We start from the raw sequence: 54,198 nt of genomic DNA on the forward strand, positions 1-54,198 counted from the left end.
GAGGTTGTCTCTGTTCATCCGAGTCGAGTGCGCGCAAGTGGCTGGGCCGCTACCTGGCACTGGGGCTGGCTGGCCTGGCCTGGACTTCAAGGGGTCTGACCCCAGCGAAGCTGCACGGGCTTCAACGTCCGCGGGCCTGGTGCGGCACCACCGTGTGGCGCTTGGGGCCGTGCTGGCCGGCAGGCGCGCCGCCATGGCGGTGCTGCGGGTCCGCGGCCGTGGCGGGCGGGGCGGACCGGCCATCAGGCGGGCTGACCTGGCCCGGCGGCTGAACGGAGAACAGGGCGCGGTACTGTGCGACCAGTGCGCTCCAGCCCGGGCTGGCCCAGATCGCCAGCAGGACGACCAGGACGAACAGAATGGCGACGAATGTCATCTCCATGGCGTACCTCCATCGGAAACGCGAACGAACCTCCCGTGCCTGGCCCCATCCTACGCCGATTCAGGGCGCCGGGGTTCGCTGTTTTTCAGGGCCAGGGCCTGTTCGTACAAGGTGTTGCGGGGAGCGCCGGTGATGTCGGCCGCCAGCTTCACGGCGGTCTTCAGTGGCAGCTCCTGCAGCAGCAGCGCGAGCACGCGCTCGCCGTCCGCCGCGGCGGGCGCGGCCGGCGCCGGGTGCAGCACCAGCACGAATTCGCCGCGCGTGCGGCTGGCCTCGGCGGCCAGCCAGGCCGGCAGCTCGGCGGCTGCCACGTCGGTGATCTGCTCGAACTGCTTGGTCATTTCCCGCCCGACCGTGAGCTTGCGCCCGCCCAGCGCCGCCAGGGCCTGGGCGAGGGCTTCGATGCGGTGCGGCGCCTCCAGCAGCACCACGGCGCGCGTCTCCTGCGCCAGCGCCAGCACGGCGGTCTCGCGTTCGGTCGTCTTGGCCGGCAGGAAGCCGGCAAACACGAAGCCGCTGCCCTCGGCCACGCCCGCCACGCTGAGCGCGGTGGTCACGCTGCTGGCGCCGGGCAGGGGCACTACCGGCTGCGCGGCCGCGCGCACGGCGGCAACCAGCCGCGCCCCGGGATCGCTCACGGCGGGGGTGCCCGCATCGCTGGCATAGGCGATGCGCTGGCCCTGCTGCAGCCGTTCGACGATGGTTTGCGCCGCCTGCGCCTCGTTGTGCTGGTGCACGGCGATCAGTTGCGAGGCCGTCTTGTCGATGCCGTAGGCGCGCAGCAGCGCCTGGGTGTGGCGCGTGTCCTCGCAGGCCACCGCATCCGCCAGGCCGAGCACGTGCAGCGCCCGCAGCGTGATGTCGGCCAGGTTGCCGATCGGCGTGGCCACCACGTACAGTGCGCCGTGCGGATAATGCTGCGAGGCCGCCGCTTCGCGCGCGGCGTGCAGGGCGGAGGCAAAAGAAGCGCTCAATGGAATTCCTCAAAAAGATCGCCGGCCTGTCCCGGCCGGCCACCACCAAGCAGGCGGGCGACGCCGCTGAAGACCAGGCATTGGCCTACCTGCAGGTTGCCGGGCTGCGGCTGCTGGAGCGCAATTATCGGACGCCCGGGCGCGGCGGCGGCGAAATCGACCTCATCATGCGCGAGCGCGACGGCACGCTGGTGTTCGTGGAGGTGCGCCGGCGCTCGCATGCGTCGCATGGCGGCGCGGCGGCGAGCGTGGGCCGGGTCAAGCAGCGCCGCATCGTCTTCGCGGCCCGGCACTACCTGATGCGCCTGCGCGAGCCGCCGCCCTGCCGCTTCGACGTGGTGGTGGTGGAAGACGGCATCGAGTGGCTGCGCGCGGCCTTTGACGCGGCATGAGGTTTTTCATGGGCATACATCCGGTTTCACAGGCCGCGGTTATCATCACTCTCCATGCTTGAGCAACGCATCCAACAGCACTTTATCGACAGCGCCGACCTGAAGTACCAATCGGCCCAGGTCCTGAGCAAGCCCGTTGCGGCCGCCGTGCAGGCGATCCTGGCCTGCGTCACCAGCGGAGGCAAGGTGCTGGCCTGCGGCAATGGCGGCTCGGCCGCCGATGCGCAGCATTTCGCCGCCGAATTCGTGGGTCGTTTCGAGCGCGAGCGGCCCGAGCTGGGCGCGATCGCGCTGACCACGGACACCTCCATCCTCACCGCGATTGCCAACGACTACGACTACAACGTCATCTTCTCCAAGCAGGTGCGCGCGCTGGGGCAGGCCGGCGACGTGCTGCTGGCGTTCTCCACCAGCGGCAATTCGGCCAATGTGCTGGCTGCCATCGAGGCCGCCCATGAGCGCGAGATGACCGTGGTGGCGCTGACCGGCAAGGGCGGCGGCAAGATGGGCAGTGCCCTGCGCGAAACCGACGTGCATGTCTGCGTGCCCCATGACCGCACCGCCCGCATCCAGGAGGTGCATCTTCTGGTCCTTCACTGCATCTGCGACGGCGTGGATGCGCAACTACTCGGAGAACAGGAAGTCCCAACATGAAATTCAATGCAAAGCGCCTGGTCCTGGCGATGCTGGCTGCGGCCAGCCTGGGCGGTGGTTTGACGGCCTGCGTGCCGCTGGTGGTGGGGGGGGCTGTCGTGGGCGGCTCGCTGATGGCCACCGATCGCCGCACTTCCGGCGCCCAGGTGGAAGACGAGGGCATCGAGCTGCGTGCCAACAACCGCGTGCGCGAGAACCTGGGCGACCGCGCCCACGTGAACGTGACCAGCTACAACCGCCAGGTGCTGCTGACCGGGGAAGTGCCCACCGCGCAGGACAAGCAGCTGGTGGAGCAGGTGGTGTCGCGCGTGGAGAATGTGCGCGCCATCGTCAACGAGCTGGGCGTGATGGGCAATTCCACGCTGACGCAGCGCTCCTCCGACTCGCTCGTGACGGGCAAGGTCAAGGCCTCGCTGGTCGACGCCAAGGATATCTACGCCAATGCCTTCAAGGTGGTGACCGAGCGCGGCACGGTCTACCTGATGGGGCGTGTGACGCAGCGCGAGGCCGACCGCGCCACCGAGATCACCCGGGGGGTGAGCGGCGTGCAGCGCGTGGTCCGGGTCTTTGAAATCATCACCGAGGAAGAGCTGAAGAACATGCTGCCGCAGCCGGCCAAGCCGGGGCAGGGCAGCACGCCGCCCAATAGTTGAGAAAACAGGCTGGGGTCCAGGCCAGCCGGACGCCGGGTGCTATTGAATAGATAGCACCCGGTTTTTCATTTGAGGCGCCGGATCAGGCTGGACGTGTCCCAGCGCTGGCCGCCCAGGGCCTGCACATCGGCGTAGAACTGGTCCACCAGCGCCGTCACGGGCAGGCGCGCACCATTGCGCTTGGCCTCGTCGAACACCAGGCCGAGGTCCTTGCGCATCCAGTCCACCGCGAACCCGAAGTCGAACTGGCCCGCGATCATGGTCTTGCCGCGGTTGTCCATCTGCCAGCTCTGCGCCGCGCCCTTGCCGATCACGTCGAGCACCTGGGCCATGTCCAGCCCGGCGTTCTGGCCGAAGGCGATGGCCTCGCTCAAGGCCTGCACCAGCCCGGCGATGCAGATCTGGTTGACCATCTTGGTGAGCTGGCCAGCGCCACTGTCGCCCAGGCGCGTGAAGGCCCGCGAGAAGGCCATGCCGACCGGCTTGGCTGCGTCGAACGCCGCCGCGTCGCCGCCGCACATCACCGTGAGCAGGCCGTTCTGCGCGCCGGCCTGGCCGCCCGAGACCGGGGCGTCGACGAACTGCAGGCCGAGTTGCCGGCCGGCGGCATACAGTTCGCGCGCCACGTCGGCGGAGGCCGTGGTGTGGTCCACGAAGATCGCGCCGGCCTTCATGCCGGCGAAGGCGCCGTCGGGCCCGAGCACCACGCTGCGCAGGTCGTCGTCGTTGCCGACGCAGCAGAACACGATCTCGGCGCCGGACGCGGCCTCGCGCGGCGTCGGCGCCGTGCGGCCCCGGAACTCGCCGGCCCAGGCCGCGGCCTTGGCCGCGCTGCGGTTGTAGACCGTGACCTGGTGTCCCGCCAGCGCGAGGTGGCCGGCCATCGGAAAGCCCATCACGCCCAGGCCGAGGAAGGCCACCGGGCGCGCGGGCGTGGGTTCGTAGATGCGGGAGTTGGTGCTGTTCATGGTGTGCGGATCAGAAAACAAACGAAGGGGAGGGCATCGCAGAAGTATGCACCTCCGCCATGCATGCCTTCCCGCCGCAAAGAGGGAGGAGGCAAGGCGCCGCGGCGTGCGGCGCCTGGGAGTCAGACAATCGCGAGGTGCTCGGTGCCGGCGGCCAGATCCTGGGTCTTGGCGCGCTGGCTGTTGAGCTTGATCTGCAGCCGCAGGTCGTTCACCGAATCGGCGTTGCGCAGCGCATCCTCATAGGTGATGAGGTTGCTCTCGTAGGCGTCGTACAGCGCCTGGTCGAAAGTCTGCATCCCGAGGTTGCGGCTCTTCTTCATGATCTCCTTGATCTCGGAGACTTCGCCCTTGAAGATCAGGTCGGAGATCAGCGGCGTGTTGAGCATGATCTCCACGGCCGCCGCGCGGCCCTTGCCGTCCTGCTTGGGCACCAGGCGCTGCGAGATCATGGCCTTGAGGTTGAGCGAGAGGTCCATCAGCAGCTGGGCGCGGCGCTCCTCGGGGAAGAAGTTGATCACGCGGTCGAGGGCCTGGTTGGCGCTGTTGGCGTGCAGCGTGGCCAGGCACAGGTGGCCGGTTTCGGCGAAGGCCACCGCGTGCTCCATGGTCTCGCGGTCGCGGATCTCGCCCATCAGGATCACGTCGGGCGCCTGGCGCAGCGTGTTCTTGAGCGCGGCCTCCCAGCTGTCGGTGTCGAGGCCGACCTCGCGCTGGGTGACCACGCAGTTCTTGTGCGGGTGCACGAATTCCACCGGGTCCTCGATCGTGATGATGTGGCCGTAGGAGTTCTCGTTGCGCCAGTCCATCATGGCGGCCAGCGTGGTCGACTTGCCCGAGCCGGTGGCCCCCACCAGGATGCACAGGCCGCGCTTGGACATCACCACTTCCTTGAGCACCTGCGGCACGCCCAGGCCGTCGATGGTCGGCAGAATGGCCGGGATCACCCGCATCACCATGCCGACCTTGCCCTGCTGCACGAAGGCGTTGACGCGGAAGCGCCCGACGCCGGGCGGCGAGATCGCGAAATTGCACTCCTTGGTGCGCTCGAATTCGGCGGCCTGCTTGTCGTTCATGATCGAGCGCGCCAGGGCCAGCGTGTGGGCGGCGGTCAGCGGCTGCGGCGACACCTTGGTGACCTTGCCGTCCACCTTCATGGCCGGGGGGAAGTCGCCGGTAATGAACAGGTCGCTGCCGTTGCGGCTGATCATCAGTTTGAGCAGGTCGTTGATGAACTTGCTGGCCTGATCGCGTTCCATGTCGTTTCCTCGATTCTGGCGCTAGGATTTCTGGTCCGTCAGGCGGGCGCTGACCACCCGCAGACGCAGGGAGAGCTTGCGGGCCAGCAGTCCGATCAGGCTGGCGGCCAGCGGCGCGTCGGCCGACATCATCTCGTCGAGCGCATCGGCGCTGAGCACGGCGATTTCGCACTCGTTGAGCGAGGTGCACAGCGAGAAGCGCATGCCGCTGTCGAGCAGCGACATCTCGCCCAGGATGTCGCCCGGCCGGGCCTCGGTCAGCCGCAGCTGCTCGCCCCAGGGCTGCACCCGGTCCACCGCGATGGTGCCGCTCAGCAGCACGATCATGAAGTTGCCGTACTCGTCCTGGCGGATGACATCGCGCTCGGCCGGCACGGTGGCGAAATCGAAGAACTGCTCCAGCCGCGACACGCCGTTTGCGGCCAGCCGGCTCATGTACTTGTCCTTGGCCCACAGCGCCTGCAGCAGCTTGGAGCCGCGCGAGGCGGACAGCCGCTTGGCGCCGATCTCGTTGGCGCGCGCTTCCCAGGGCACCAGCATCGACGGATCGACGCCCAGGTCCGCGAACGCGGTGGTGAACAGCAGGGAGTCGGGCTTGTCCTCGTCCGGGCTGTGCGGGGTGGCCCGTTTGAGAAGTCCGAGGATACCTTTCATGGAATGCTCCAGTGGCGAGGGCCGTCGCGCGGGGTCAGCCCGGGAAGTTTTCGGGCGTCTTGGCCTTGCCGCGGGCTTCGGCCGGACTGATCATGTTGCGTTTGACCAGCTCGGTCAGATTCTGGTCCAGCGTCTGCATGCCGAAGCTGTTGCCGGTCTGGATGGCCGAGTACATCTGGGCCACCTTGGCCTCGCGGATCAGGTTGCGGATGGCGCTGGTGCCGAGCATGATTTCGTGCGCCGCCACGCGGCCGGAGCCGTCCTTGGTCTTGCACAGCGTCTGCGAGATCACGGCCTGCAGCGATTCCGAGAGCATCGAGCGCACCATCTCCTTCTCTTCGGCCGGGAACACGTCGATGATCCGGTCGATGGTCTTGGCGGCGCTGGAGGTGTGCAGCGTGCCGAACACCAGGTGGCCGGTTTCGGCCGCCGTCATGGCCAGGCGGATGGTTTCCAGATCCCGCATTTCGCCCACCAGGATCGCGTCCGGGTCCTCGCGCAGCGCGGACTTCAGCGCGGCGGCGAAGCTCAGCGTCATGGGGCCGACTTCGCGCTGGTTGATCAGGCACTTCTTGGATTCGTGCACGAACTCGATCGGGTCTTCCACCGTGAGGATGTGGCCGTACTCGGTTTCGTTGAGGTAGTTGACCATGGCCGCCAGCGTGGTCGACTTGCCCGAGCCCGTGGGGCCGGTCACCAGCACCAGGCCGCGCGGCTTGAGCGCGAGGTCGCCGAAGATCTTGGGCGCGTTGAGCTGCTCGAGCGTGAGGATCTTGCTCGGAATGGTCCGGAACACGGCGGCCGCGCCGCGGTTCTGGTTGAAGGCGTTGACGCGAAAGCGCGCGAGGCCGTCGATCTCGAACGAGAAGTCGCACTCCAGGAACTCTTCGTACTGCTTGCGCTGGCCGTCGTTCATGATGTCGTACACCATGCCATGCACCTGCTTGTGGTCCAGCGGGTCCACATTGATGCGCCGCACGTCGCCATGGACGCGAATCATCGGAGGGAGCCCGGCGGAGAGGTGCAGATCGGAAGCCTTGTTCTTGACACTGAATGCCAGCAGCTGGGTGATGTCCACGAATCCCTCGAGGTTTGGTATGGTTAGGGCGATTATGACCATGATTCGGGACAACCTCCAGCGTGTTCACGCGCGCATCGCCGCCGCGTGCAAGACCGCCGGGCGCGGGGCGGACGAGGTGATGCTGCTGGCCGTCTCCAAGACCTTCGGGCCCGAGGCCGTGCGCGAGGCGCATGCGGCGGGGCAGCGCGCCTTCGGCGAGAACTACATCCAGGAGGCCGTCGACAAGATCGGCGCCCTGCGCGACCTGCCGCTGGAGTGGCACTGCATCGGCCCGATCCAGAGCAACAAGACGCGGCTGGTGGCGGCGCACTTCGACTGGGCCCACACGGTGGACCGCCTGAAGATCGCGCAGCGGCTCAGCGAGCAGCGCCCCGCGGGCCTGCCGCCGCTGCAGGTGTGCATCCAGGTCAACATCGACGGCGGCGCCGCCAAGTCGGGCGTGGCGCCCGAAGACGCGCTGGCGCTGGCGCGGGACGTGGCGCGGCTGCCGCGCCTGCAACTGCGCGGCCTCATGGCGATTCCCGAGCCTGCTCCTGATTTTGTAGCGCAAAAGAACCTGCACGCCAGGACCCGGGCCTTGTTTGACCAGATTCGCGAGGCCGGCGTCGCGCTCGACACGCTGTCCCTGGGCATGACGGCCGATCTCGAGGCCGCCATCGCGGCCGGCAGCACCCTGGTGCGCGTGGGCACGGCGATCTTCGGCGGCCGGCCTGCGGCCGCTCCCTGAGGGCGGCCCGGCCCCGGCGTCAGGCCGCCGGCCCGCTCACTTCTTCGGCGCGGCCGTCGGCTTGACGTTGCCGCAGTCGGCGCCCAGCCACTTGCCCGTGCCGTCCAGGGTGACGGTTTCGGGCTTGCCCTGCGGGGTGGTGGTGTTCATCCGCATCTTCATCGAGTAGGCCTCGTTGCTGGCGAACGTGATCTCGCCCTCGCCGCTGGAGGGCGGCCGCGTGGCACAGGTGAAGGCCACCTTGACGGTGTTGCCCACGCGCGGCGACAAGGTGTTCGTGCACTCGCCATGCTGCTGGATCGGCATGGCGCCGCGCGCGGCCATCTCTGGGGTGACGCAGCTCTTGGCGGTGATGCCGCTGGCCGGGTCTTGTTTCAGGCCCTGCTTGGCCAGCATGTCTTCCATCATCTTTCGCTGCTCGGGCGGCATGCTGGCCAGTTGCTTCTGCATCTGGGCCATGGACTGCTCCAACTGGCCGCTAGCCGACTGCATCTTGCTCGTGATCTCCCACAGGCCCGGCTTGATGTTCTGGCCCCAGGCCGCGAAGGGGGCCGTGGCCAGCATGGCAGCAGCCAGCAGGCCGGAGTTTTTCTTCATGTGCATTTCCATTTCCTCCATCAGAACGCGCATTGTGCTCAGCCTTCCCGCTTGAGGGAAGGCGCGGTTGCCTACCCCAGCGTGGTCTGGCGCACGGCATGCTCCCAGCGCGCCATCAGTTCCTGCGCGCGCTGCGGGGCCAGCGTGGGCAGGAAGCGGCGTTCGGCGCGCCACAGGCCCGACAGTTCCTCGGTGCTGCGGTAGACGCCGGCCGACAGCCCGGCGAGGTAGGCCGCGCCCAGCGCCGTGGTCTCGGTCACGGCCGGGCGCACCACCGGGATGCCCAGCAGGTCGGCCTGGAACTGCATCAGCAGGTTGTTGATGCAGGCCCCGCCATCCACGCGCAGCTCGTTCACCGGCGCCGCGCCCGCGGCCACGGCGTCGCGGCTCATGGCCTGCAGCAGCGCGGCGCTCTGGTAGGCGATGCTCTCCAGCGCGGCCCGCGCAATGTGGGCCAGGGTGGTGCCGCGCGTGAGGCCGGTGATGGTGCCGCGCGCCTCGGGCTGCCAGTAGGGCGCGCCCAGGCCGGTGAAGGCCGGCACCATCATCACGCCGCCCGAATCGGGCACGCTCTCGGCCAGCGACTGCACTTCGCTGCTGGCGCGGATGGCGTGCAGCCCGTCGCGCAGCCACTGCACCACGGCGCCGCCCACGAACACGCTGCCCTCCAGCGCGTACTGGGGGGCGGACTGCGCCTCTTCAGGGGGCGGCGCAGCCCGCACCGTGGCGAGCGTGGGGCCAACTTGCGCCGCGCTGGTGGTCAGCAGGCCGTTGTGCGACGTCTGGAACGTGGCGCCGGTGTGCATCAGCATGAAGCAGCCCGTGCCGTAGGTGTTCTTGGCCATGCCTTCCTTGAAGCAGGCCTGGCCGAACAGCGCGCTCTGCTGGTCGCCCGCGACGCCGCCGATCGGGATGGCGTGGCCCAGCAGGCCGGGCAGGGTCTCGCCATAGGCGGCGCTGGACGGCCGCACCCGCGGCATCAGCGCGGGGGGGATGTCCAGCATCTGCAGCAGCTCCTCGTCCCACTGGTTGCTGTGCACGTTGAACAGCATGGTGCGCGAGGCGTTGCTGACGTCGGTGGCATGCACCGCGCCGCCGGTGAGGTGCCACAGCAGCCAGCTGTCGATGGTGCCGAAGGCCAGCTCGCCGCGCCCGGCCTGCTCGCGCGCCTGCGGCACATGGTCGAGGAGCCACTTGAGCTTGGTGCCCGAGAAGTAGGCGTCGATCAGCAGGCCGGTCTTGGCCTGGATCGTGGCGCCGAGCCCGCGTTCGCGCAGCTGCGCGCAGGTGGGTTCGGCGCGGCGGTCCTGCCAGACGATGGCATGGTGGATCGGCACGCCGGTGGCGCGGTTCCAGACCACGGTGGTCTCGCGCTGGTTGGTGATGCCCACGGCGCGGATGTCGCGCGCCTGCAGCCCGGCCCGGGCCAGCGCTTCGCGCGCGGTGGCGAGCTGGGTGCGCCATATCTCCATCGGATCGTGCTCCACCCAGCCGGGCTGAGGGTAGATCTGGGGCAGCTCCTGCTGGGCCAGCGCCACCACCTGGCCCTGGGCGTCGAACACGATGCTGCGGGAGCTGGAGGTGCCTTGGTCGAGGGCGAGCAGATAAGTCATGGGCGGGCCTGAAAAGGGTTGGAGAGCGGGCGGGGCGGTCAGGCCAGGGCCACGTCAAGGCGCACCTGGGCCTCGGCCAGCAGCGCGGGGAACGGCTCGGGCGGCGGCGCGTCGGTGAACAGGCGGTCGATCTGCGAGAGCGTGGCCAGCTCGACCATGGCCGGGCGGTTGAACTTGCTGGCGTCGGCCGCGAGCCAGACCTCGCGCGCGTGCCGGATGATGGTCTGCGCCACCTTGACCTCGCGGTAGTCGAAGTCGCGCAGCGAGCCGTCGGCCTCGATGCCCGAGATGCCGATCAGCGCGATGTCCACCTTGAACTGCCGGATGAAGTCCACCGCCGCCTCGCCGATGATGCCGCGGTCGCGCGCGCGCACCACGCCGCCGGCCACGATCACCTCGCACTGCGGGTTGCCGCTCAGGATGGCCGCCACGTTGAGGTTGTTGGTGATCACGCGCAGGCCGGTGTGGCGCAGCAGCGCGCGCGCAATGGCCTCGGTGGTGGTGCCGATGTTGAGCATCAGCGCGCAGTCGTTGGGCACCTGGGCCGCGACGGCGCGCGCGATGCGCGCCTTGCCTTCGGCATGCAGGCTTTCGCGCTGCGGGTGGGCCAGGTTCTCGGTGGTCGAGCTCGGCACCCGCACGCCGCCGTGAAAGCGCGCCAGCAGGCCGGCATCGGCCAGCCGCTGCACGTCGCGGCGCACCGTCTGCAGCGTCACGCCCAGCTTGTCGGCCAGCTCCTCGACGGTGACGGAGCCGCGCGAGCGCACCACGTCGAGCAGGTTGATTTGTCTTGGATTGGAGTTCACGCCAGCATTGTCCCCGGGGCGGCTTTGGGCTCTGAAGAAACTGTAGAACGAAAAGAATAGAAAAATCTAAGGGAAAACTCTGATGAAAAAGATCAGAAAAGAATAAAATAGAAAGAATACGAAAATCAAATCCAGAAAAATCATCCCCATGGAGGTGCTCCTTGCCCCAGCCGACTGAGACCCGGCCCGCCGAAAGGCTGGCATCTGCGGCGGCCGACTGCGACGTGCTCGTGGTGGGCGGCGGCATCAACGGCGCGGGCATTGCGCGCGACCTGGCCGGCCGGGGCTGGCGCGTGGTGCTGTGCGAGCAGGACGATCTCGCGTCGCACACCTCCTCGTCCTCGACCAAGCTGATCCACGGCGGCCTGCGCTACCTGGAGCACTACGAGTTCGGCCTGGTGCGCAAGGCGCTGCTGGAGCGCGAGGTGCTGCTTCGGAGCGCGCCGCACATCATGGGGCCGCTGCGCTTCGTGATGCCGCACGACCCCTCGATGCGGCCGGCCTGGATGATCCGCCTGGGCATCTTCCTGTACGACCACCTGGCGCGGCGCGAGGTGCTGCCCGGCTCCACGGGCGTGGACCTGCGCCGCCACCCGGTGGGCGCGCCGCTCAAGGACCGGTTCACCCGCGGCTTCATCTATTCCGACGGCTGGGTCAACGACGCGCGGCTGGTGGTGCTCAACGCGCTGGACGCGGTGGCGCAGGGCGCCAGCGTGCTCACGCGCACGGCTTGCGTGGCGGCCCAGCGCTGCGGCGAGGGCTGGACGGCCACGCTGCAGGGCCGCGACGGCATGCGCCGCACGCTGCGCGCGCGGGCGCTGGTCAATGCCGCCGGCCCCTGGGCCGAGCGCTTCCTGCGCGACGCGGCGCGGCCCGCACACGGCGAGGCGCTGGCGACCAGGAGCCTGCGCCTGGTCCAGGGCAGCCACATCGTGGTGCCGCGCTGCTTCGAGCACGACCACGCCTACATCTTCCAGAACCCCGACCAGCGCATCATCTTCGCCATTCCCTACGAGGACGCGTTCACGCTGATCGGCACCACCGACGTCGAGCTCGGCGGCGACCCGGCGCAGGCCCGCATCAGCGCCGACGAGACGGCCTATCTGTGCGAGCAGGCCAGCCGCTACTTCAAGAAGCCCGTGGTTCCGTCCGACGTGGTGTGGAGCTATACCGGCGTGCGCCCGCTGCTGGACGACGCCTCGGGCGACCCCTCGGCCGTGACGCGCGACTACCTGCTGGAGACGCATGCCGGCAGCGGCGCGCCGCTGCTCAGCGTGTGGGGCGGCAAGATCACCACCTTCCGCAAGCTCGCCGAGGAGGCCGCCGACGAGCTTGGCCGCCTGCTCGGCGAGGCGCGCCCGGCCTGGACCTCGGGGGCCTTCCTGCCGGGCGGCGACCTGTCGGCCTGGATCGGGCCGGCGCAGCGGCCCGACACCGATTTCGAGCGCTTCGTTGCGGAACTGCGGCGCCGCCATGCCTGGCTGCCCGGTGCGCTGGCGCGGCGCTATGCCCGGGCCTACGGCGTGCGCGTCGAGCGCCTGCTCGGCGCGGCCGCCGCGCTGGCCGACCTCGGCGCCGAAGTCGCGCCCGGCCTGTACGAGGCCGAGCTCGACTACCTGCGGCGCGAGGAATGGGCGCTGGATGCCGACGACGTGCTGTGGCGGCGCAGCAAGCTGGGCCTGCACTACAGCGCCGCCGAGCGCGAGCGCGTGGCGGCCTGGATGAACCGGATGGGCGACGGGCGAACGCCGGCGTGACGCCGCTGCGCCTGGACGCCACGCGGCGGGCCTGGGAGGCCGCCGGGAGCCCGTCAGCGAGGTTTTAGTGAAGAAAACGCCCGGATGTCCACGTCCTGCGGTCGTTTGTTGCTATCAATAATGCAGCGATTCTGAGCGGCGCGCCTCGCCTGAACGCGGCGTATGGGCATCCTGGGGCCGCGCGCGCCAGGGTTCGCGGGCGGTAACAAATGAATCACCCGAGGGGATTCATCTGCCGGCCCGATTGCGCAACACTGGGGGTCTGGGCCGGGCGTCCTGCCCGGCCCGCTGCTGCGAAGGAGCATGGCCATGCTGGACTGGATCGACTACCGCAAACAACTGCTGGGCCGCATCGGCGAGATCGGCCGCCTGAGCCCCGACACCCTCAAGGGCTACCAGGCGCTGTCGGGCGCCGGCGAGAAGACCGGCCACCTCGACGCCAAGACGCGCGAGCTGATCGCGCTGGCCGTCTCGGTGACCACGCGCTGCGACGGCTGCATCACGGTGCACACCGCGCAGGCCGTCAAGCTGGGGGCCACGCGCGAGGAAATCGCCGAGGCGCTGGGCGTGGCGGTGGCGCTCAACGCCGGCGCCGCCATGGTGTACTCGGCGCGCGTGATGGACGCCGTGCACGCCTACCAGCCGCAGCCTCAATCCCAGGCCTGAGAGGCTGAAGACCCAGGGGCGCGGCGCCTGTCGCCCGATTGACGCGGCCCGGCGCCGGGGCTGCCGCAAAATCGTGGCATGACCGAACTCCGCTCCCCCCTGCAGGCCCAGCTCGTGGAATGGCATGTGCAGCCCGGCGACTGGGTGCGCACGGGCGACGTGCTGCTGATCCTCGAAGCCATGAAGATGGAGCACGAGCTGCGCGCTCCGGCGCCCGGCCGCGTGCGCGAACTCTTCTTTGCCGAAGGCGAGAGCGTGGGCGAAGGCGAGCTGCTCTTGATCCTGGAGCGCGTCGAGGCCGACCCATCCGGGCCCGCTGCCAGGCATGTGCCAGACAGGCTGGCCGCCGCCGTGACTGGGCTGCCCGGTGCGGCCGTGCGCGCCGACTGGCAGCGCGTGGCCGAGCGCCATGCCCGCACGCTCGATGCCGCCCGCCCCGAGGCCGTGGCCCGGCGCCATGCACAGGGCCTGCGCACCGCGCGCGAGAACATCGCCGAGCTGTGCGATGCCGGCAGCTTCATCGAATACGGCGCGCTGGCCGTGGCCGCGCAGACGCGCCGGCGCAGCATGAAGGAGTTGATCGCCGCCACGCCGGCCGACGGCATGGTCACCGGCATCGGCAGCATCAACGGCGCGCTGTTCGGCCCCGAGGCCTCGCGCGCCGCGGTCTTGGCCTACGACGCCACCGTGCTGGCCGGCACCCAGGGCATGCGCAACCACCAGAAGACCGACCGGCTGCTGGGCATCGCGCTGCGGCAGAAGCTGCCCGTGGTGCTGTTCGCCGAAGGCGGCGGCGGCCGGCCCGGCGACACCGACATGCCCATCGTGGCCGGCCTGCACGTGCACACCTTCGCCGCCTACGCGCAACTCTCGGGCCAGGTGCCGGTGGTGGGCATCGTCGCGGGCCGCTGCTTCGCCGGCAACGCCGCGCTGCTGGGCTGCAGCGACGTGATCATCGCCACGCGAAACAGCAACATCGGCATGGGCGGCCCGGCCATGATCGAAGGCGGCGGCCTGGGCGTGTTCCGCCCCGAGGAGATCGGCCCGAGCGAGGTGCAGGCCCGCAACGGCGTGATCGATGTGCTGGTGGAGAACGAGCAAGAGGCCGTGGCCGCGGCGAAGCAGTACCTGTCGTACTTCCAGGGCCGGCTCGAGGCCTGGGACTGCGCCGACCAGGCCCTGCTGCGCGATGCCGTGCCCGAGAACCGGGTGCGCGCCTACGACGTGCGCGCCATCCTGCACACGCTGGCCGACACCGGCTCGCTGCTGGAGCTGCGCCCCGGCTTCGGGCAGGGCATCCTCACCGCGCTGGCGCGCATCGAGGGCCGGCCGGTCGGCCTGCTGGCCAACAACCCCGCGCACCTGGGCGGCGCCATCGACGCCGATGCGGCCGACAAGGCCGCGCGCTTCATGCAGCTGTGCAACGCGCACGGCCTGCCGCTGGTGAGCCTGGTGGATACGCCGGGCTTCATGGTCGGCCCCGAGACCGAGCGGCAGGCCCAGGTGCGCCATGTGGCGCGCCTGTTCGTCACCGCCGCCAAGCTCGGCGTGCCGTACTTCAGCGTGGTGCTGCGCAAGGGCTACGGCCTGGGCGCGATGGGCATGACGGCCGGCGGCTTCCACGCGCCGGTGTTCACCGTGGCCTGGCCCAGCGGCGAATTCGGCGCCATGGGGCTGGAGGGCGCGGTGCGCCTGGGCTACCGCAAGGAGCTCGAGGCGCTGCCCGAGGGGCCGCAGCGCGAGGCGCTGTACGAGCAGCTGGTGGCCCAGCAGTACGAGGCGGGGCAGGCCCTCAACATGGCGGCCACGCTGGAGATCGACGCCGTGATCGACCCGGCCGGCACGCGCGCCTGGCTGGTGCGCGGCCTGGCCTCGGCCGCGCCGGCCCAGCCGGCCGCCACGCGCTTCATCGACACCTGGTGAGGCGGCTGCTCAGAGCAGCTTGAAGACGAGCGGCATCAGCAGCGAGGCCAGCACCACCTGCAGGCCCAGCGCCAGCCCGGCGTAGGCGCCCGCATCGGCATCGACCTGCAGCGCGCGTGCCGCGCCGATGCCATGCGAGGCCGTGCCCAGAGCGAAGCCGCGCGCGGTCCGGCCCGCGGGCGTGCCGGGAATGCGCAATGCCGCGAACAGGTACTTGCCGCTGAGCGCTCCCACCAGCCCGGTGAGCACCGCGAACACGGCCGTCAGCGCCGGGATGCCGCCGATCTTGTCCGCGATGCCCATGGCCACGGGCGCCGTCACCGATTTCGGCGCCAGCGACAGCACCACGTCGTGCGGCAGCCCGAGCGCCCAGGCCAGGCCCACCGCGCTCGCGCTGGCCACGCCGCCGCCGGCCAGTGCCGCCAGCAGCAGCCGGCCCCAGCGCCGGCGCAGCTCCTCGCGCCGCTGCCACAGCGGCCAGGCCAGTGCCACCACGGCGGGGCCCAGCAGGAAGTGGATGAACTGCGCGCCCGCGAAATAGGTGGGGTAGGGCACGCCGGTGGCCAGCAGCACGGCGGCGAGGGCCGCCACGCTCCACAGCACCGGGTTGGCCCAGGGCGCCTGCTGCAGGCGCGCGTACAGCGTCTGCGCCAGCACGTAGACCACGAGCGTGGCCGTCAGGCCGAACAGCGGCGTGGCCGAGAGGTAGACCCAGAGCTGGACGAAGTCAGGCATCGTCCGCCTTCTCACGCAGCAGGTACAGCACCAGCGCCGTCGCGGCCAGGCCGGCCCAGGTGGACAGCACGATGACCGCCAGCATGCGCCCGCCGTACTGGCTCAGCAGCGACAGGTTGGCGACCACCCCGACCCCCACCGGCACGAACAGCAGCGACAGGTGCGACAGCAGGAAGTCCGCACAGGCCGCGACCGGCTCACGCACCAGCGGCCAGCGCAGCGCACCCAGCAACAGGATCATGCCCACCACCGGTCCCGGGAACGGAAGCGACAGGCCGCGCGCCAGCAGTTCGCCGATCGACTGCAGCAACAGCAGCCAGGTGAAACCGCGCAGCGCCAGCATGGTGTATCTCAGTGATCCATGACGCTGCGCGCCATCCACAAAGCATGCAATCGGTGCGGCCCAGGCCCGGGCCACCGCGGAGCCGGCTTTGCCGGGCCGCTGGTGGCGCCCCCTAGAGGGGGAGGCGCCGCAGGCGCTTCGGGGGTGGTTTTCATATTTCAGAAGCGCGGCAGGTCCGGGTGCGCGATCTGCCCGCCGCGCACCAGCATCTTGCCGTACTCGGCGCAGCGGTTCAGCGTGGGAATCACCTTGCCGGGGTTGAGCAGGCCTTGCGGGTCGAACGCGCGCTTGACGCCGAACATCTGCTCGTTCTCGGCCGCGCTGAACTGCACGCACATGCTGTTGAGCTTCTCCACGCCCACGCCATGCTCGCCCGTCACCGTGCCGCCCATGGCCACGCTGGTCTCCAGGATGTCGGCGCCGAACAGTTCTGCGCGGTGCAGCTCGTCGGGGGCGTTGGCGTCGAACAGGATCAGCGGGTGCAGGTTGCCGTCACCCGCGTGGAACACGTTGGCGCAGCGCAGCCGGTACTTCTTCTCCATCTGCTGGATCGCGAGCAGGATGTCGGCCAGGCGCTTGCGCGGGATGGTGGAGTCCATGCACATGTAGTCGGGGCTGATGCGGCCGCTGGCGGGAAAGGCGTTCTTGCGCCCGCTCCAGAAGCGCAGGCGCTCGGCCTCGTCGCGGCTCACGGCGATGGCGGTGGCGCCGGCCGCGCGCAGCACCTCGCTCATGCGGCCGATCTCTTCCTCCACCTCCTCGGGCGTGCCGTCGCTCTCGCACAGCAGGATGGCCTCGGCCGTGAGGTCGTAGCCCGCGTGCACGAAGTCTTCCACCGCGGCCGTCATCGGCTTGTCCATCATCTCGAGCCCGGCCGGGATGATGCCGGCCGCGATCACGGCGGCCACCGCATCGCCGGCGCGGCGCACGTCGTCGAAGCTGGCCATGATGCAGCGCGCCAGCTGCGGCTTGGGCACCAGCTTCACGGTAACTTCAGTGGTCACCGCCAGCATGCCCTCGGAGCCGACCACGATGGGCAGCAGGTCCAGCCCGGCCACGTCCAGCGCCTCGCTGCCGAACTCGACCGGCTCGCCCTCGATGGTGAAGCCTTTGACCTTGAGCACGTTGTGCAGCGTCAGGCCGTACTTCAGGCAGTGCACGCCGCCCGAGTTCTCGGCCACGTTGCCGCCGATGGTGCAGGCGATCTGGCTCGACGGATCGGGCGCGTAGTACAGGCCCAGCGGCGCCGCGGCCTCGCTGATCGCGAGGTTGCGCACGCCGCACTGCACCACGGCCGTGCGGCTGAAGGCGTCGAGCTTGAGAATTTTGTTGAACTTGGCCAGCGACAGCGTCACGCCGAGCCTGTGCGGCATCGCGCCGCCCGAGAGGCCGGTGCCGGCGCCGCGCGCGACCACGGGCACGCGCAGGCGGTGGCAGATCTGCAGCACGGCCTGCACCTGTTCCTCGGTCTCCGGCAGCGCCACGGCCAGCGGCCGCTGCCGGTAGGCCGTCAGGCCGTCGCATTCGTAGGGGGTGGTGTCTTCGCCGGTCCAGAGCAGGGCATGGGCGGGGAGCACGGCCTGGAGCGCAGCAACGACCTGGGCCTGGCGCTCGGCCTGCTTGAGGCGCTGCTGTTCGTCGGAAACAGTGGGTGCGTTCATAGGCCCTTACTTTAGGGCAGCCGGGGCGCTGGTGCCATGAAGGATCATGCACAGGTTTGTGAAAGAAATTCGGGAATGCGTCCATCCGGCTCTGCCGGTGCACTGCATGGCCCCTGTGTCAGGGAGGCGGCTATAGGCCGCATCGGGGGCGTAAAATGGCTTGGCGCCGATTTGAGCTACAGCTTGCGGGCGCCTTATAAATGCCGCTAAAGCGAACGTGACCAGCCCGTTTCGTCTCTGCGGTACGGGCTTTGCTTTTTGGGAACGAACACCATGACCACCCCACCCCGCCAACACGGACTCACCACCACGCTGCTGCATTCGGACCGCCGCTTCGGCGTCGAGCACGGCGCGATGCACAAGCCGGTGCACCCGTCGGTGGCCTTCGGCTACGAGGACGCGCGCGACCTCGCGGCGGCGTTCCAGGGCACCAAGGCCGGCTACACCTACGGCCGCTCGGGCAGCCCGACCTCGGCCGCGCTGGAGGCCAAGATCACGGCGCTGGAGCAGGGCACCGGCACGGTCTGCTTCGCCACCGGCATGGCGGCCATCGGTCACACCCTGCTGTCGCTGCTGCGCGCGGGCGACCACATGGTGGCCAGCCGCTTCCTGTTCGGCAACACCACCAGCCTGTTCGGCACGCTGGCGCTGCAGGGCATCGCCATCGACGAAGCGGACGTGACCGACGTGGCGAACGTGGAGGCGGCGCTGCGGCCCACTACGCGCGTGGTGTTCCTGGAGACCGTGGCGAATCCGCGCACCCAGGTGGCGGACCTGGCGCGCATCGGCGCGCTGTGCGCCGAGCGCGGCATCCTCTACATCGTGGACAACACCATGACCTCGCCCGTGCTGTTCAACCCGAAGCAGGTTGGCGCGGGGTTGGTGATGAACTCGCTGACCAAGTACATCGGTGGCCACGGCAACGCCCTGGGCGGCGCGATCACCGACACCGGCCTGTTCGACTGGACGCGCTTTCCCCACATCCACGAGGCCTACCGCAGCGCCAAGCCCGCGATGTGGGGCCTCACGCAGATCCGCAAGAAGGGCCTGCGCGACATGGGCGGCACGATGGCGCCAGAGTCGGCCCACCACATCGCGGTGGGCGCCGAAACCCTGGCGCTGCGCATGGAGCGCATCTGCGCCAACGCGCTGCGCCTGGCGGGCTGGCTCGAGCAGCAGCCGCAGGTCGCGCATGTGGACTATCCGGGCCTCGCTTCGCATCCGCAACATGCGCGGGCCGCGCAGCTATTTGGTGGTCGCTACGGCGGCCTGCTGGCGTTCGAGCTGGCCGAGGGCATCGACTGCTTCGACTTCCTCAACCGGCTGCAGCTGGTGGTCTCTTCCACCCATCTGGGCGACAACCGCACGCTGGGCATCGCGGTGGCGCACACCATCTACTTCGAGATGGGCCGCGAAAAGCGCGCCGCGCAGGGCATCGCCGAATCGCTGATCCGCATCTCGGTGGGCATCGAGGACGCGGACGATCTGCTGGCGGACTTCGCGCAGGCGCTGGCCGCGTAGCGGCGGCTCACGCCACGCTCTTCTGCAGCCACTCGGCGAAGGCCGCACATTCCCAGCGGTCCATGGTGCCGGTGCGCCAGCACAGGTAGTGCGCATGCGGGCTGGGCACGTTGCGGGCCGACAGGCGCTCGAGCGAGCCGTTCTCGATCCAGGGCGCGCCGAGCTTCAGGCGCACCAGCGCCACGCCCAGGCCCTGGGCCGCGGCGTCGCACATCAGGCCGATGTCGTTGAACGAGGAACCGTCGGGCGGCTCCGGCCAGTCCAGGCCGTGCGCGCCGAACCAGGTGCGCCAGGGCTCCAGCGGGCTGCGCAGCAGGGCCGCGCGCTGCAGGTCCTCGGGCGCGTCGAACGGGCCGTTCTCGCGGATGTAGGCGGGCGAGGCCAGCGGCGTGACCACGTCCTCAATCAGGCACAGGTGCTCCACGTCGGCATAGCGCCCGGTGCCGAAGCGGATGATCAGGTCGGCGTCCTCGGCCACCACGTCCAGCAGCGGGATGCTGACCTGCAGCGTGAGGTCGATCTCGGGATAGGCTTCGGTGAACTGGCGCAGCCGCGGCATCAGGATCGAGCGCGCGAACGTCGGCGTGACCGCCAGCTTGAGCTTGCGCTTGCCCGGCGTCGCGTCGGCGCCTGGAAAGCGCGCCAGCACCGCCAGCCCCTCGCGCACATGGGCCAGGTATTCGCTGCCCTCGGTGGTGAGCGAGAAGTCAGCCCGGCCGAACAGCCGCGTGCCGATGATCTGTTCGAGCTGGCGCACCCGGTGGCTGACCGCGCTGGGCGTGACGCACAGCTCCTCGGCCGCCTGCGTCACACTGCGCAGCCGCGCCAGCGCCTCGAAGGTGAGCAGGCACTGGATCGGTGGGATGCGAGCAGTCATGGGCGCCAACCCTTTTCAGGAGGCCACCGCGGAACCGGCTCTGCCGGGCCGCTGGTGGCGCCCCCCCTTGGGGGGGAGGCGCCGCAGGCGCTTCGGGGGGGTCATTTGAATATCACGGTTTTGTGGCCATTCAGCAGCACCCGGTGCTCGCTGTGCCACTTGACGGCGCGAGCCAGTACCTGGCTTTCGGTGTCGCGGCCCATGGCCGTGAGGTCTTCCACCGTCTTGCTGTGGTCCACGCGGGCCACGTCCTGCTCGATGATCGGGCCCTCGTCGAGGTCGGCCGTCACGTAGTGGGCGGTGGCGCCGATCAGCTTCACGCCGCGGTCATGGGCCTGGTAGTAGGGCTTGGCGCCCTTGAAGCTAGGCAGGAAGCTGTGGTGGATGTTGATGGCGCGGCCAGCCAGCTTGCGGCACAGGTCGTCGCTCAGCACCTGCATGTAGCGCGCCAGCACCACCAGCTCGGCGCCCTCGGTCTCGATGATCTCGTACTGCCTGGCCTCGGCCTGGGCCTTGGTGGCCGCCGTCACCGGGATGTGGTGGAACGGCACGTTGTAGCTGGCGGCCAGCTGGTAGAACTCGCGGTGGTTGCTGATGATGGCGCGGATGTCCAGCGGCAGCAGGCCGCTCTTCCAGCGGAACAGCAGGTCGTTCAGGCAGTGGCCTTCCTTGCTGACCATCAGCACGGCCTTGACCGGCTCGGCCGTGGCGTGCAGCTGCCAGTCCATGGCGAACGGTTCGGCAAAGAGCTTGAGCTGCGCGCGCAGCTCCGCGTGGCTGAGCCGGTCGCAGGCGAACTGTACCCGCATGAAGAACAGGCCGGTGCCATGGTCGTTGTACTGCGCGGCTTCCTCGATGTTGCCGCCGCGCTCCAGCAAAAAGCCGGAAACGGCATGCACGATGCCGGTACGGTCAGGGCAGGACAGGGTCAGGATATAAGCGTGATTCATACGGGGTGAATTGTCGCAGGGTGCCCTGGCCGCCGTGCTTCGATGCCAAAATGGCCGTTTGCACCGTATTGCAGGAGACGTTCATGGCCTACAACGATTTCAACATGGACAACCACTGGTTGCCCTTCACACCGAACCGCCATTTCCGCAAGGACCCGCGCGTCTTCGTGGCCGCCGACGGCATGGAGTTCACCACGCACGACGGCAAGAAGGTGATTGACGGCATCTCCTCGCTGTGGTGCGTGGCCGCGGGCCACAACCGCAAGCCGATCAACGAAGCCATCAAGAAGCAGCTCGACACGCTGGACTACTCGACCGCGTTCCAGGCCAGCAACGACAAGGCCTTCAAGGCCGCCGAGATGATCGCCGCCATGGCGCCCGGCGACCTCAACAAGGTGCTGTTCTGCAACTCGGGCTCGGAAGCCGCCGACACCGCGCTCAAGGTCGCGCTGGCCTACCACCGCGCGCGCGGCGAGGGCCACCGCAACGTGTTCATCGGCCGCGAGAAGGGCTACCACGGCGTGGGCTTCGGCGGCATGTCGGTGGGCGGAATCCCGGGCAACCGCAAGGTGTTCGGCTCGGCCTTCCTGCCGCGCGTGGACCACATGCGCTTCATCCACGACCCGGTGAACCACGCCTACATCCACAACCAGGAGCCGGTCTGGCAGGAAGACATCCTGCTCGAGCTGGAGAACCGCATCCTGCCGCTGCACGACCCGAGCAACGTGGCCGCCATCATCGTCGAGCCGGTGGCGGGTTCGGCCGGCTGGTACCTGCCGCCCAAGGGCTACCTGCAGCGCCTGCGCGAGATCTGCGACAAGCACGGCATCCTGCTGATCTTCGACGAGGTCATCACCGGCTTCGGCCGCCTGGGGCGCAACTTCGGCGCCGACTACTACGGCGTGGTGCCCGACATGCTGACCTTCGCCAAGTGTGTGACCAACGGCGTGATCCCGCTGGGCGGCGTGATCTGCCGCGACAAGCTGTACGACGCGATGATGAACACCAATGCGCCCGAGCACGTGGTCGAGTTCTTCCACGGCTACACCTACTCGGGCCACCCGGTGGCCTGTGCCGCGGCCATCGCGACGCTGGAGCTGTTCCAGCAGGAGAACCTGTTCGCCCGCGCCGGCGAGATGGGCCAGATGCTGGGCGATGCCTTCCACAGCGCCTTCAAGGGCCTGCCCAATGTGGTGGGCATCCGCAGCCTGGGCCTCGCGGCCGCAGTCGAGCTGGCGCCCATCGCGGGCACGCCCGGCAAGCGCGCCTACGACATCTTCCTGGACTGCTTCCACCGGGGCTCGCTGGTGCGCCCGGCCGGCGACGTGGTGGTGATCGCGCCGCCCTACATCGTGGAGAAGTCGCACATCGACACGCTGGTCAACACGCTGGCCGACTCGATCAGGAAGCACGCTTGAGCCGCCCGAGGCCGCTGCGCCAGTCGTCTGGGTCATTCAGATGATGTTGAGGGGTTCGGGGGCTGCACGTATCGTGCAGCCCTTGTCGTTTGTCTGCCTTCTTTCCGAGTACCGCGCCCATGTTCCAGCGCCTTCGCCATGTTGTGTCCACGAATCTGCCCGGTGTGCTGGTGTGCGGTGTCATCGCGCTGGCCGCCACCTTCCTGTCCGAGCACTACGGCGGTCCGCAGCTGCTCTATGCGCTGCTGATCGGGCTGGCCTTCCATTTCCTGATGGGCCACCCGCAGGTCAAGCCCGGCATCGATTTCTGCGGCCGCACCGTGCTGCGCATCGGCGTGGCGCTGCTGGGCGCGCGCATCACGCTCACGCAGGTGGCCAAGCTGGGCGTGGCCTCGGCCGTGGTGGTCGTGCTGGCGGTCGCGCTCACCATCCTGTTCGGTGTGCTGCTGGCGCGCTGGCTCGGGCGGCCGCGCGAGGAGGGCTTGCTGTCGGGCGGCGCGGTGGGCATCTGCGGCGCCTCGGCCGCGCTGGCCATCTCGTCGGTGCTGCCGCAGACCAAGGAGAACGAGCGCTTCACGCTGCTGGCCGTGGTCGGCGTCACGGTGCTGTCCACGCTGGCCATGGTGATCTACCCGTTCAGCCTGCAGGCGCTGGGCCTCACGCCCGAGCAGTCGGGCATCTTCCTGGGTGGCACCATCCATGACGTGGCCCAGGTGGTGGCCGCCGGCATGATGCTCGGCCCGCAGGCCGGCGACGTGGCCACGGTGGTCAAGCTGTTCCGCGTGATGCTGCTGATGCCGGTGGTGCTGGTGATCGCCATGCTCTACCGCAGCCACCCCGCGGCGCGCGCGGCCGACGAACAGGTGCCGCTGGTGCCCGGCTTCCTGCTGGCCTTCATCGTGCTGGTGCTGCTGGCCACCGTGGGCGTGTTCACGCCGCCGATGACGCAGGCCGCCAGCGACACTTCGCGCTGGATGCTGGTGACCGCGATCGCGGCGGCCGGCGTCAAGACCTCGTTCGAGGACTTGCTCAAGCTCGGCTGGCAGCCGGTGGCCATGCTGGTGGGCGAGACGGTGTTCATCGCCGCGCTGGTGCTGGCGGCGGTGCTCGGCCTACGGCTGGGCTGACGCGGCGCCCGTGCGCGCGGGCAAGGCCCGCTCCAGCTCGGCGCAGTGGTCGAGCGGGGGCACCGGCGGCGTGGCCCACACGCTGTCGAAATCTGCTCCGTTTTTCATAGCATCCAACGACCCGCCGGCCTGGACCTTGACCGCTTTTGCCTTGAAATCCGGCGGCAGGTGGCGGGCCACGCCGAGCGAGCGGTCGACATGGCCCGCGCCGGCGATCAGCAGCACGGTGCGGCCCGGCACGGCGGCCTGCTGCAGCGTCTGCGCCATGCTGCGGTCGCGCGCGATCTGGATGCGCGTCATCGGCGTGATCTGGCTTTCGGGCAGCAGGCCGCAGTGGCCGGCGCGGATGGCCTGCTGCTGCGCCTTGAGCGCCGGGCCGGGCAACTGCTGGTCCAGCGCGGCGTCGGCCATGGCCTCGCGCAGGCGGCTGCGCGGCAGGTTGGCGCCCAGCACCGGCACACCCGCGCGCACCGCCGCCATCACGGCCGGCCCGTAGGAGCGCCAGGGCCAGGCGCGCTCATCCCAGTGCAGGGCGTCGCGCACCCGGGCCTCGCCGGCGTCGCGCGGCAGGCCCGCGGTGGAGCCGCCCTGGTCGGCCATCTCCAGCACCAGGGCTGCCAGCACGCCGCGCTCGGCCAGCAGCGCGGTGCTGTCGCGTTCGAGGCGGTGATGGTCCTCGGCGTCGTGCTGCTCACCGAGCAGCAGGGCGTCGGCCGGCAGCAGCGCGTCCAGGCGCGTGGCCAGCGCGGGCCCGGCGGGGCCCGGGCCGGCGCAGGCGGCCAGCAACATGGCGGGCAGCAGCAAGGCCATGACAGTGGTTCGACAGTGCATGGCGCGATACTACGCGTTCAGTTGTTCCGCCTCATGCGCCTGCCTTCCCCCGTCCGTATCGCCCTCACCCTGCTGCTGGCCCTGGCCGCCGCCGGGCTCTGCCTCTGGCTCAGGACGCCGCTGCCCTGGATGATCGGCCCGCTGCTGGCCACGGCCCTGGTGTCGATGGCCGGCGCGCCCACCGAAAGCTGGGCGCCGCTGCGCAACACCGGCCAATGGACCATCGGCACCGCGCTGGGCCTGTATTTCACGCCGCAGGTCACGACGCTGGTGGCCGGCTTGTGGTGGGCCATCGCGCTGGGCATCGTCTGGGCGCTGGTGCTGGGCTGGCTGTTCGGGGCCTGGCTGCAGCGTGTGCACGCGCCGCGCATGCCGGGCCTGTCGCGCGCCACCACCTATTTCGCCGGCGCGATCGGCGGCGCTTCCGAGATGACGCTGCTGTCCGAGCGCGAGCAGGCGCGCACCGACCTCGTGGCCTCGGCCCACAGCCTGCGCGTGCTGCTGGTCACGGTGCTGATTCCGTTTGCCATGCAGTTCAGCGGCCTGCACGGGCTCGACCAGCTGCCGCCGGCGGTGCGCGACGTGCAGGGCGGCGGCTTCGCGCTGCTGGCCGTGCTCACCGGCGTGGGCGCGCTGCTGATGCGCTGGCTGGGGCGCGCCAACCCGTGGTTCATGGGGGCGCTGCTGGTGGCCATGGGGCTCACGATGAACGGCATCACGCTGTCAGCGATCCCGCAGTGGCTGTCCAACGCGGCGCAGCTCGTGATCGGCGTCAGCCTGGGCGTGCGCTTCACGGCCGAGTTCATCCACACCGCGCCGCGCTGGCTGGCCTCGGTGGCGCTGGGCACGCTGGCGATGATGCTGCTGTGCGCGGGCTTCGCCTGGCTGCTGTCGCTGGGCACGGGGCTGCACCCGGCCACGCTGATCCTGGGCACCTCGCCCGGCGGCATCACCGAGATGTCGATCACGGCCAAGGTGCTGCAGCTCGGCGTGCCGGTGGTCACGGCGCTGCAGGTGTGCCGGCTGATCGCGGTGCTGATCCTGGTGGAGCCGATGTTCCGCTGGCTGTACCGGCACTCGCAGGGGCGGTGAACACACGCCCCCGACTTGGCCGCCGTGCGGGGCGCGGCCCCTCTCTCCTTCGTCTGGAGATGGCTGGGGGACGAAAAAAAGCGCCCCGAAAGGCGCTTGAGCCGCGAGGAGCAAAGGTCAAAAGACGGTTTGACGCGAGCAGTTGAGGTTGGGGCTGCCGTTCAACTGGCGCAGACTCATCACGTTGGATGTCGAGCCGTAAGTCAGGCTGATCTGGGCCGGCCCCGTCGGGTAGCCGGGGAAGGCCGCGGTTTCCGAGTAGCTGCCGCCGGTCTGCAACAGCCAGTCGGCCGGTAGCGCGCCGCCGCCGGCCAGGCTGCTTTGCACCACGCCGACCGCGGTGTTCGAAAACGAGTAGGTGCTGGGCGAGGTGCCGCAGGTCTTGGGGCCTCCGGCCTGGTTGCCCAGCAGCTTGCCGATGCGGGCGACTGGGTCGAAGTGGTTGAGCGTGGCGGGCGTCAGCGCGGCCGAGGCGACCTGGGTGCAAGCGTACAGCGCGGAGGAGGTGATGTACATGCGCAGCGGCTGCGTGTAGGTGCCCGTGGTGTCGTAGTTGAACAGGTTGCCGCTGTTGTCCAGAAGCAGCACGACGAAGCTGGAGGTGGCATTGGCCGTCATGCTCCAGCGCATGCCGGCGTCCGTGGTCAGGTCGAAGCCGCCATTGTGCGTGGTGTCGAGCGTGCCGGCGACATCGACCCGCACGCCGTTGCTCTTGCGTGTGAGCGTGAAGGTGGTGGTGCCCAGCGAGGCGGAGGTGCTGCCGCTGTAGATGCAGTCGGTGCCCGTGAAGACCCGCGTGCCTTGCGTGCCGAACAGCACCCGCCATGGCTGGTAGCCGGGGCTGCCGCCGGCCTGCGCGAACTGCTCGAGCAGGCTGTCGATCGAGGCGCCGCCCAGGGCGGTCTTGAATTGCTCCAGCAGGCCGTCGAAGGCATCGCCCTGGGCCGCGTTGAAGGCCTGGTTGAGCCAGGCCGCAGTGACGGAGGGCGGCGCCGCGCCACCCAGCAGCGCGGTCAGCAACTGGCCCACCTGGCCCATGGCGCTGCCCGCGGTGCTGCCGGTCCAGGTGGCGCCGACGGGCTGGCTGCCGCTGGCGATGGCCGCGTACACGGCGGCCAGGTCGCTGCCCGGACTGGCGGCGCCGGCCACCAGGGTGCTGAAGGTGGTGAGGTTGATGTTGCCCTTGGCGTCGGCATAGGCGTACAGCGTGACCGTCGCGCCGTTGACCTGGCCCGTGGCGCGCAGCAGGTAGGGCGCGGCGCAGTCGCTGGGCAGCGTGAGGCTGTATTTGCCGTCGGCGCCGGCGGTGGCGGTGTTGGCGCGGCCATCGTTGCACAGCAGGCTGATGCTGGCGTTCTGCAGCGCGGCGCCTACCGCGGCCGTGCCGCTCACGGTGGCGGCCGCGGGCGTGTCACCGCCTCCGCCACCACCTCCACCACCGCCGTTGCTGGAGCCGCCGCCTCCGCCGCCGCAGGCGGTCACGAACAGGGCGAGGGCGAAAGCGGGCGCGGCCCACCAGGGTGTTGTGCGGAATGACATCGTGAATTCCTCCAGGGTTTTGAGGCTGGCGACGGCATTCTTGGCGCTGGCGCGAGGCGAGGCAATCCACGAAATCAGGTAATTTGCGGGGCCCGGGCATGAAAAATGGCCCCCACGCTCCGCCGCTGCGCGGGTCGCTTCCCCCCGAGGGGGCGCTTTTCGTCTTGGGGCGGCCCGGCAACGAAAAACCCCCGGCTGCGGTGCGCAGGCGGGGTTGGGGGGAGGGCGCTCAGCCGCTCAGTGCACCACGACGGGGTTCTGTGCGAGTTCGGCGTAGCGGTCCAGCATGTCTTCCACTTCTTCCTGGGTCGGGGTGTTGAGCTGCCAGGCGGTGATCTGCTGCTGGAACAGCTCGGCCCAGGAGCCGTCGAGGTAGACCTCCTTGCCGGAACGTTTGTCCACGATCTCGAACCCGTGGCGCGCCAGCATGGGCGTGCTGGGCTGTGGCGCATCCTCGGCCGCGGCATCGGCCTGCATGTGCACAACCACAAAGGAGTCGGAATCGTAGAGCATGTGCATGGTGTTCATGGTCCTTCTGCGTATACCTGTTAGATAGCAACGCCCGGGCCAGTTTCAAGGCCGACCGGGTTTTCAGGACTTTTGTCCGCTTCTGGCAAATTTTTGTGTCAAGGCTTCTCGACGGAGCGCAACTGCTGGTCCGCGAAGTCGCCGTTGGACTGCGTCAGCTTCAGGCGCACCGGCAGGTAGCCGAGCGAGGGCGCCAGCCAGAGCTCCACCTTCTGGTCGAACTCGCGGCGCGGGCTGCGCACCAGCTTCAGCGCCGGCATGGTGCCGGCGGGCAGGCTCAGCGGTTCCTCGCCTTCCACGGTGAATAGCCAGACGTCGGCCTCGCGCGCGCCGACGGTCTGCATGCTGAGGGCGGTGCCTGCGGGGTAGCGGGCCGGGTCGCCGGCGATCATGGCGCCGAGCTGCAGGAACACGCTCAGGCGGTCCTGCGCGCCGGCCAGCAGCGGCGCGTCGGGCGTGTTGGCGCTGAACACCACCTTGCCCTTGTCGCGCTCGAAATGCGCAGCCTGCTCGCTGCGCTGCTTGTCGCCAAACCGGGTGGGGGCCAGCCCCTCGGCGGTGATGCGTCCGGCGCTGCTCTGCGTGCGCGAGCCCATCAGGAAGGCGCTGACCTCGAGCCGGGCGTCGTAGCTGCTGCCGTCCTGCAGCCACAGCAGCTCGCTGCGCACGTTGTAGGACTGCTTCCTGGATTCGCCGTTGACGCTGTAGCCGAGCCGGACCGAGCCGGGAATGCTGAAGGCCGTGGTGCGCGCGGCATCCACCGGCGGCGCGGCAGGGGGCACGGGCGCGGCGGCCACGGCTTCGGCGGCTGGCGGCGGTACCTCGGATGCTATCGAATCAATAGCAGAAAATGACCGCTGCACCTGGACCTGCGGCGTATTTGCATCTGAAACGGAGCTGCGCGGCGGCCGGGGCGCCGGCCGCGCGGCCGGTGGGGCGGCGGGCGGGGCCGGCGCGGGTGCCGCGGGCTTGATCTCGATGCTGCGCGTGATGAACTGGCGCAGGGCGGGCGGCGCGCGCCCGTCCGGCGCCGGAGGAACGGCCCGCAGCAGCGCCAGGTGCGCCAGCACGACCGCCGCCCCCAGCGCGGCCAGCGGCCGCCAGCGCACCGCGGGCGCCGCCCCGTTCATCCGCCGCCGTACCCCAGGTCGCTCGACAGCTGCGCGGCGGCCTTCTTGAGGGACTGGGCCACCTTGCCGTCCCACTGGGCGTCGAAGCTCGAGGCTGGCCCGAGCGAGACGATGCCCAGGGCGATGTGGCCGTCCGAATCGAACACCGGCGCGCAAAAGCCCACCACGCCCGGCAGCAGCGAGTCGATCACGCGCCCGAGGCCGTGGCGGCGCACCTCGTCGAGCATGCCGTCGACCTCGGCCAGGCTGGTCGGCAGGTCGCGCCGGTTGAGCTTCTGCGCGCGCGCCAGCTCCGCGTTGAGCAGCGGCGCGATGGCCTCGCGCGACATGTGGGCCGCAAAGCAGCGGCCGGTGGCCGACGACAGCAGCGGCATCACGTCGCCCAGGCGCAGGATGGTCATGGCGTTGGGCGATTCCTCCCAGTGCACGATGGTGGGCCCGTGGTTGCCCCAGACCGCCAGCGCCAGCGTGTGGCCGATCTGCTCCATCAGCGGCACCACGCGCTCGCGCGCCAGCTTCACGGCGTCCAGCCGCGACAGCGAGGCCAGGCCCAGCTTGAGCGCGGCGGGGCCGAGGTCGTAACGGGTGCTGGTGGCGTCCTGCGTCACCAGATCGAGCCGCTGGAAGCTCACCAGGTAGCGGTGCGCCTTGGCCGCGCTCATGCCGGCAGCGGCGGCCAGGTCGCGCAGCATCAGCGGGCCGGCGGCCTGGGCCAGCACGCCCAGCAAGCTGAACCCCACTTCGACAGACTGGATACCGGCGCGCTCTTTCATGACGTTCTCATCGGTTTCTTATACAATTACGTTTAGGTAAATTCATTCAACAATGCGTAACGGTCAAAGACTTTAGCGCATTCATCCACTGGGGACATTTCATGAAATTGGCTACGTACAAGGATGGCTCGCGTGACGGTCAACTGGTTGTGGTGTCGCGTGACCTGAGCACCGCGCATTATGCGACCGGCATTGCCAGCAAACTGCAGCAGGTGCTCGACGACTGGAGCTTCCTGTCGCCCCAGTTGCAGGACCTGTACGCCACGCTCAACAGCGGCAAGGCCCGCCATGCGTTCCCGTTCGACCCGGCCCAGTGCATGGCGCCGCTGCCGCGCGCCTACCAGTGGGCCGACGGCTCGGCCTACATCAACCACGTGGAGCTGGTGCGCCTGGCGCGCCACGCGGAGGTGCCGGCCAACTACTACACCGAGCCGCTGATGTACCAGGGCGGCAGCGACGACTTCATCGGCCCGACCGACGACGTGGTCTCGCCCAGCGAGGATTTCGGCATCGATTTCGAGGCCGAGGTGGCCGTGATCACCGGCGACGTGCCCATGACCGCCACGCCCGAGCAGGCGCTGGACGGCATCCGCCTGGTGATGCTGGCCAACGACGTCTCGCTGCGCAACCTGATCCCCGACGAGCTGGCCAAGAGCTTCGGCTTCTTCCAGAGCAAGCCCGCCACCGCCTTCAGCCCGGTGACCGTGACGCTGGACGAACTCGGCGAGGCCTGGGACGGCGGCCGCCTGCACCTGACCATCCAGAGCACCTGGAACGGCCGCACCGTCGGCATGTGCGACGCCGGCAAGGAGATGACCTTCCACTTCGGCCAGCTGATCGCCCACATCTGCAAGACCCGCAACGTGCGCGCCGGCAGCATCGTCGGCTCGGGCACGGTGAGCAACCGCGCCGCGGAAGTCAACGGCAAGAAGGAATGGACCAAGGGCTACAGCTGCATCGCCGAGAAGCGCGCGATCGAGACCATCCTCGACGGCAAGCCCGCCACCGGCTACATGAAGTACGGCGACACCATCCGCATCGAGATGAAGGGCCGCGACGGGCAATCCGTGTTCGGCGCGATCGACCAGAAGATCGTCCCGCTGGCCAAATAACAGCCGGCCGCCGCGCGCCGCCGCTCAGCGCGGCGCGCTCGACAGCGCGCCCAGGAAGGTGTCGCACCACCAGCGCACGTCCTGGCGCCGGATGCCGGCCAGCAGCGCCTGGTGGCGCGCGCGCCGCTCCTGCACCGGCATCTGCAGCGCGGCCTGGATGGCCTGCGCGGTGGCCTCGATGTCGTAGGGATTGACCAGGATCGCCTCCCTGAGCTGCTCGGCCGCGCCGGCAAAGCGCGACAGCACCAGCACGCCGGGGTCGGCCGGGTCCTGCGCGGCCACGAACTCCTTGGCCACCAGGTTCATGCCGTCGCGCAGCGGCGTCACCAGCGCCACCCGTCCCGCGCGGTACAGGCCGGGCAGCCGCTTGCGCGCCACCGTGCGGTGGATGTAGCGCACCGGCATCCAGTCGAGCTCGCCGAAGTCGCCGTTGATGGCGCCGCACAGGGTCTCCATCTCGCGCAGGATGTCGTTGTAGGCCAGCACGCTTTCGCGGCTGGGCGAGGCGATCTGGATCAGCGTGGCGCTGTTGCGCGTGTCGGGATGGCGCAGCAGCAGTTCGCGGAACGCGCGCAGGCGCTGCGGCAGGCCCTTGGAGTAGTCGAGCCGGTCCACGCCGATCAGCAGGCGCCGGCGCGAATACTCCTCGCGCATGCGGGTGTACATGTCGCGGGCCTCGGGCGCGTGGGTCAGGGCCGCGAACTCGTCCACGTCGATGCCGATCGGGAAGGTGCCGGCGCGCACCGTCCGCTCGCCGAGGCGCCAGCGGCCGGGGCCGGCCGGCTCGGCGCCGAGTTCGGTCTCGACATAGCGCGAGAAATGCGCGAGGTCGGCCTCGCTCTGGAAGCCCACGAGGTCGTGCTCGAACAGCGCGCGCACCAGCCAGTCGTGCGCCGGAATCGCGGCCAGGATCAGCGGCGGCGGCAGCGGAATGTGCAGGAAGAAGCCGATGCGCTGGGTGCAGCCGAGCGCGCGCAGCTCGGCCGCCATCGGGATCAGGTGGTAGTCGTGGATCCAGATCACGTCGTCGGGCTGCAGCAGCGGCAGCAGCCGCTGCGCGAGCATCCTGTTGACGCGCCGGTAGCCCGCGATGAAGCCCGCGTCGAAGTTGGCCAGGTCCAGCCGGTAGTGGAACACCGGCCACAGCACGCCGTTGGCATAGCCGAGGTAGTAGGCATCGTGGTCGGCGCGCGCGAGGTCCACGGTGGCCAAGGTCACCGGGCCGGCCTGCTGGCGGTGCACGGGGCCGTCGGGCGGCGCGGCGCCGGCCTCGTGCTCCGTGATGCGGCCGCTCCAGCCGAACCACAGCCCGCCGGTGCGGTTGAGCACGTCGGCCAGCGCCACCGCGAGGCCGCCCGCGGCCGTCTTGCGCGGATCGGCCACGCGGTTGGAGACGATGACGAGCCGGCCCATCTCAGCGATCCAGGCCAGGGCACCCGCGGAGCGGGCTGGGCCCGGCCGCTGGGTGCGTCCCCCTCGAGGGGGAAGGCGCGAAGCGACTCAGGGGGTGCTTCATATGACACTGTCCCACGGCGCCGACAGCCGCACCGCGGCGTTGATCAGGCCGACCATGGAGTAGGTCTGCGGGAAGTTGCCCCACATCTCGCCGGTGACCGGGTGCGTGTCCTCCGACAGCAGGCCCAGCGGGTTGCGCCGCGCCAGCATGGTCTCGAAGATCTCGCGCGCCTGCGCCTTGCGGCCGATGCGCGCCAGCGCGTCGATGCGCCAGAAGGTGCAGATGTTGAAGGCGGTCTCGGGCCGGCCGAAGTCGTCGGGCGCCTCGTAGCGGCGCATGTAGGGGCCGTCGCACAGCGTCTGCTCGAGCGCCTCCACCGTGGCCAGGAAGCGGGCGTCGTGCGGGTCGATGAAGCCGACCTCGGCCATCAGCAGCACGCTGGCGTCGAGGTCGCTGCCGCCGAAGCTCTCGGCGAAGGCCTGGCGCGGCTCGCTCCAGGCCTCCTGCAGGATGCGCGTGCGGATGGTGTCGGCGCGCTGGCGCCAGTGCAGGATGCGCTCGGGCAGGGCCAGCGTGGCCGCCACCTTGGCCAGCCGGTCGCAGGCGGCCCAGCTCATCAGCGCCGACGAGGTGTGGATGCGGGTGCGCGTGCGCAGCTCCCACATGCCGGCGTCGGGCTGGTCGTACAGCGCCCAGGCCTGCTCGCCCACGGCCTCCAGGTGGATGAATTCGACGCGCCCGCCGCGGCGGAACAGCCGGTGGTCGTGGAAGGCCTGGGCCGCGCCGAGCACGATGTTGCCGTAGACGTCGTGCTGGAAATGCTCGTGCGCCTGGTTGCCCGCGCGCACCGGGCCCTGGCCGCGGTAGCCGGGCAGGTGGTCGATCACGGCCTCGTGCAGCGCCTCTTCCTGGCCGATGCCGTACAGCGGCTGGATGTGGCCGCCGCGCGAGCGCACGATCACGTTGCCGAGCCAGCGCAGGTAGTCCTCCATGGTGCCCACTTCCGACAGGCTGTTGAGAGCGCGCACCACGAAGAAGGCGTCGCGCAGCCAGCAGTAGCGGTAGTCCCAGGTGCGCCCGCTGTGCGGCGCCTCGGGGATGCTGGTGGTCATGGCCGCGACGATGGCGCCGGTGTCCTCGAACAGCGAGAGCTTGAGCGTGAGGGCGGCGCGGATCACCGCGTCCTGCCATTCGAGCGGGATCGCCAGGCGCCGCGTCCAGCTGCGCCAGTAGGTGGCGGTTTCCACCTCGAAGGCGTGGGCCGTGTCCTCGATGCCGCCGCTCAGGGTCTCGTCGGGCCCGAGGATGAAGTTCATGGCGTGGCCCGGCACGAACCAGCTCTGCGCCAGCACGTAGCTCAGCGGCGCGTCGCTGGTCACGCGCAGCACCTGGCCGGTGCCCACGTAGCGGATGTGGTGGCTGCCCTGCGTGACCACGGGCGCCTGGCGGCCCCAGTCGAAGCGCGGGCGCAGCAGCACGCGCACGCGCGGCGTGCCGGCCAGCAGCTTGACGCGCCGCACCAGCGTGAGCGGGCGGAACATGCGGTCACGGCTCATGAAGCGCGGCGCGAAGTCGGTGATCTCGATGGCCTGGCCGCGCGCGTCGTACAGCCGGGTGCGCAGGATCGCGGTGTTGGGTTCGTAGGCCTGCTCGCTGCGCGCGAAGTCCTCGATCTCGAACGACCAGTCGCTGCCCGCGTCGCCCGGGTCGAGCAGCGCGTTGAACACCGGGTCGCCGTCAAAGCGCGGCAGGCAGCACCAGACGACGCGTCCGCGCGCGTCGATCAGGGCGCTGTAGGCGCAGTTGCCGACCAGGCCGAGGTTCAGCGAGGCGGCCAGCGGGCCGGTGTCGGCCCGCGCGAGGCTGGGAATGGAGGTCATCGCAGCGCCTTTCCGGTCCGGGCCAAGGCGGCCTGGGCCAATTCATGCCGCAGCGCGGCGGCGCTGCCCAGCCGGTGCCAGGCCACGCTGGCCCCGCTGCCGATCTTCACACCGAGCCCGCCCAGGCGCTGCACGGTGCTGAAGCCCACTTCGTCGGTGAGGTCGTCGCCGGCGAACACGGGGGTGCGGCCGGCGAACGGCGGCTCGCGCAGGAAGGCCTCGATCGCCAGCCCCTTGCTGGCGCCGCCCGGCTTGGCCTCCACCACCATCTTGCCGCGCAGCAGCGTGAGCCCCGGCGAGTCGGCCACCGCGGCCTGCAGGGCCTCGAGGCACAGGTTCTCCAGCGCCGGGGCCTGACGGTAGTGCAGGGCCACCGAGCCGCGCTTGAACTCCACGCGCAGGGCCGGGTAGCTTTGGGCCAGCGCCCGGGCGGCCTGCTCCACGCGCTCCAGCGGCACGGTGGGCAGCAGCGCCAGCGCGCCGTCGGCGCCGCGCCGCTCGGCGCCGTGCACGCCGGCCGCCGGCAGGCGCAGGGGGAACAGGTAGGCGTCGATCTGCGCGATGGGCCGGCCCGAGATCACGGCCAGCGCGCCGTCCAGGTAGCCGGCCAGCGCCTCCAGGCTGTCCACCAGCCCGGCGGGCACGCGCACCGCTTCGGGCTGCGGGGCCAGATCCACCAGGGTGCCGTCGAAGTCCAGGAACAGCGCGCACGACGGACAGAGGATGTCCACGAAATTCATCCGGACCACCTTAGCAGCGCGGTGGCGCGCGGGCTAGGCCGCGGCGGCCCGTGTGCGTGTAGGACGGCGCCTACGGGGCGCCGGCGTCAGGCGGCGTAGACGCTGTCCAGCGAGCGGAAGCCCTTGATCTCGATCGGGTTGCCGAACGGGTCGCAGAAGAACATGGTCCACTGCTCGCCGGGCTGGCCCTCGAAGCGCACCTGGGGCGCCAGCACGAAGTCGGTGCCGGCTTCGGTGAGCCGCTGCGCCAGCGCCTGCCAGTCGGGCAGCGCCAGCACCAGGCCGAAGTGCGGCATCGGCACCAGCACGTCGCCCACGTGGCCGGTGCGCTCGGTCTTGAACGGCGGGCCCAGGTGCAGCGAGATCTGGTGGCTGAAAAAATCGAAATCGACCCAGGTGCCGGTGCTGCGCCCTTCGGCGCAGCCGAGCACGCCGCCATAGAAGCGGCGCGCCTGGTCGAGGTCGGTGACGTTGAAGGCCAAATGGAACAGGCTGCGGGGGCGGGCATCACTCATGCCGGCGAGCATAGCAGCGCGCTGCGTATCATGGCCGCATGATGGTTCTCGCCCCTTCCCCGCGCCGGGCGCTCGCCGCCGCACTGCTGGCGCTGTCGGCCTGGGCGGCGCAGGCACAGCCCGCGCCCACCGCGCCCACCGCCTCCGATTGCCCGCCGGCGCCGCCGGCCCTCACGCCCGAGCGCCTGCAGCAGGAGGTGCGCGCGGCGCGCGACCGTGGCCTGCTGTGGCGCGTGGAAAAAGACGGGCGCCGCTCCTGGCTCTACGGCACGCTGCACGTGGCGCGCGCCGACTGGGTGGTTCCCGGCCCCACGGTGCTGCGCGCGCTGCAGGGCAGCGACCTGCTGGCGCTGGAGCTCAATCCGCTCGATGCCGAATCGCTGCGGCCGCTGATGGCGCCGGCCGATCCCGCGATCGCGCAGCGCGTGCTCGGCCTTGCGCGGCGCGCGCGGCTGGCCACCCAGGCCGCCGCCCTGTGCCTGCCGCTGCAGGCGCTGGCCCACCAGCGGCCGGTGATGCAGGCCGTCACGCTCACGGTGCTGGCGGCGCGCCGCGAGGCGCTGTATGCCGAGTTCGCCGTCGACGCGGTGCTGGCCAGCACCGCGCAGGCGCAGCGCCAGCCCATCGTCGCGCTGGAGCAGGCCAGCGAGCAACTGGCGCTGCTGGCCGGGCGCGACGATGCCGAGGAGGGCGATCTGTTCGACAGCGCGCTCGACGAGCTGGCGTCGGGCGAGGGCGCCGAGCAGTTGCGCGCCCTGGCGCAGGCCTGGGCCGACGGCGACCTGGCGATGCTGGAGCGCTACCCGCAGTGGTGCCACTGTCTGGACACGCCGGTCGAGCGCGAGCAGATGAAGCGCCTGCTGGACGACCGCAACGCGCCGATGGCCGGCAAGATCGCCGCGCTGCACGAGGGCGGGCGCCGCGTGTTCGCGGCGGTGGGCGCACTGCACATGATCGGGCCGCAGGGCCTGCCCACGCTGCTGCGTGCGCGCGGCTTCAGCGTGACGCGCGAGCCCTGGCCGGCGGCTCCCTGATTGCTCCTGATTTGATAGCTAAAAAAGACCGCTGCACCTGGACATCCGGCACTTTTCTTTCTGAAAACACCTTTTTGGAGGCTCCCACGCCATGCCCGCCGACTACACCCGCTACCAGACCCTGAACATCACGCGCCGCGGCCCCGCGGGCGCTGTGCTGGACATCCAGATGAAGGCCCAGAACGGCAAGCTGCCCACCGCCGGGCATGAGGGCCACTGGGAGCTCAGCGAAATCTGGCGCGACGTCGGCGCCGACGACAGCGTGCGCTGCGCCGTGCTGCGCGGCGAGGGCCTGGGCTTCTCGGGCGGCGGCGACCTCGCGCTGGTGCAGGATATGGCGGACGATTTCGCCGTGCGCACCCGCGTCTGGAAGGAGGCGCGCGACCTGGTCTACAACGTCATCAACTGCGACAAGCCCATCGTCTCCGCGCTGCACGGCCCGGCCGTGGGCGCGGGCTTGGTGGCCGGGCTGCTGGCCGACATCTCCATCGCCAGCAGGACGGCGAAGATCGTGGACGGCCACACCCGCCTGGGCGTGGCTGCCGGCGACCACGCGGCCATCGTCTGGCCGCTGTTGTGCGGCATGGCCAAGGCCAAGTACTACCTGATGCTGTGCGAGCCCGTGAGCGGCGAGGAGGCCGAGCGCATCGGCCTGGTGTCGCTGGCGGTCGATGAGGCCGACCTGCTGCCCAAGGCCTACGAGGTGGCCGAGCGCCTGGCCGCCGGCAGCCAGACCGCCATCCGCTGGACCAAGTACGCGCTCAACAACTGGCTGCGCCAGGCCGGGCCGAGCTTCGATACCTCACTGGCGCTCGAATTCATGGGCTTCGGCGGGCCCGATGTGAAGGAGGGCGTAGCCTCGCTGCGGGAGCGCCGGGCGCCGAAGTTTTGAGCGTGTTCAGGGCCGGCCCCACCCGGCCTGCCTGTTGCGCCGGAGCGCGAGCCCGCGTGGGCTGCGGCCCCGGCGACGCTTCCCCAAAAAGCCGCTCCCGCCACATCCGCGATAATCCTCCCCCATGCATGTCCTGCGCAACGCCCAACTGCTCACCCGCCTCGTGCTGGTGTGGTTCGCGTTGTCCATCGGCGCGGCCATTGCCTCGCCGGTCATCAAGCCGGTGCCGATGGAGCTGGTGTGCTCGTCTTCCGGCGCGATGAAGCTGCTGGTCAAGACCGACGACGGCGTCAAGGAAGTGCGCAGCCACACGCTCGACTGCCCGCTGTGCGCCGGCACCGGGCCGCTGCCGCCCGCCGTGCAGACCACGGCCGAGCCGGCCAGCCCGCTGGCCCATGTGCTGCGCCCGATTCCCGCGGCGCACATCGCCTGGCTGACCGCGGCACCCCTGCCCGCGCGCGGGCCCCCGCTTCTCTGAACTATCAAATTCATAGCGCCTGATGACCGCTGCATGCGGACATCCGGTGGTTTTGGTTGATTTTTCGGAGTTGTTCCACCCATGCGTCTCCCACGCACGGCTGCGGCCCTGGCCGCGGTCTTTCCTCTTTCGTTCGTTGCCCCGGTGCGGGCCGCCGAGTCCCCGGCCGAACCGCCGGCGCAGACCAAGTCGCTCGGCGTCGTCACCATCCACAGCGGCCAGCCGACTTCGCTGCCCACGCAGATTCCCACCACCATGGAGGGCATCACGCGCGAGCAGATCGAGCAGACCGTCAACGCCACCGACAGCGAGGACGCGCTCAAGTACTTCCCCAGCCTGCTGGTGCGCAAGCGCTACATCGGCGACTACAACCACGCCATCCTGTCCAGCCGCGCCTCGGGCACGGGCAACAGCGCGCGCTCGGCGGTCTATGCCGACGGCATCCTGCTGTCCAACTACCTGGGCAACGGCGTCGGCGGCCTGAGTTTCCCGCCGCGCTGGGGCATGGTCACGCCCGAGGAGATCGAGCGCGTGGACGTGATGTATGGCCCGTTCTCGGCCGCCTACCCGGGCAACTCGGTGGGCGCGGTGGTGGACTACGTGACGCGCATGCCCACCAAGTTCGAGGCCCACGCGCAGATGGGGTTCACGAGCCAGCCGTTCTCGCTCTACAACACCAGCGCCACCTACCGGTCCTGGCAGACCAGCGCCTCGCTGGGCAACAGGAGCGGCGACTGGTCGTGGTGGCTCAACGTCAACCACACCGACAGCCAGGGCCAGCCGCTGACCTTCGCGACCCGGCTCGCCAGCGCCGGCACGCCGGGCGCCGGCGGCACGCCCGTGAGCGGCGCGGTGGCCGGCCTCAACAGCGCCGGCCAGCCCTGGGTCATCCTGGGCACGGGCACCCAGTACCACACGCGCCAGGACCACCTCAAGGCCAAGCTGGCCTACGACCTCACGCCCACGGTGCGCGCCACCTACACCCTGGGCTTGTGGGAGAACCGCTCGGAAGGCCGCCCGGTGTCCTACCTGCGCAACGCGGCCGGCCAGAGCGTCACCAGCGGCGGCATCAACATCAACGGCACGGCCTTCACCGGCGCGCAGGCGCTCGCGGGCGGCGACTTCGCGCTCACCAACCAGAGCAGCCTGCACCTGATGCACGGCCTGTCGGTCAAGAGCCACACCCAGGGCCGCTGGGACTGGGAGGCCGTGGCCAGCGTCTACGACTACCAGCGCGACACCCTGCGCCAGAATGCCGCCGCCAACCCCCTGCCCGGCGCCGCCGCCGGCGGCCCCGGCACGGTGGCCGACGGCAGCGGCACCGGCTGGCGCAACCTGGCGCTCAAGGGCACCTGGCGCCCGCAGGGCGTGAAGGGCGCGCACATCGTGGATTTCGGCTGGCAGCTTGACGACTACACCCTGAGCTACCTCACCTCGGGCATCGCCGCCAACTGGCAGGCCGATCCGGCCGGCGCCCTCGTCAGCAACGTGCAGGGCCGCACGCAGCTGCAAAGCCTCTGGGCGCAGGACGCCTGGGCCCTGGCCGAGCGCTGGAAGACGGTGCTGGGCCTGCGCGCCGAGCAGTGGCGGGCCTTCGACGGCGCGACGGTGTTCTCGGCCGCCAGTGCGCTGGCCTACCCGGCGCGCCGCGAAACCTATCTCTCGCCCAAGGCCGCGCTGTCCTACCAGTGGGCGCCGGACCTGGTGCTCAAGGCCTCGGCCGGCCGCGCGGTGCGCATGCCCACGGTGGGCGAGCTGTACGGCGCCACCTCCACCACCAACTCGCAGTACCTCAACGACCCGAACCTGCGGCCCGAGCGCTCGGTGACCACCGAACTCTCGGCCGAGAAGGACCTGGGCAGCGCGCTGCTGCGCCTGACCTTCTTCACCGAGGACACGCACGACTCGCTGTACTCGCAGACCACCTACGACCCGGTGGCCAACCGCAACATCAGCCGTGTGCAGAACGTGGGGCGCATCCAGACCCGGGGCCTGGAGATGGCCTACAGCGGCAGCGACGTGGGCACCAAGGGCCTGGACCTGAACGCCAGCCTCACCTATGCCGACTCCGTCATCAAGGAGAACGCCGGCTTCGTGAGCGTGCCCGGCGACACCCTGGGCAAGCAGCAGCCCAACATCCCGAAGTGGCGCGCCACCGCGCTGGCCAGCTACCGCCTCGGCGAGCGCTGGAGCGTGGCCTTCGGCGCGCGCTACAGCGGCAGCCAGTACCGCACGCTCAACAACAGCGACACCAACGGCTTCGCCTACATGGGGGTGAGCAAGTACTTCACCACCGACCTGCGCGTGCGCTATCGCATCAGCAGGCAGCTGGCCGCGAGCTTCGGCATCGACAACCTCAACAACGCCCAGTACTGGAACTTCCACCCCTACCCGCAGCGCAGCTATTCGGCCGAGCTGAAATTCGACCTCTGACAGGACGCTTCCCATGACTTCATTTGCTATCAAAACCATCGCAGCCTGCGCCCTCGCGGCGGGGACCCTGGGCGCTTTTTCCACTGCCCATGCCCACATCACGCTGGAATACCAGGTGGCGCCCGCCAACAGCAGCTACAAGGCCACCTTCAAGGTCGGCCACGGCTGCGCGGGCTCGCCGATCCGCCAGATCGTCGTCACCCTGCCGCCGGGCGTGCGCGGCGCCAAGCCCATGCCCAAGCCGGGCTGGCAGATCGAGATCGAGCGCCAGCCGGCGGCCCCGGGTGCGGCCGGCGAAGCCCGCCGCATCAGCTGGACCGCCCGCACCCGCGAAGACATGCTGCCCGATGCGTACTACGATGAGTTCGTGCTGCAGGCCCGCCTGCCCGGCCAGAGCGGCGCGCTGTACTGGCCGGTCAGCCAGGTCTGCGAGCAGGGCCGCGCCGACTGGACCGAGGTGCCCGGCCCGGGCCAGAAGCTGTCCGACCTCCAGGCCCCGGCCGCCTACCTCGAGATCCTGCCGGCCGAGGGCGGCGGCGGCCATCAGCACTGAAGCCGTGCCCCGTCCCTTTTTTTCAACTTCATTGATATCGGAGAACACCATGAAATCGACTTCCCTCCTGGCCGGCCTGGCCCTGGGCTTCGGCCTGATCGCGGGCGCCGTGGCGCAGCCGGCCGCCACCGGCATCACCGTGGACGGCGCCTGGGCGCGCGCCAGCGTGCAGGGGCAGAAAGCCTCGGGCGCCTTCATGAAGCTCACCTCGAAGGAGGCCACCCGGCTGGTGGCCGTCTCGACGCCGGTGGCCGGCGTGGCCGAGGTGCACGAGATGAAGATGGAGGGCGACGTGATGAAGATGCGTGCCCTGCCCGGGCTCGACCTGCCCGCGGGCCAGACCGTCGAGCTCAAGCCCGGCGGCTACCACGTGATGCTGATGGACCTCAAGGCGCCGCTGGCCAAGGGCACGAGCGTGCCGCTGACGCTGACCTTCAAGGATGCCAAGGGCGCCGACAGCAAGCTCGAGATCCAGGTGCCCGTGGCCACGGCGGCGCCGGGCGCGATGCCGGGCATGGGCGGCGGCATGGCCGGCCACAAGCACTGAAGGCTGGCGGGCTACTGCGGGGCCGGCGCGCCGGGCAAGGCCGGGCATCGCTCGCGCCACGAGAGCCGAATGGACCCGTGGAGTGATGGCCGCCTTGAAGGGCGCACCCGTCATCCTCCGAGAGCGTGGCCAACCGAAATCGACCCAAAGCCCGTCAACGCCGCGAGAACGCAGGCCGCCATCACCGCTCTCGCGGCGCTCGCACTCACGGGCGCAACGGATCGGCCTGTTGTCAGCACAAGCCGCCGCTGCCGACCGAATCCGAACGTCGCTGCGGCCGCGATCAGCAGCATGCACGACAGGCCGAGGAGAGGCAGGGACTCGCTCGCGTAGCCCACGCGCAGGTTGAGCACGCCGTTGAGCAACAGGCCCGAAGCCGTGCGCGTCCAGGACAGAGACGTGCGTTCCGGCTGCAGTCCTGGGTCTCTGGAGAGGGGTGGCCTCACGATTGGATCCCGATGATTGAGGCTGTGATGAGCACCGCGAGCGCGGCGCTCGTGGCGAGAACGGCCCCGGCCAGCCAGGCAAGAACGCGCGAGTGTGGGAGCGGCGACTTGTGACGCATGGCGATTTCGTTGTGCTGCCAGCGCCGGTACGCCATCACGCTCAGCATGGCCGCGAGCAGGCATAGTGCACTTGCCACGAGTACCACCAACAGGTGCGGGCGCAGCTTCGTGGAAAACTGATCCAGCAGCACGCCCGCCGCGAGGACTGCGAGTGCTGTCCGGATCCACGCAAGAAATGTGCGCTCGTTGGCGAGCGTGAAACGATAGTCGGGCTCTTCGCCCGTCGTTCGCCACTCAGGTTCGCGCGCGCGCTGCGCATCCATTCGATTGCCGGAACGAAGGTGGTTCATCTCTCGTGTTGGTTGATCATGCCGATCCATGGGGGCGTGAGGAATCGCCATGGCACGTGTCTCCTCGACCACCACGATTCAGCGGCGGCTGCCTGCTGCGGGCCAAGCTGACGATGGGCTGGACTGTCGACCTCCGCGCCGAAGACCGCTCGCCCGGGTGGCGCGAAGCATCCGGGCAGCGTCGGCCACCTTGTCGTTCGACTCCATGGCGGTCCGAAGAGGGCTGCGCGGCTTGGGGCGCCATGCCAAGCCGCGTCAAAAGTATCGCCTAGAGAAGACCGTGGATTTTCCGGGTGTCCGGGGCGCCTGGCGCTTCGGCCGGATACTCGCTCGGGTCCAATACACGGATGGTGAACGTGTCGGGATCAACCTCCACCATGGCCCCATGAGGAATCTGAGCGGTGATGTCAACGTCGAAGCCCGCCAGCATCGTGACGTCGCCCAGCGCCGCACCTTGAGCGAGGATGGTGTTGACCGTGTTGAAGACGATGGCCGACGGCACCATGTTGCGAGAGCGCATCTCGTGAAGCATCCAGGCCGTGGCGACACCGCCCTTGGCCGTGTCGAGGACGAGGATCTTGTCAACATAGGATTGGCCGACGAGCTTGTGCGCCGGCCGCGAGAAGACGCCCTGCAGCCGATTCAAGTCGTAGCGCGCGGAGAGCCCATCATGGGCGACGAGCGCCTGGCCGATGACGCGCCGACCCATCGCGTGGCGGGATTGGTATCTGGTGGTGCTCATTGCAGTTCTCCCGATTCGGCGGCACTGACGCAGGCTTGCATGGAGGCAAGCATCGGCACGTAGCCATAGCCGCCCAGAATGTTGACCAGCTTGGCGCTGTTGGTCGCCAGGCGCTTCCATCCTTTTGCCTCGCTCATTTCACGCGCATAGGACTGGTAGAAACACATCCCCGCGAGGACCGTGCCGCCCGCCTCTTCAATTGCCTTGGTGTAGCCGAAGCGATCGCAGTCCGGTTTGACCTGGGGGCTGGTGACTGCCAGCAGCGGACGCTTGAAGTTCCTGCCTTCGCAAAGCCTGGCCAGGTCTCGCAGCTCGAAGATGCTCAGCTGCGGTGCGGAGAAGACCACCACGTCGATGCCGGCATCGACCAGGTAGCTTTGCTTGAGGGCGTTCACATCGGATTCGCCGATCCGGTGGGTCACCGCCAGCTTGTCGCCGCCCACGTCGGAGAGCCGCAGGGCCTCGGGCGTGATACCCAGGAGGTGGAACAAGGCGGTCGAACCGAAGCTCGCCATTGCCGCGCCGAAGTGCTTGAGTTCGTCCGAGGTCGGAGCGGTTTCCAGGCCCTCCACCAGAGGGACTTGCCAATAGTTGTTGGAAAGCCGGCCGACGATCCCGCCCAGTGCGCCCCAGTCGTCAAGTGTGCGCGGCGTCCAGTCCGTACGGATGCGCAGCGTGGCTTGGCGATGGCTGTCAAGGTGGTATCCGTATCGTGGCGTACGGCCGGTGAGGCCGGCCGACAGCGCGGAGGGACCGCCTTCGAAATTCGAACGCGCGCCTCCCACCGAATTGGAGTAGATGACCACACCCGTGTCACCGAATGCGACATGTTCGCCGCGCGTTGCTGCCAGCACGGTCTGGTAGTTGATGCAGGTATCGGTCATGCTGACCCCGAGCCGGGTGAACGCTTCGATCGCGCGCCGCTCAAGCTCGAGCATCCAGTCCGCCTGGCCCAGGAGCGAGGCCTTCTCGAAATCCGTGCCGCGTGGATCGGTGATGGTCGGGATCCGGACTCCCGCCTCGCCCGCATCGGCCAGCTTCTCCAGCCACATGACGCCGGCCTGGCCGAGGCTTTCGGTATCGGCCATGATGTGCGCTTGCGTGACCGGTACGAAGTCCTCTGCCTTGAAGAAGCGTCCAACCTTGATCTGGTGCTCTATGGCGATCTTGGCGACACTTCCGGCTTCGCCGGCGAGCATCGCCTGCTCTTCATCGTTGAGTCTCATGCTTTCACTCCAGGGTTAGGCCAGAGGTGCGCACGGCGGCGCCCCACTTGGCAGTCTCATCCCGCTGCAACTGCGCAAGCGGTACGTTCAGGGGCTGGACACCCATATTGCCCAGGCCACGTTCGAACTCGGGGCTTTTCGTCAAGCGTTGGATCTCATTCACGAGGCGCGTGGTTACGTGAGGCGGCATCCGCGCCGGTCCATAGACCGCCCACCAGGCGACCATCTCAAAATCGGGAATGACACTCTCTGCGACCGTGGGAATGGTTGGCACGGCCGTGGCGCGTTGGCGGCTGGTGACGCCGAGAATCTTGAGCTTCCCCGCTTGCACATGGGGCAAGACCGACTGGAGCGGATCAAACATCACCTGGATCGTCCCGCCCAGAAGGTCCGTCACTGCCGGGGCGCTGCCTTTGTATGGCACATGGCGAAGCTTGATGCCCGCGCCAGAACAGAACATGGCGCCGGCGAGATGGCCTGGTGTGCCGTTGCCAGCAGACCCGTACGTCAGCGTGTCCGGTTGTGCCTTGGCTTTTGCCACGAGATCGGCAAGTGAATTGATTCCCGTCGCAGGATTCACCACGACGGCGACGGGCGCGCTGGCGACAGTCGCCAACGGTGTGAAGTCGGCAACCGGGTCGTAACCCATTTTCTTGTAGAGCGCCGGGTTGATCGCACTTGTCCCGACGGTCCCCATGAACAGCGTGTATCCATCCGGACTGGAGGCGGCCACGCTGCTGGCGCCGATGCCGCCGCCTGCTCCGCCGCGGTTGTCGATGTAGACCTGTTGGCCCAAGGAGTCGCCTAGCAGCTTGGCAAAAGGCCGCGCCACGATGTCTGTTGGCCCGCCGGCCGGAAAGGGGACGACCATGCGCAGGGGCTTGGAGGGAAAGCCTTCTGCCAAGGCCCGCCATGGTGCGAGGGCAGCCACGGCTCCCGCAGCCGCCGGAAGCTTCAGCAATAGGCGACGAAATCGATCGTTGTTCATTGTGGGGTCTCCATCGTTGGGGGTGAGGGCGTCATGACCTCTGTCAAGAAACCATGGCCGGCTGAATGGCTGACGCGAGTTGCATGGGCCCGGGGACACTCATGCGGAACGTGTAGCGCTCCGGCACGATGTAGATGCGCATGTGCTCGCACGGGGCGCCAGATACGGCGAATGAAGTTCGTTGCATCAGAAGCACGTGACTGCGTGGAGGCAGGCCCAGTTCGGCGGAGATCCTGTTTTTCGGCTTCGCGCACTGAATGGCGATGTCTGCTCGACCGATCCGAAGGCCAAGGAACTGCTGAAGGATGTCGTACACCGACAGGCGTTCCGCCCGCACTGGACCGACTGCTTCTGCTTCGGCAGGAAGGTAGGCCTCGACAACGGCAAAGGCTTCGCCGTCAACGCAGTAGCGCCTGCGCAGGCGCACTGGCAAATTGAGGCCTGTTGGCAGCTGGCCGTCGATCCGGCCTGCCGATGCAGAAAACTCCAGCAGCTCCGTCTCCGGCTCGATACCTTGCAGGCGCAAGGCCTCCTGGAACCCTTGCAGGCTGGAGAGATCCTGCTGAAACGACGCCCGCGAGACGAAGGTTCCCTTCCCCCTCCTCGACACAACCTGGCCATTGCGAGTCAGCAGCTGGATCGCTTGTCGAACCGTGACGCGGCTGATTCCGAAGTCGCTCATCAGCCTCGCTTCCGGCGGGAGTTGCTGGCCGGGGCCGTAGGTCCCGCTGGAAATCGCATCGGCAAGCCGGTTGGCCAGCTGGACATAAAGCGGGTCAGCGCTTGAGGCATCCAGCGGCTTGTCCATGGCCTGCGAACGGGAAGTGATTGGCTTGGTCATGACATGTATTTTGTTGTATTAAAACGTATTGGTCAAGGCTGAATGTGGTTGATGCAATCAGGGCCATGTTTTCAACCTTGCTTTTCCGCCCGGTGCCTGCCGGACACGCGTCTTTGCCAAACGGCAACGCCGAGCGCCGTGGTCCGCCGTCGCCCATCCTGAAGGCGCTTCACGCCAGCCTGCCCGGCCACCTCCTGCTCTGGCAGTCTGAAGACGCCACGCCCTGCGAATGCGACGGTCGCCCGGGCCCGCCCATCGCCAGTCGCGCGGTCTTGGAGTAAGCTGTCATGGCGCAGTAAAACAACGACCCAGGAGCGGCCATGAGCGACACCCCCAACCCCTTCGGCTTCGGTAAATTCGTCCCCGGATTCGACTTCCTGCAGAACCTGGCCAAGGGGGCGTCGCAGAACATCCCCCAGATGCCCAACCTCGCCAACTGGGTGGCGCCCACGCTCAACGTCGAGGAGCTGGACAAGCGCATCGAGGAGCTCAAGGCCGTGCAGTTCTGGCTCGACCAGAACGCCACCGCGCTCAAGGCCACCATCCAGGCGCTGGAGGTGCAGAAGATGACGCTGGCCACGCTCAAGGGCATGAACTTCAACATGGGCGACGTGGCCAATGCGTTCAAGCTCAAGGCCGCCGACACCGTGCTGTCGGGCGTGCAGAAGGTGACCGACACCGCCGCCGACACGGCCAAGACCCTGTCCGGCGTGGCCGCCAAGGGCCGCGCCTCGCGCAAGAAGAGCGCGGCCGCACCGGCCGCGGCGGCCGGCGTGGTCGATCCGATGCAGTGGTGGGGCGCGCTCACCAGCCAGTTCCAGCAGATCGCGGCCGGCGCGATGAAGGACGCGGCGCGCCAGACCGCGGTCGACACCACCCGGAACATGGCCACCGGCCTCGCCAAGGGCGCGCTCAAGACAGCCGCCGATATGGCCCAGGTTGCTACCAAAACCGTAGCAGCCAGTGTCGGCGGGACGCGGACCCCGGCCCGAAAATCCGCTAAAAAGAGCCCCGCGCGCAGCCGCCGGGCCGGCTGAGCCGCCGCGCATGAAGCTGTTTCCCTACGGCCACGCCACCCATCCGCAATGGCGCATGGCGGCCGGCCTCGTGCTGGCGCAGCTGCGCGCGCACATGGCGCTGCCGGACTACGCCAGCGCCCCCACGCTGGGGCTGCTCTACATCACCGACCACTACGCCGGCGCGGCGCAGGACATCCTGGACCACCTGGGCGCCGAGCTGCCCGAGATCACCGACTGGTCGGGCACGGTGGGCGTGGGCATCGCCTCGAACAACGTCGAGTACTTCGACGAGCCCGCGCTGGCCGTGATGCTGTGCGAGCTGCCGCCCGAGCAGTACCGCGTGTTCTCCGGGGTGGCGCCGCTGGGCCTCAACTTCGAGCCGCACACCGCGCTGATCCATGCCGACGCCGCCACGCCCGACGTGGCCGAGCTGATCGGCGAGATGGCCGCGCGCACCGCCACCGGCTACCTGTTCGGCGGGCTGGCCTCGAGCCGCTCGCGGACGGTGCAGTTCGCCGTGGGCGGCAACGGCAACATCAAGGGCCATGGCGCGGCGCGCGGCGTGTTCAGCGGCGGCCTCTCGGGCGTGGCCTTCGGCGAGGGCGTGGCCCTGGTGTCGCGCGTGACCCAGGGCTGCCAGCCGGTGTCGCCGGTGCACGAGATCACCGCGGCCGAGGGCAACGTGGTCACCGGGCTCGACGGGCAGCCCGCGCTCGAGGTGCTGATGCGCGACCTCGGCGTCTCGCTCGACGAGCCGCGCGGCGCGCTGGCCAAGGTGCGCGCCACGCTGGTGGGCCTGATGCGGCCCGGCGACGGCGCGGCGGGCGAGCTGGTCAACCGCGCCGGCCATTTCGGCGTCGACACCCAGGTGCGCCACATCATCGGCCTCGACCCGGCGCGCCAGGGCGTGGCGGTGGCCGACCCGGTGCAGCCCGGCACGCGCCTGGCGTTCTGCCAGCGCAATGCGCAGGCCGCGCGCGCCGACCTGATCCGCGTCTGCGCCGAGATCCGCGAGGAGCTCGAGCCCGAGGAAATGCCGCTGTCCGCGGCGGCCGCGCTGGCCGCACCCGAGGCCGAGTCGGCCCCCAACCCGGCGCGGCGCATTGCCGGCGCGGTCTACGTGAGCTGCGCCGGGCGCGGCGGCCCGCATTTCGGCGCGCCCAGCGCCGAGCTGCAGATCGTGCGCCGCGCGCTCGGCGACGTGCCGCTGGTGGGCTTCTTCGCCGGCGGCGAGATCGCGCGCCACCACCTGTATGGCTACACCGGCGTGCTCACGGTGTTCACGGCGGCAGACTGAGGCGGGGATGACGCGCCGCCTCCTGCCGTTGCTGCTGCTGGGCCTAGGCCTGCTCGCCGGCACCGGCGAGGCCGCGCAGTGCTACCGCAACCCGCAGGGCGCGCTGCGCTGCCGCGCCGCGCCCGACACGCCCTGCATGGCCGGCCGCAACGGCGAGGTGATGTGCGCGCCTAGGGGCGGCGGCATCGTGGCCGACCGCGAAGGCAACCCGCTGTGCGGCATCGGCCGCTGCGTGCAGGCGCCCAACGGCGACCCGGTCTGCGCCACGCAACTGCGCGGCGCCGTGACCATGCGCACCGACGGCACGCCGGTCTGCGCCGGCGGCTGCGTGCCGGGCCAGGCCGGGCTGTGCCGGCCCGAGACGCCGCAAAGCCCCTGAGCCATGGACGTGCCGGCATAAACTCCGCTCCATGAACCCTGCCGACGCTGCCGCCACCGATTCCAAGCCGCCCGGCCTCGGGCGCAGCCTGTCATGGGCCTGGCAGGCCCCGCCCGCCGGCGGCGTGTCGCGGCTGAACCTCACCTGGCGCCTGCTGAAGGCGCAGCTGCGCTCCAACCTGGCCTTGCGCCGCTGGATGGCGGTGGTCCACGAGCACCACGAGCGCGGCCTGATGCCCGACCTGCCGGCCGAATTCCTGCGCGCGGTGCGGCCCGACGTGAACCGGGGCGTGTCGCTGCCCCAGCGCATCACGCACCTGATCGACCATGCCGACTGGCTGGAGACGGCGTTCCAGCCCGCCGCGCTGCAGCAGCTGGCGGCTGGGCAGCCGGTGGTGCTGGCCGAGCTGCCGTCGTCCGGCCATGACCCGCTGCGCCTGCAGCTGCAGCGCGCCGCGCCCCACAGCCTGGAAGGCGACCTGCTGCTCACGCTGACGACGCTGCCGGACGACGGCCGCGCGGTGGACCTCGCGGCGCTCGCGTTCAGCTGCTTTCGCATCCAGGGCCAGCCCTGCCTGGCGATCGGCGGCCTGCGCGGGCCGCGGCAGCCCGGCGGGCGCCTGAGTCCGGAAGACCTGCTGCGGGCCCTGCGGGGCTGGAGAACGCCGGTGTTCCTGGTGCGCGTGATGCAGTCGCTGGCCCAGTTCTGGAACCTGCCGCTGGTTGGCCTGGACCCGGCCTGGCACTCGCTGCAGGCCGGCGGCCGGCTGCCGCGGGACGCCGGCCGCCGCGAGCTGGCCCAGCGCATTGCCGACAGCCACAACGCCCTGTGGGAGCACTTCGGCGCCAAGCATGGCGCCGAAGGCTGGCGCGTGCTGTCGCGCGAATCCGACGACGCGCTGGCGGCCACCGCCTCGTCGGCCGACAAGCGTGCGCGCCAGGCCCGGCGCGCAGACTACTGGATCCGTGTCAACACCCGGCTGAGCCGCGGCCTGGGCGAGGTGCTGCTGCGCCCCGGCCGGCACGCCAGCCTGCACGGCATGACCGAGAGCCACACGATCCAGGACAACCCGTTCACCCGTTCGGGCGCGCCCTCCAGCGTGCTGGACTCGGGGCCCGGCGAACTGATCGGCCGGCTCTGAGGTTCGCCTGCCGGCAGGGCAGGGCGCGCACGGTCCCGTTCAGGCCTTGCCGGCGGGCTGCGGCAGCGTCATCGAGGCACCGGCGCCGCGCCGCACGCTGCCCGTGAACGCAAAATCGACCTCGGGCGCGAGCCCGCTCACGATGCGCGCGATCGACTTGCCCGAGCCGCAGGCATGGGTCCAGCCCAGCGTGCCGTGGCCGGTGTTGAGGAACAGGTTCGGCAGCTTCGTCCCGCCGATCAGCGGCACGTTGCTCGGCGTGGCGGGGCGCAGGCCGGTCCAGAACTGGGCCTGCGTGGTGTCGCCGGCGCCAGGGAACAGTTCTTCGACGCGGCGCACGATGGCTTCGCAGCGCACGCGGTTCAGGTCGCGGTCGTAGCCGTTGAGCTCGGCCGTGCCGGCGATGCGCAGGCGGTCGCCCGACTCGGAGGTGTAGCGCGAGAACACGAGCTTGAACTCGTCGTCGGTCAGCGAGACCTGGTGCGCCTTCGAGGCGTCCTTCACGGGCAGCGTCACCGAGTAGCCCTTGGCCGGATAGATCGGCAGGCGAATGCCCAGCGGCGCGGCGTACAGCGGGCTCAGCGAGCCCATGGCCAGCACGAAGGCGTCGCCGCGGATGCGCTGGAAACGGCCTTCGCTGTCGGTGGCCTCGACGTGGTCGATGCTGCCGCCGGCTTCGCGCAGCGCGGTCACCGTGTGGCTCATCAGGAACCGGACGCCGGCGGCCTGTGCCAGCGTGACGAGCTCGCGCGCGAAGCGGTTGGCGTCGCCCGATTCGTCCTCGGCCGTGTAGGTGGCGCCGGCCAGTTGCGGACGGATGTGGGCGAGCGCGGGCTCGATCTTCACGGCCTCGTCGGCCGAGATCACCCGGCGCTCGCAGCCCAGCGCGCGCATCTGCTCGGCGGGCTGGAGGGCGGCGTCGAACTCCTTTTGCGTCGTGTAGAAGTGCAGGATGCCCTGCGTGCGCTGGTCGTAGGCCAGGCCGGTGTCGCGGCGCAGCTGCTGCAGCACGTTGCGGCTGTAGGTGCCCAGGCGCACGATCTGCTCGATGTTGTGCCGGGTGCGCGCCGGCGTGCATTCGCGCAGGAACTGCAGGCCCCAGAGCCACTGGCGCAGGTCGGCGCGCAGGCGGAACAGCAGCGGCGCGTCTTCCTTGCCCAGCCACTGCAGCACCTTGAGCGGCGCACTCGGGTTGGCCCAGGGCTCGGCATGGCTGACCGAGATCTGCCCGCCGTTGGCGAAGCTGGTTTCGGCGGCCGGGGTGGCCTGCCGGTCGATCACGGTCACGTCGTGGCCGAGCTGCTGGAGGTAATACGCCGAGGTGACGCCGAGCAGGCCGGCGCCGAGAACGATCACTCGCATGATGAGAGCCTTTTTGACAGAAGGTCCGCGCGGGGTGGACGCGAGCTGCTATCAAAAGAGGAGCAACCCGGCGCTGTCCGCGTGGTTGCCGCTCCCCCTGTCCTTGGTACCTGAGAGATTCACCCGCCGGTTCTCCGGGGGGCTTGCTCCTTCGGTGCATCACGGTGGTGATGGCTCTCCAGACGGCTTTTCAGTGTGTGCAGTACGGAACCTGAGCGTGTATGGGAGTTTGCGCCTTCGGTGGAACGCGGCTGGCGCGTTCGCTCTCCTGCAGCTGTCCATTGTAGAGGGAGTCGGGCAGTGCGGTATCGCCTGCCGGTACGCGGCGTGCCGCCTGGCAGGCCCCGGCGAAGCAGCGCCGCCGGCCGGGGGCCGCGCGGCCACACTGGCGCCGTGGATGCCACCCGGGAGAAGGCATGAGCCGCCCCCGGAACCGCCACAGGCCTGCGGCACAATCTGCCGCAACATCGACGCCGACCGTGAAGAGGAGCCCCGTATGACGAGCCAGAGCAGCCCCGCCGCCGCCCCCGCGCCGGGCGAGCACCCCAACCAGTTCGCGCTGCTCCGGCAACGCCGCTTCGCGCCCTTCTTCTGGACGCAGTTCTCGGGCGCGGCCAACGACAACCTGTTCAAGTTCGCCTTCACCGTGATGGTGACCTACCAGCTCAGCGTGGGCTGGCTGCCGCCGGCGATGGCGGGGCTGGTGATCGGTGCGCTGTTCATCCTGCCGTTCCTGCTGTTCTCGGCCACCAGCGGCCAGCTCACCGACAAGCACGACAAGACGGTGATGATCCGCTTCGTGAAGAACCTGGAGATCGTGATCATGGCGATCGCGGCCTGGGGCTTCTACAGCGAGAACGCGGCGGTGCTGCTGGGCTGCACCTTCCTCATGGGCCTGCACTCCACGCTGTTCGGCCCGGTCAAGTTCGCCTATCTGCCGCAGGTGCTCAATGAGCGCGAACTGACCGGCGGCAACGGCATGGTGGAGATGGGCACCTTCGTCGCGATCCTGCTGGGCAACGTCGTGGGCGGGCTGATCATGGCGGTGCCCGAGGTCGGCCACCGCGACGTGGCCATCGCCTGCGTGCTGCTGGCGCTGGCGGGGCGCGCGGTGGCGCAGTTCATCCCGAGCGCGCCGGCCACCGACCCGGGCCTGAAGATCAACTGGAACCCGGTCAGCGAGACCTGGCGCAACCTGCGGCTGGCGCACGACAACATCGTGGTCTTCCGATCGCTGCTGGGCATCAGCTGGATGTGGTTCTTCGGCGCGGTGTTCCTGAGCCAGTTCCCGAGCTTCGCCAAGGAGGTGCTGCACGGCAACGAGCAGGTGGCCTCGCTGCTGCTGGTGGTGTTCTCCATCGGCATCGGCACCGGCTCGCTCCTGTGCGAGGTGCTGAGCCGCCGCCACATCGAGATCGGCCTGGTGCCGCTGGGCGCGATCGGCATGAGCGTGTTCGCGGTGGACCTGTACTTCGCCGCGCGCGGCCTGCCGCCGGCCGACAGCCTCACGTTGGGCCAGTTCGTGGCGATCGGCGCGCACTGGCGCGTGATGGCCGACCTGGCGCTGCTGAGCCTGTTCGCGGGCCTGTACAGCGTGCCGATGTACGCGCTGATCCAGATGCGCGCGCAGCCCACGCACCGCGCCCGCATCATCGCGGCCAACAACATCCTCAATGCGCTGTTCATGATCGCCAGCTCGGTGATCGCGGGCGGGCTGCTCGAGGCCGGCTTCACCATCCCGCAGATCTTCCTGCTGGTGGGCCTGGCCAATGCGGTGGTGGCCTTCTACATCTTCATGCTGGTGCCCGAGTACCTGCTGCGCTTCATCGCCTGGGGCGCCTCGCGCTTCATCTACCGCTTCCGGGTGCGGGGCGACGAGCACATCCCGATGCAGGGCGCGGCCGTGCTGGTGTGCAACCATGTGAGCTTCGTCGATGCGGTGCTGCTGATGGCGGCCAGCCCGCGGCCGATCCGCTTCCTGATGGATCACCGCATCTTCCGTTTCCCGGTGCTGGGCTGGCTGTTCCGGCTGGCCAAGGCCATCCCGATCGCGCCGCAGAAGGAAGACCCGGCCGCCTACGAGGCCGCCTTCGAGCAGGCCGCCGAGGTGTTGCGTGAGGGCGACCTGCTGGCCATCTTTCCCGAGGGCGGCATCACGCGCGACGGGCAGATCCAGGAGTTCAAGGGCGGCATCATGAAGATCCTCGAGCGCGCGCCGGCGCCGGTGATCCCGATGGCGCTGACCAACCTCTGGGGCTCGTACTTCAGCCGCATCGAGAAGGAAGGCGCCATGGTGCGGCCGTTCCGGCGCGGCATGTTCAGCCGCGTCGGCCTCAACGTGGGCGCGGCCCTGGCGCCGGCCGAGGTCCAGCCGCAGCCGCTGCGCGAACGCGTGGCGGCCCTGCTGGCGCAGGGCTGAACGGTACTGCCAACCGATACCGGCCGACGCATCCGCCACGACTTTGCAGCGCCGCGCGGGTACCCGGCCGCGCCGCGCCACACTGCGCTCCATGTTCAACCAACCGGAGGGGTTTTTTATGCAAGTGATGGTGCATCGCGATTCCAAGGCCTGGCAGCTGCAGGTGTGGGCGTCCTTCGGGATCGCCGTTTTTCTGTGTGCCGTGGGGCTGGCCTGGCTGCCGGGCCGGGACCTGGACCGGGCGTTCATGATCATGGGCTACTTCTTCTGCCTGTCCGCGGCCTTCGTCCTCGCCAAGTTCGTGCGCGACAACGAAGCGGGCCGCGCCGAACGCCGCCCGTCCGATACGCCGATGTTCCGCATGGTGGTGTGGGGCGGCTTCTTCCTGGCCATGGGGCTGACCGGCTGGGGCCTGTGGCGCATGGAGGTCAACGAGACCTACAAGGCCTTCCTGCTGGTGAGCTGGCTCTACCTGATCACCTGCACCTTCACGCTGGCCAAGACCCTGCGCGACCGCCACGAAGCCGACCTCGCCGAAGCGCGCCTGCAGGGCCGCATGGCGCGCGGCGAAGAAGCCGCTGCCCGCTGAAGCACCGGCACCCATAACGACGAAGGAATCCTCATGAAACTCCGAATGACGGCATCGGCCTGCCTCCT

Annotated in this window: 54 protein-coding genes, 1 pseudogene and 2 riboswitches (1 of these 57 running past the window's edge); of the genes and pseudogenes, 25 read left to right on the forward strand and 30 right to left on the reverse strand. The window is 69.6% G+C overall.

Annotation, left to right across the window (positions count from 1 at the left end):
* Nucleotides 1-121: 121 nt before the first annotated feature.
* Both MMF98_RS15565 and rsmI read right to left on the reverse strand, forming a co-directional pair.
* A complete protein-coding gene (locus MMF98_RS15565; protein WP_243307527.1) occupies nucleotides 122-382 on the reverse strand; it encodes a hypothetical protein in 261 nt (86 codons plus the stop codon).
* 50 nt (nucleotides 383-432) lie between these two features.
* Entirely contained in the window at nucleotides 433-1,356 is a 924-nt protein-coding gene (rsmI, locus tag MMF98_RS15570; RefSeq protein ID WP_243307528.1) for a 16S rRNA (cytidine(1402)-2'-O)-methyltransferase, read from the reverse strand.
* On the opposite strand from rsmI, the gene MMF98_RS15575 reads away from it, so the two are divergent.
* Genes MMF98_RS15575 through MMF98_RS15585 form a run of 3 tightly spaced genes read left to right on the forward strand, consistent with a single transcriptional unit; the run spans nucleotide 1,356 to nucleotide 3,055 of the window.
* Nucleotides 1,356-1,748, forward strand: a complete 393-nt coding sequence (locus MMF98_RS15575; protein ID WP_243307529.1) for a YraN family protein — start codon at nucleotides 1,356-1,358, stop codon at nucleotides 1,746-1,748. The genes rsmI and MMF98_RS15575 overlap by 1 nt on opposite strands.
* Before the next feature lie 54 nt (nucleotides 1,749-1,802).
* Nucleotides 1,803-2,402, forward strand: coding sequence for a phosphoheptose isomerase (locus MMF98_RS15580; RefSeq protein WP_243307530.1), 600 nt, complete (start codon nucleotides 1,803-1,805; stop codon nucleotides 2,400-2,402).
* Nucleotides 2,399-3,055 (forward strand): BON domain-containing protein, encoded by a 657-nt coding sequence (locus MMF98_RS15585; protein ID WP_243307531.1) that lies wholly within the window; start codon nucleotides 2,399-2,401, stop codon nucleotides 3,053-3,055. The genes MMF98_RS15580 and MMF98_RS15585 overlap by 4 nt, the downstream gene beginning before the upstream one ends.
* A gap of 65 nt (nucleotides 3,056-3,120) precedes the next feature.
* On the opposite strand, the gene MMF98_RS15590 is transcribed toward MMF98_RS15585, so the two are convergent.
* The 4 genes from MMF98_RS15590 to MMF98_RS15605 form a co-directional block, all read right to left on the reverse strand.
* The gene (locus MMF98_RS15590; RefSeq protein WP_243307532.1) at nucleotides 3,121-4,023 is read right to left on the reverse strand and encodes an NAD(P)-dependent oxidoreductase; all 903 of its coding nucleotides are present in this window, start codon (nucleotides 4,021-4,023) and stop codon (nucleotides 3,121-3,123) included.
* A gap of 122 nt (nucleotides 4,024-4,145) precedes the next feature.
* Nucleotides 4,146-5,282 (reverse strand): PilT/PilU family type 4a pilus ATPase, encoded by a 1,137-nt coding sequence (locus MMF98_RS15595; protein WP_243307533.1) that lies wholly within the window; start codon nucleotides 5,280-5,282, stop codon nucleotides 4,146-4,148.
* Nucleotides 5,283-5,303: 21 nt separating this feature from the next.
* Nucleotides 5,304-5,936 carry a cyclic nucleotide-binding domain-containing protein gene (locus MMF98_RS15600; protein ID WP_243307535.1) on the reverse strand — a complete coding sequence of 211 codons (633 nt, stop codon included), beginning with the start codon at nucleotides 5,934-5,936 and terminating at the stop codon, nucleotides 5,304-5,306.
* 34 nt (nucleotides 5,937-5,970) lie between these two features.
* Nucleotides 5,971-7,014 carry a type IV pilus twitching motility protein PilT gene (locus MMF98_RS15605; protein ID WP_243307537.1) on the reverse strand — a complete coding sequence of 348 codons (1,044 nt, stop codon included), beginning with the start codon at nucleotides 7,012-7,014 and terminating at the stop codon, nucleotides 5,971-5,973.
* 34 nt (nucleotides 7,015-7,048) lie between these two features.
* Between MMF98_RS15605 and MMF98_RS15610 the strand changes: the two genes are divergently transcribed.
* Entirely contained in the window at nucleotides 7,049-7,744 is a 696-nt protein-coding gene (locus tag MMF98_RS15610) for a YggS family pyridoxal phosphate-dependent enzyme (protein ID WP_243307539.1), read from the forward strand.
* Nucleotides 7,745-7,780: 36 nt separating this feature from the next.
* Here MMF98_RS15610 and MMF98_RS15615 read toward each other — a convergent pair whose 3' ends face one another.
* The 3 genes from MMF98_RS15615 to MMF98_RS15625 form a co-directional block, all read right to left on the reverse strand.
* A complete protein-coding gene (locus MMF98_RS15615) occupies nucleotides 7,781-8,341 on the reverse strand; it encodes a DUF3617 domain-containing protein (protein WP_243307540.1) in 561 nt (186 codons plus the stop codon).
* Between the two features lie 71 nt (nucleotides 8,342-8,412).
* Entirely contained in the window at nucleotides 8,413-9,954 is a 1,542-nt protein-coding gene (gene glpK / locus MMF98_RS15620) for a glycerol kinase GlpK (protein ID WP_243307541.1), read from the reverse strand.
* A 38-nt stretch (nucleotides 9,955-9,992) separates the two neighbouring features.
* On the reverse strand, nucleotides 9,993-10,760 hold the full coding sequence (locus tag MMF98_RS15625; protein ID WP_243307542.1) for a DeoR/GlpR family DNA-binding transcription regulator: 768 nt from the start codon (nucleotides 10,758-10,760) through the stop codon (nucleotides 9,993-9,995).
* 161 nt (nucleotides 10,761-10,921) lie between these two features.
* On the opposite strand from MMF98_RS15625, the gene glpD reads away from it, so the two are divergent.
* The 3 genes and pseudogenes from glpD to MMF98_RS15640 form a co-directional block, all read left to right on the forward strand.
* On the forward strand, nucleotides 10,922-12,517 hold the full coding sequence (gene glpD, locus MMF98_RS15630) for a glycerol-3-phosphate dehydrogenase (RefSeq protein ID WP_243307543.1): 1,596 nt from the start codon (nucleotides 10,922-10,924) through the stop codon (nucleotides 12,515-12,517).
* A gap of 309 nt (nucleotides 12,518-12,826) precedes the next feature.
* On the forward strand, nucleotides 12,827-13,183 hold the full coding sequence (locus MMF98_RS15635) for a carboxymuconolactone decarboxylase family protein (RefSeq protein ID WP_243307545.1): 357 nt from the start codon (nucleotides 12,827-12,829) through the stop codon (nucleotides 13,181-13,183).
* 78 nt (nucleotides 13,184-13,261) lie between these two features.
* Nucleotides 13,262-15,106: pseudogene (locus MMF98_RS15640) on the forward strand (carboxyl transferase domain-containing protein); the annotation flags it as partial.
* 9 nt (nucleotides 15,107-15,115) lie between these two features.
* Here MMF98_RS15640 and MMF98_RS15645 read toward each other — a convergent pair.
* From MMF98_RS15645 to MMF98_RS15655, 3 genes are all read right to left on the reverse strand, one after another.
* The gene (locus MMF98_RS15645; RefSeq protein ID WP_243307547.1) at nucleotides 15,116-15,841 is read right to left on the reverse strand and encodes an LrgB family protein; all 726 of its coding nucleotides are present in this window, start codon (nucleotides 15,839-15,841) and stop codon (nucleotides 15,116-15,118) included.
* Nucleotides 15,834-16,184 (reverse strand): CidA/LrgA family protein, encoded by a 351-nt coding sequence (locus MMF98_RS15650; protein ID WP_243307548.1) that lies wholly within the window; start codon nucleotides 16,182-16,184, stop codon nucleotides 15,834-15,836. The genes MMF98_RS15645 and MMF98_RS15650 overlap by 8 nt, the downstream gene beginning before the upstream one ends.
* Nucleotides 16,185-16,342: 158 nt before the next feature.
* Nucleotides 16,343-17,845 carry an FAD-linked oxidase C-terminal domain-containing protein gene (locus tag MMF98_RS15655; protein ID WP_243307549.1) on the reverse strand — a complete coding sequence of 501 codons (1,503 nt, stop codon included), beginning with the start codon at nucleotides 17,843-17,845 and terminating at the stop codon, nucleotides 16,343-16,345.
* Nucleotides 17,846-17,998: 153 nt separating this feature from the next.
* Nucleotides 17,999-18,076, forward strand: a riboswitch (SAM riboswitch).
* Between the two features lie 42 nt (nucleotides 18,077-18,118).
* On the opposite strand from MMF98_RS15655, the gene MMF98_RS15660 reads away from it, so the two are divergent.
* Nucleotides 18,119-19,366 (forward strand): cystathionine gamma-synthase family protein, encoded by a 1,248-nt coding sequence (locus tag MMF98_RS15660; RefSeq protein WP_243307551.1) that lies wholly within the window; start codon nucleotides 18,119-18,121, stop codon nucleotides 19,364-19,366.
* Nucleotides 19,367-19,373: 7 nt separating this feature from the next.
* Here MMF98_RS15660 and MMF98_RS15665 read toward each other — a convergent pair whose 3' ends face one another.
* Both MMF98_RS15665 and purU read right to left on the reverse strand, forming a co-directional pair.
* A complete protein-coding gene (locus MMF98_RS15665; protein ID WP_243307553.1) occupies nucleotides 19,374-20,243 on the reverse strand; it encodes a LysR substrate-binding domain-containing protein in 870 nt (289 codons plus the stop codon).
* Between the two features lie 101 nt (nucleotides 20,244-20,344).
* The gene (gene purU / locus MMF98_RS15670) at nucleotides 20,345-21,193 is read right to left on the reverse strand and encodes a formyltetrahydrofolate deformylase (RefSeq protein WP_243307556.1); all 849 of its coding nucleotides are present in this window, start codon (nucleotides 21,191-21,193) and stop codon (nucleotides 20,345-20,347) included.
* An 83-nt stretch (nucleotides 21,194-21,276) separates the two neighbouring features.
* On the opposite strand from purU, the gene aptA reads away from it, so the two are divergent.
* Both aptA and MMF98_RS15680 read left to right on the forward strand, forming a co-directional pair.
* On the forward strand, nucleotides 21,277-22,611 hold the full coding sequence (gene aptA / locus MMF98_RS15675; protein WP_243307557.1) for an omega-aminotransferase AptA: 1,335 nt from the start codon (nucleotides 21,277-21,279) through the stop codon (nucleotides 22,609-22,611).
* A gap of 119 nt (nucleotides 22,612-22,730) precedes the next feature.
* Complete coding sequence (locus MMF98_RS15680; RefSeq protein WP_243307558.1) at nucleotides 22,731-23,738, forward strand: YeiH family protein; 1,008 nt, start codon at nucleotides 22,731-22,733, stop codon at nucleotides 23,736-23,738.
* On the opposite strand, the gene MMF98_RS15685 is transcribed toward MMF98_RS15680, so the two are convergent.
* Nucleotides 23,724-24,548: a ChaN family lipoprotein gene (locus MMF98_RS15685; protein ID WP_243307559.1), complete on the reverse strand. Its 825-nt coding sequence runs from the start codon at nucleotides 24,546-24,548 to the stop codon at nucleotides 23,724-23,726. The two genes, MMF98_RS15680 and MMF98_RS15685, sit on opposite strands and share 15 nt — an antisense overlap.
* Before the next feature lie 54 nt (nucleotides 24,549-24,602).
* Here MMF98_RS15685 and MMF98_RS15690 point away from each other — a divergent pair, with 54 nt between their 5' ends.
* On the forward strand, nucleotides 24,603-25,661 hold the full coding sequence (locus MMF98_RS15690; protein ID WP_243307560.1) for an AbrB family transcriptional regulator: 1,059 nt from the start codon (nucleotides 24,603-24,605) through the stop codon (nucleotides 25,659-25,661).
* A gap of 117 nt (nucleotides 25,662-25,778) precedes the next feature.
* On the opposite strand, the gene MMF98_RS15695 is transcribed toward MMF98_RS15690, so the two are convergent.
* The 4 genes from MMF98_RS15695 to MMF98_RS15710 all read right to left on the reverse strand — a co-directional run bounded on the left by MMF98_RS15695 (nucleotide 25,779) and on the right by MMF98_RS15710 (nucleotide 29,631).
* Nucleotides 25,779-27,200: a hypothetical protein gene (locus MMF98_RS15695; RefSeq protein WP_243307561.1), complete on the reverse strand. Its 1,422-nt coding sequence runs from the start codon at nucleotides 27,198-27,200 to the stop codon at nucleotides 25,779-25,781.
* A gap of 237 nt (nucleotides 27,201-27,437) precedes the next feature.
* The gene (locus MMF98_RS15700) at nucleotides 27,438-27,719 is read right to left on the reverse strand and encodes a BTH_I0359 family protein (RefSeq protein ID WP_243308631.1); all 282 of its coding nucleotides are present in this window, start codon (nucleotides 27,717-27,719) and stop codon (nucleotides 27,438-27,440) included.
* Between the two features lie 107 nt (nucleotides 27,720-27,826).
* A complete protein-coding gene (locus MMF98_RS15705; RefSeq protein WP_243307562.1) occupies nucleotides 27,827-28,858 on the reverse strand; it encodes a DUF3108 domain-containing protein in 1,032 nt (343 codons plus the stop codon).
* The gene (locus MMF98_RS15710; RefSeq protein ID WP_243307563.1) at nucleotides 28,855-29,631 is read right to left on the reverse strand and encodes an IclR family transcriptional regulator; all 777 of its coding nucleotides are present in this window, start codon (nucleotides 29,629-29,631) and stop codon (nucleotides 28,855-28,857) included. Before MMF98_RS15710 ends, MMF98_RS15705 begins: the two co-directional genes overlap by 4 nt.
* A gap of 101 nt (nucleotides 29,632-29,732) precedes the next feature.
* Between MMF98_RS15710 and MMF98_RS15715 the strand changes: the two genes are divergently transcribed.
* On the forward strand, nucleotides 29,733-30,743 hold the full coding sequence (locus tag MMF98_RS15715; protein ID WP_243307565.1) for a fumarylacetoacetate hydrolase family protein: 1,011 nt from the start codon (nucleotides 29,733-29,735) through the stop codon (nucleotides 30,741-30,743).
* Between the two features lie 24 nt (nucleotides 30,744-30,767).
* Here MMF98_RS15715 and MMF98_RS15720 read toward each other — a convergent pair whose 3' ends face one another.
* The 4 genes from MMF98_RS15720 to MMF98_RS15735 all read right to left on the reverse strand — a co-directional run bounded on the left by MMF98_RS15720 (nucleotide 30,768) and on the right by MMF98_RS15735 (nucleotide 35,334).
* Entirely contained in the window at nucleotides 30,768-32,156 is a 1,389-nt protein-coding gene (locus MMF98_RS15720; RefSeq protein ID WP_243307566.1) for an alpha,alpha-trehalose-phosphate synthase (UDP-forming), read from the reverse strand.
* Nucleotides 32,157-32,255: 99 nt separating this feature from the next.
* Complete coding sequence (locus MMF98_RS15725; protein ID WP_243307568.1) at nucleotides 32,256-34,079, reverse strand: glycoside hydrolase family 15 protein; 1,824 nt, start codon at nucleotides 34,077-34,079, stop codon at nucleotides 32,256-32,258.
* Nucleotides 34,076-34,819, reverse strand: a complete 744-nt coding sequence (gene otsB / locus MMF98_RS15730; protein WP_243307569.1) for a trehalose-phosphatase — start codon at nucleotides 34,817-34,819, stop codon at nucleotides 34,076-34,078. Before otsB ends, MMF98_RS15725 begins: the two co-directional genes overlap by 4 nt.
* An 86-nt stretch (nucleotides 34,820-34,905) precedes the next feature.
* Nucleotides 34,906-35,334, reverse strand: a complete 429-nt coding sequence (locus MMF98_RS15735; RefSeq protein WP_243307571.1) for a VOC family protein — start codon at nucleotides 35,332-35,334, stop codon at nucleotides 34,906-34,908.
* Between the two features lie 38 nt (nucleotides 35,335-35,372).
* On the opposite strand from MMF98_RS15735, the gene MMF98_RS15740 reads away from it, so the two are divergent.
* The 6 genes from MMF98_RS15740 (at nucleotide 35,373) to MMF98_RS15765 (ending at nucleotide 41,271) form a co-directional block, all read left to right on the forward strand.
* Nucleotides 35,373-36,368 (forward strand): TraB/GumN family protein, encoded by a 996-nt coding sequence (locus tag MMF98_RS15740; RefSeq protein WP_243307572.1) that lies wholly within the window; start codon nucleotides 35,373-35,375, stop codon nucleotides 36,366-36,368.
* Between the two features lie 91 nt (nucleotides 36,369-36,459).
* Nucleotides 36,460-37,260 carry an enoyl-CoA hydratase/isomerase family protein gene (locus MMF98_RS15745; RefSeq protein WP_243307574.1) on the forward strand — a complete coding sequence of 267 codons (801 nt, stop codon included), beginning with the start codon at nucleotides 36,460-36,462 and terminating at the stop codon, nucleotides 37,258-37,260.
* Nucleotides 37,261-37,384: 124 nt separating this feature from the next.
* Entirely contained in the window at nucleotides 37,385-37,738 is a 354-nt protein-coding gene (locus tag MMF98_RS15750; protein ID WP_243307576.1) for a DUF2946 family protein, read from the forward strand.
* An 81-nt stretch (nucleotides 37,739-37,819) separates the two neighbouring features.
* A complete protein-coding gene (locus MMF98_RS15755; RefSeq protein WP_243307577.1) occupies nucleotides 37,820-40,171 on the forward strand; it encodes a TonB-dependent receptor in 2,352 nt (783 codons plus the stop codon).
* 13 nt (nucleotides 40,172-40,184) lie between these two features.
* Nucleotides 40,185-40,724: a YcnI family copper-binding membrane protein gene (locus MMF98_RS15760; RefSeq protein WP_243307579.1), complete on the forward strand. Its 540-nt coding sequence runs from the start codon at nucleotides 40,185-40,187 to the stop codon at nucleotides 40,722-40,724.
* Nucleotides 40,725-40,773: 49 nt separating this feature from the next.
* The gene (locus MMF98_RS15765) at nucleotides 40,774-41,271 is read left to right on the forward strand and encodes a copper chaperone PCu(A)C (RefSeq protein WP_243307581.1); all 498 of its coding nucleotides are present in this window, start codon (nucleotides 40,774-40,776) and stop codon (nucleotides 41,269-41,271) included.
* Between the two features lie 110 nt (nucleotides 41,272-41,381).
* Here MMF98_RS15765 and MMF98_RS23810 read toward each other — a convergent pair whose 3' ends face one another.
* The 6 genes from MMF98_RS23810 to MMF98_RS15790 all read right to left on the reverse strand — a co-directional run bounded on the left by MMF98_RS23810 (nucleotide 41,382) and on the right by MMF98_RS15790 (nucleotide 45,924).
* Nucleotides 41,382-41,717, reverse strand: coding sequence for a DUF202 domain-containing protein (locus MMF98_RS23810; RefSeq protein ID WP_423837628.1), 336 nt, complete (start codon nucleotides 41,715-41,717; stop codon nucleotides 41,382-41,384).
* On the reverse strand, nucleotides 41,714-42,178 hold the full coding sequence (locus tag MMF98_RS15770; protein WP_341481308.1) for a YidH family protein: 465 nt from the start codon (nucleotides 42,176-42,178) through the stop codon (nucleotides 41,714-41,716). Before MMF98_RS15770 ends, MMF98_RS23810 begins: the two co-directional genes overlap by 4 nt.
* Before the next feature lie 217 nt (nucleotides 42,179-42,395).
* Nucleotides 42,396-42,869 (reverse strand): aconitase X swivel domain-containing protein, encoded by a 474-nt coding sequence (locus tag MMF98_RS15775; protein WP_243307583.1) that lies wholly within the window; start codon nucleotides 42,867-42,869, stop codon nucleotides 42,396-42,398.
* Nucleotides 42,866-44,095 (reverse strand): aconitase X, encoded by a 1,230-nt coding sequence (locus MMF98_RS15780; RefSeq protein WP_243307585.1) that lies wholly within the window; start codon nucleotides 44,093-44,095, stop codon nucleotides 42,866-42,868. Before MMF98_RS15780 ends, MMF98_RS15775 begins: the two co-directional genes overlap by 4 nt.
* 4 nt (nucleotides 44,096-44,099) lie before the next feature.
* Nucleotides 44,100-45,083, reverse strand: coding sequence for a Bug family tripartite tricarboxylate transporter substrate binding protein (locus MMF98_RS15785; protein WP_243307586.1), 984 nt, complete (start codon nucleotides 45,081-45,083; stop codon nucleotides 44,100-44,102).
* Nucleotides 45,084-45,126: 43 nt separating this feature from the next.
* Nucleotides 45,127-45,924 carry a GntR family transcriptional regulator gene (locus MMF98_RS15790; protein ID WP_243307588.1) on the reverse strand — a complete coding sequence of 266 codons (798 nt, stop codon included), beginning with the start codon at nucleotides 45,922-45,924 and terminating at the stop codon, nucleotides 45,127-45,129.
* 320 nt (nucleotides 45,925-46,244) lie between these two features.
* Here MMF98_RS15790 and MMF98_RS15795 point away from each other — a divergent pair, with 320 nt between their 5' ends.
* The 4 genes from MMF98_RS15795 to MMF98_RS15810 are packed head-to-tail and all read left to right on the forward strand — an operon-like array spanning nucleotide 46,245 to nucleotide 49,760.
* Nucleotides 46,245-46,961 (forward strand): PhaM family polyhydroxyalkanoate granule multifunctional regulatory protein, encoded by a 717-nt coding sequence (locus tag MMF98_RS15795; RefSeq protein ID WP_243307590.1) that lies wholly within the window; start codon nucleotides 46,245-46,247, stop codon nucleotides 46,959-46,961.
* Nucleotides 46,962-46,971: 10 nt separating this feature from the next.
* Nucleotides 46,972-48,240: an FIST signal transduction protein gene (locus tag MMF98_RS15800; protein ID WP_243307592.1), complete on the forward strand. Its 1,269-nt coding sequence runs from the start codon at nucleotides 46,972-46,974 to the stop codon at nucleotides 48,238-48,240.
* Nucleotides 48,241-48,247: 7 nt separating this feature from the next.
* Nucleotides 48,248-48,619 (forward strand): hypothetical protein, encoded by a 372-nt coding sequence (locus tag MMF98_RS15805; RefSeq protein WP_243307594.1) that lies wholly within the window; start codon nucleotides 48,248-48,250, stop codon nucleotides 48,617-48,619.
* 31 nt (nucleotides 48,620-48,650) lie between these two features.
* Complete coding sequence (locus tag MMF98_RS15810) at nucleotides 48,651-49,760, forward strand: DUF535 family protein (protein ID WP_243307595.1); 1,110 nt, start codon at nucleotides 48,651-48,653, stop codon at nucleotides 49,758-49,760.
* Nucleotides 49,761-49,799: 39 nt separating this feature from the next.
* Here MMF98_RS15810 and MMF98_RS15815 read toward each other — a convergent pair whose 3' ends face one another.
* On the reverse strand, nucleotides 49,800-51,122 hold the full coding sequence (locus MMF98_RS15815; protein ID WP_243307596.1) for a D-amino acid dehydrogenase: 1,323 nt from the start codon (nucleotides 51,120-51,122) through the stop codon (nucleotides 49,800-49,802).
* An 87-nt stretch (nucleotides 51,123-51,209) separates the two neighbouring features.
* A riboswitch (glycine riboswitch) is annotated at nucleotides 51,210-51,314 on the reverse strand.
* Between the two features lie 304 nt (nucleotides 51,315-51,618).
* On the opposite strand from MMF98_RS15815, the gene MMF98_RS15820 reads away from it, so the two are divergent.
* From MMF98_RS15820 to MMF98_RS15830, 3 genes are all read left to right on the forward strand, one after another.
* Nucleotides 51,619-53,541, forward strand: coding sequence for an MFS transporter (locus tag MMF98_RS15820; RefSeq protein WP_243307598.1), 1,923 nt, complete (start codon nucleotides 51,619-51,621; stop codon nucleotides 53,539-53,541).
* Nucleotides 53,542-53,659: 118 nt separating this feature from the next.
* A complete protein-coding gene (locus tag MMF98_RS15825; protein WP_243307600.1) occupies nucleotides 53,660-54,130 on the forward strand; it encodes a YiaA/YiaB family inner membrane protein in 471 nt (156 codons plus the stop codon).
* 33 nt (nucleotides 54,131-54,163) lie between these two features.
* On the forward strand, nucleotides 54,164-54,198 hold the start of the coding sequence (locus MMF98_RS15830) for a hypothetical protein (RefSeq protein ID WP_423837630.1). 427 nt of this gene lie beyond the right edge of the window; 35 of the gene's 462 nt are visible here — the first part of the coding sequence; its start codon is at nucleotides 54,164-54,166; its stop codon lies beyond the right edge, outside the window.

Source organism: Variovorax terrae (genome assembly GCF_022809125.1).
Taxonomy (GTDB): Bacteria; Pseudomonadota; Gammaproteobacteria; order Burkholderiales; family Burkholderiaceae_C; genus Variovorax_A; species Variovorax_A terrae.

Coding starts and splice junctions, on each gene's coding strand:
- MMF98_RS15745 (WP_243307574.1), top strand. CDS start 36,460: ATGCCCGCCGACTACACCCGCTACCAGACCCTGAACATCACGCGCCGC.
- MMF98_RS15595 (WP_243307533.1), bottom strand. CDS start 5,282: ATGGAACGCGATCAGGCCAGCAAGTTCATCAACGACCTGCTCAAACTG.
- MMF98_RS15700 (WP_243308631.1), bottom strand. CDS start 27,719: ATGCACATGCTCTACGATTCCGACTCCTTTGTGGTTGTGCACATGCAG.
- MMF98_RS15650 (WP_243307548.1), bottom strand. CDS start 16,184: ATGCTGGCGCTGCGCGGTTTCACCTGGCTGCTGTTGCTGCAGTCGATC.
- MMF98_RS15725 (WP_243307568.1), bottom strand. CDS start 34,079: ATGACCTCCATTCCCAGCCTCGCGCGGGCCGACACCGGCCCGCTGGCC.
- MMF98_RS15770 (WP_341481308.1), bottom strand. CDS start 42,178: ATGGCGATTCCTCACGCCCCCATGGATCGGCATGATCAACCAACACGA.
- aptA (WP_243307557.1), top strand. CDS start 21,277: ATGGCCTACAACGATTTCAACATGGACAACCACTGGTTGCCCTTCACA.
- purU (WP_243307556.1), bottom strand. CDS start 21,193: ATGAATCACGCTTATATCCTGACCCTGTCCTGCCCTGACCGTACCGGC.
- MMF98_RS15600 (WP_243307535.1), bottom strand. CDS start 5,936: ATGAAAGGTATCCTCGGACTTCTCAAACGGGCCACCCCGCACAGCCCG.
- MMF98_RS15690 (WP_243307560.1), top strand. CDS start 24,603: ATGCGCCTGCCTTCCCCCGTCCGTATCGCCCTCACCCTGCTGCTGGCC.
- MMF98_RS15775 (WP_243307583.1), bottom strand. CDS start 42,869: ATGAGCACCACCAGATACCAATCCCGCCACGCGATGGGTCGGCGCGTC.
- MMF98_RS15760 (WP_243307579.1), top strand. CDS start 40,185: ATGACTTCATTTGCTATCAAAACCATCGCAGCCTGCGCCCTCGCGGCG.
- MMF98_RS15655 (WP_243307549.1), bottom strand. CDS start 17,845: ATGAACGCACCCACTGTTTCCGACGAACAGCAGCGCCTCAAGCAGGCC.
- MMF98_RS15580 (WP_243307530.1), top strand. CDS start 1,803: ATGCTTGAGCAACGCATCCAACAGCACTTTATCGACAGCGCCGACCTG.
- MMF98_RS15615 (WP_243307540.1), bottom strand. CDS start 8,341: ATGAAGAAAAACTCCGGCCTGCTGGCTGCTGCCATGCTGGCCACGGCC.
- MMF98_RS15635 (WP_243307545.1), top strand. CDS start 12,827: ATGCTGGACTGGATCGACTACCGCAAACAACTGCTGGGCCGCATCGGC.
- MMF98_RS15820 (WP_243307598.1), top strand. CDS start 51,619: ATGACGAGCCAGAGCAGCCCCGCCGCCGCCCCCGCGCCGGGCGAGCAC.
- MMF98_RS15695 (WP_243307561.1), bottom strand. CDS start 27,200: ATGTCATTCCGCACAACACCCTGGTGGGCCGCGCCCGCTTTCGCCCTC.
- MMF98_RS15565 (WP_243307527.1), bottom strand. CDS start 382: ATGGAGATGACATTCGTCGCCATTCTGTTCGTCCTGGTCGTCCTGCTG.
- MMF98_RS15705 (WP_243307562.1), bottom strand. CDS start 28,858: ATGAACGGGGCGGCGCCCGCGGTGCGCTGGCGGCCGCTGGCCGCGCTG.
- MMF98_RS15680 (WP_243307558.1), top strand. CDS start 22,731: ATGTTCCAGCGCCTTCGCCATGTTGTGTCCACGAATCTGCCCGGTGTG.
- MMF98_RS15815 (WP_243307596.1), bottom strand. CDS start 51,122: ATGCGAGTGATCGTTCTCGGCGCCGGCCTGCTCGGCGTCACCTCGGCG.
- MMF98_RS15780 (WP_243307585.1), bottom strand. CDS start 44,095: ATGAGACTCAACGATGAAGAGCAGGCGATGCTCGCCGGCGAAGCCGGA.
- MMF98_RS15585 (WP_243307531.1), top strand. CDS start 2,399: ATGAAATTCAATGCAAAGCGCCTGGTCCTGGCGATGCTGGCTGCGGCC.
- MMF98_RS15575 (WP_243307529.1), top strand. CDS start 1,356: ATGGAATTCCTCAAAAAGATCGCCGGCCTGTCCCGGCCGGCCACCACC.
- MMF98_RS15755 (WP_243307577.1), top strand. CDS start 37,820: ATGCGTCTCCCACGCACGGCTGCGGCCCTGGCCGCGGTCTTTCCTCTT.
- MMF98_RS15740 (WP_243307572.1), top strand. CDS start 35,373: ATGATGGTTCTCGCCCCTTCCCCGCGCCGGGCGCTCGCCGCCGCACTG.
- MMF98_RS15790 (WP_243307588.1), bottom strand. CDS start 45,924: ATGACCAAGCCAATCACTTCCCGTTCGCAGGCCATGGACAAGCCGCTG.
- MMF98_RS15715 (WP_243307565.1), top strand. CDS start 29,733: ATGAAATTGGCTACGTACAAGGATGGCTCGCGTGACGGTCAACTGGTT.
- glpK (WP_243307541.1), bottom strand. CDS start 9,954: ATGACTTATCTGCTCGCCCTCGACCAAGGCACCTCCAGCTCCCGCAGC.
- MMF98_RS15805 (WP_243307594.1), top strand. CDS start 48,248: ATGACGCGCCGCCTCCTGCCGTTGCTGCTGCTGGGCCTAGGCCTGCTC.
- MMF98_RS15710 (WP_243307563.1), bottom strand. CDS start 29,631: ATGAAAGAGCGCGCCGGTATCCAGTCTGTCGAAGTGGGGTTCAGCTTG.
- MMF98_RS15765 (WP_243307581.1), top strand. CDS start 40,774: ATGAAATCGACTTCCCTCCTGGCCGGCCTGGCCCTGGGCTTCGGCCTG.
- MMF98_RS15825 (WP_243307600.1), top strand. CDS start 53,660: ATGCAAGTGATGGTGCATCGCGATTCCAAGGCCTGGCAGCTGCAGGTG.
- MMF98_RS15785 (WP_243307586.1), bottom strand. CDS start 45,083: ATGAACAACGATCGATTTCGTCGCCTATTGCTGAAGCTTCCGGCGGCT.
- MMF98_RS15795 (WP_243307590.1), top strand. CDS start 46,245: ATGAGCGACACCCCCAACCCCTTCGGCTTCGGTAAATTCGTCCCCGGA.
- MMF98_RS15645 (WP_243307547.1), bottom strand. CDS start 15,841: ATGCCTGACTTCGTCCAGCTCTGGGTCTACCTCTCGGCCACGCCGCTG.
- MMF98_RS15800 (WP_243307592.1), top strand. CDS start 46,972: ATGAAGCTGTTTCCCTACGGCCACGCCACCCATCCGCAATGGCGCATG.
- MMF98_RS15660 (WP_243307551.1), top strand. CDS start 18,119: ATGACCACCCCACCCCGCCAACACGGACTCACCACCACGCTGCTGCAT.
- MMF98_RS15720 (WP_243307566.1), bottom strand. CDS start 32,156: ATGGGCCGGCTCGTCATCGTCTCCAACCGCGTGGCCGATCCGCGCAAG.
- MMF98_RS15590 (WP_243307532.1), bottom strand. CDS start 4,023: ATGAACAGCACCAACTCCCGCATCTACGAACCCACGCCCGCGCGCCCG.
- MMF98_RS15810 (WP_243307595.1), top strand. CDS start 48,651: ATGAACCCTGCCGACGCTGCCGCCACCGATTCCAAGCCGCCCGGCCTC.
- MMF98_RS15750 (WP_243307576.1), top strand. CDS start 37,385: ATGCATGTCCTGCGCAACGCCCAACTGCTCACCCGCCTCGTGCTGGTG.
- otsB (WP_243307569.1), bottom strand. CDS start 34,819: ATGAATTTCGTGGACATCCTCTGTCCGTCGTGCGCGCTGTTCCTGGAC.
- MMF98_RS15665 (WP_243307553.1), bottom strand. CDS start 20,243: ATGACTGCTCGCATCCCACCGATCCAGTGCCTGCTCACCTTCGAGGCG.
- MMF98_RS15685 (WP_243307559.1), bottom strand. CDS start 24,548: ATGGCCTTGCTGCTGCCCGCCATGTTGCTGGCCGCCTGCGCCGGCCCG.
- MMF98_RS15610 (WP_243307539.1), top strand. CDS start 7,049: ATGACCATGATTCGGGACAACCTCCAGCGTGTTCACGCGCGCATCGCC.
- MMF98_RS15735 (WP_243307571.1), bottom strand. CDS start 35,334: ATGAGTGATGCCCGCCCCCGCAGCCTGTTCCATTTGGCCTTCAACGTC.